Origin of the sequence: Estrella lausannensis, assembly GCF_900000175.1 — a bacterium.
Classification (GTDB): domain Bacteria; phylum Chlamydiota; class Chlamydiia; order Chlamydiales; family Criblamydiaceae; genus Estrella; species Estrella lausannensis.
Genome location: NZ_CWGJ01000006.1, coordinates 57,672 through 115,342 on the forward strand (window position 1 = coordinate 57,672; position 57,671 = coordinate 115,342).

Annotated in this window: 48 protein-coding genes and 5 tRNA genes (2 of these 53 cut by a window edge); 9 read left to right on the plus strand and 44 right to left on the minus strand. The window is 48.5% G+C overall.

Going from position 1 to position 57,671, the window contains the following annotated elements; genetic code table 11:
- Positions 1 to 924 carry the 5' portion of a magnesium/cobalt transporter CorA gene (gene corA / locus ELAC_RS01895; RefSeq protein ID WP_098037591.1) on the minus strand. It extends 141 nt beyond the left edge of the window, so 924 of the gene's 1,065 nt are visible here — the first part of the coding sequence; it begins with the start codon at positions 922 to 924; the stop codon falls past the left edge of the window.
- A gap of 570 nt (positions 925 to 1,494) precedes the next feature.
- Between corA and bshA the strand changes: the two genes are divergently transcribed.
- On the plus strand, positions 1,495 to 2,628 hold the full coding sequence (gene bshA, locus ELAC_RS01900; RefSeq protein ID WP_239414312.1) for an N-acetyl-alpha-D-glucosaminyl L-malate synthase BshA: 1,134 nt from the start codon (positions 1,495 to 1,497) through the stop codon (positions 2,626 to 2,628).
- 47 nt (positions 2,629 to 2,675) lie between these two features.
- Here bshA and ELAC_RS01905 read toward each other — a convergent pair whose 3' ends face one another.
- Both ELAC_RS01905 and ELAC_RS01910 read right to left on the minus strand, forming a co-directional pair.
- Positions 2,676 to 4,043, minus strand: a complete 1,368-nt coding sequence (locus tag ELAC_RS01905; RefSeq protein ID WP_098037593.1) for a hypothetical protein — start codon at positions 4,041 to 4,043, stop codon at positions 2,676 to 2,678.
- A 559-nt stretch (positions 4,044 to 4,602) separates the two neighbouring features.
- Positions 4,603 to 4,854, minus strand: coding sequence for a hypothetical protein (locus ELAC_RS01910; RefSeq protein WP_098037594.1), 252 nt, complete (start codon positions 4,852 to 4,854; stop codon positions 4,603 to 4,605).
- Between the two features lie 120 nt (positions 4,855 to 4,974).
- Between ELAC_RS01910 and ELAC_RS01915 the strand changes: the two genes are divergently transcribed.
- The gene (locus ELAC_RS01915; protein ID WP_098037595.1) at positions 4,975 to 5,817 is read left to right on the plus strand and encodes a CDP-alcohol phosphatidyltransferase family protein; all 843 of its coding nucleotides are present in this window, start codon (positions 4,975 to 4,977) and stop codon (positions 5,815 to 5,817) included.
- On the opposite strand, the gene lexA is transcribed toward ELAC_RS01915, so the two are convergent.
- Positions 5,818 to 6,420: a transcriptional repressor LexA gene (gene lexA, locus ELAC_RS01920; protein ID WP_158227776.1), complete on the minus strand. Its 603-nt coding sequence runs from the start codon at positions 6,418 to 6,420 to the stop codon at positions 5,818 to 5,820. It abuts the gene before it with no gap.
- Positions 6,408 to 7,115: a phosphatase PAP2 family protein gene (locus tag ELAC_RS01925; RefSeq protein WP_098037597.1), complete on the minus strand. Its 708-nt coding sequence runs from the start codon at positions 7,113 to 7,115 to the stop codon at positions 6,408 to 6,410. The genes lexA and ELAC_RS01925 overlap by 13 nt, the downstream gene beginning before the upstream one ends.
- A gap of 288 nt (positions 7,116 to 7,403) precedes the next feature.
- On the opposite strand from ELAC_RS01925, the gene ELAC_RS01935 reads away from it, so the two are divergent.
- The gene (locus ELAC_RS01935; protein ID WP_098037599.1) at positions 7,404 to 8,924 is read left to right on the plus strand and encodes a DNA recombination protein RmuC; all 1,521 of its coding nucleotides are present in this window, start codon (positions 7,404 to 7,406) and stop codon (positions 8,922 to 8,924) included.
- Positions 8,925 to 8,933: 9 nt separating this feature from the next.
- Here ELAC_RS01935 and ELAC_RS01940 read toward each other — a convergent pair whose 3' ends face one another.
- Positions 8,934 to 9,329, minus strand: coding sequence for a hypothetical protein (locus tag ELAC_RS01940; protein WP_098037600.1), 396 nt, complete (start codon positions 9,327 to 9,329; stop codon positions 8,934 to 8,936).
- 631 nt (positions 9,330 to 9,960) lie between these two features.
- Here ELAC_RS01940 and ELAC_RS01945 point away from each other — a divergent pair.
- Entirely contained in the window at positions 9,961 to 11,103 is a 1,143-nt protein-coding gene (locus ELAC_RS01945; RefSeq protein WP_098037601.1) for a branched-chain amino acid transport system II carrier protein, read from the plus strand.
- 12 nt (positions 11,104 to 11,115) lie between these two features.
- On the opposite strand, the gene yidD (ELAC_RS01950) is transcribed toward ELAC_RS01945, so the two are convergent.
- The 36 genes from yidD (ELAC_RS01950) to recO all read right to left on the minus strand — a co-directional run bounded on the left by yidD (ELAC_RS01950) (position 11,116) and on the right by recO (position 51,173).
- On the minus strand, positions 11,116 to 11,520 hold the full coding sequence (gene yidD / locus ELAC_RS01950; RefSeq protein ID WP_239414315.1) for a membrane protein insertion efficiency factor YidD: 405 nt from the start codon (positions 11,518 to 11,520) through the stop codon (positions 11,116 to 11,118).
- Complete coding sequence (locus ELAC_RS01955; RefSeq protein WP_098037602.1) at positions 11,521 to 12,495, minus strand: hypothetical protein; 975 nt, start codon at positions 12,493 to 12,495, stop codon at positions 11,521 to 11,523. It abuts the gene before it with no gap.
- A gap of 217 nt (positions 12,496 to 12,712) precedes the next feature.
- Positions 12,713 to 15,895 carry a secretin N-terminal domain-containing protein gene (locus ELAC_RS01960; protein WP_098037603.1) on the minus strand — a complete coding sequence of 1,061 codons (3,183 nt, stop codon included), beginning with the start codon at positions 15,893 to 15,895 and terminating at the stop codon, positions 12,713 to 12,715.
- Positions 15,896 to 16,695: 800 nt separating this feature from the next.
- On the minus strand, positions 16,696 to 18,291 hold the full coding sequence (locus tag ELAC_RS01965) for a serine/threonine protein kinase (protein ID WP_098037604.1): 1,596 nt from the start codon (positions 18,289 to 18,291) through the stop codon (positions 16,696 to 16,698).
- Positions 18,292 to 18,738: 447 nt separating this feature from the next.
- Positions 18,739 to 20,226 (minus strand): type III secretion system cytoplasmic ring protein SctQ, encoded by a 1,488-nt coding sequence (gene sctQ / locus ELAC_RS01970; RefSeq protein ID WP_143406412.1) that lies wholly within the window; start codon positions 20,224 to 20,226, stop codon positions 18,739 to 18,741.
- A 273-nt stretch (positions 20,227 to 20,499) separates the two neighbouring features.
- The gene (locus ELAC_RS01975; RefSeq protein WP_098037606.1) at positions 20,500 to 21,660 is read right to left on the minus strand and encodes a hypothetical protein; all 1,161 of its coding nucleotides are present in this window, start codon (positions 21,658 to 21,660) and stop codon (positions 20,500 to 20,502) included.
- 75 nt (positions 21,661 to 21,735) lie between these two features.
- Complete coding sequence (locus tag ELAC_RS01980; protein WP_239414317.1) at positions 21,736 to 22,239, minus strand: type III secretion T3S chaperone; 504 nt, start codon at positions 22,237 to 22,239, stop codon at positions 21,736 to 21,738.
- Between the two features lie 15 nt (positions 22,240 to 22,254).
- Complete coding sequence (gene fliI / locus ELAC_RS01985; RefSeq protein ID WP_098037607.1) at positions 22,255 to 23,574, minus strand: flagellar protein export ATPase FliI; 1,320 nt, start codon at positions 23,572 to 23,574, stop codon at positions 22,255 to 22,257.
- A gap of 119 nt (positions 23,575 to 23,693) precedes the next feature.
- Complete coding sequence (locus ELAC_RS01990; RefSeq protein ID WP_098037608.1) at positions 23,694 to 24,365, minus strand: hypothetical protein; 672 nt, start codon at positions 24,363 to 24,365, stop codon at positions 23,694 to 23,696.
- Between the two features lie 29 nt (positions 24,366 to 24,394).
- On the minus strand, positions 24,395 to 24,859 hold the full coding sequence (locus ELAC_RS01995; RefSeq protein WP_098037609.1) for a CdsG family type III secretion system protein: 465 nt from the start codon (positions 24,857 to 24,859) through the stop codon (positions 24,395 to 24,397).
- 168 nt (positions 24,860 to 25,027) lie between these two features.
- Complete coding sequence (locus ELAC_RS02000; RefSeq protein WP_158227777.1) at positions 25,028 to 25,345, minus strand: DUF5407 domain-containing protein; 318 nt, start codon at positions 25,343 to 25,345, stop codon at positions 25,028 to 25,030.
- A 181-nt stretch (positions 25,346 to 25,526) separates the two neighbouring features.
- Positions 25,527 to 25,769 carry a DUF5398 family protein gene (locus ELAC_RS02005; RefSeq protein ID WP_098037610.1) on the minus strand — a complete coding sequence of 81 codons (243 nt, stop codon included), beginning with the start codon at positions 25,767 to 25,769 and terminating at the stop codon, positions 25,527 to 25,529.
- 158 nt (positions 25,770 to 25,927) lie between these two features.
- The gene (gene sctD, locus ELAC_RS02010; RefSeq protein ID WP_098037611.1) at positions 25,928 to 27,883 is read right to left on the minus strand and encodes a type III secretion system inner membrane ring subunit SctD; all 1,956 of its coding nucleotides are present in this window, start codon (positions 27,881 to 27,883) and stop codon (positions 25,928 to 25,930) included.
- A gap of 297 nt (positions 27,884 to 28,180) precedes the next feature.
- Positions 28,181 to 28,573, minus strand: a complete 393-nt coding sequence (locus tag ELAC_RS02015) for a type III secretion system chaperone (RefSeq protein ID WP_158227778.1) — start codon at positions 28,571 to 28,573, stop codon at positions 28,181 to 28,183.
- 241 nt (positions 28,574 to 28,814) lie between these two features.
- Positions 28,815 to 29,663: a hypothetical protein gene (locus ELAC_RS02020; protein ID WP_098037613.1), complete on the minus strand. Its 849-nt coding sequence runs from the start codon at positions 29,661 to 29,663 to the stop codon at positions 28,815 to 28,817.
- Between the two features lie 106 nt (positions 29,664 to 29,769).
- Positions 29,770 to 30,798: a hypothetical protein gene (locus ELAC_RS02025; protein ID WP_098037614.1), complete on the minus strand. Its 1,029-nt coding sequence runs from the start codon at positions 30,796 to 30,798 to the stop codon at positions 29,770 to 29,772.
- A gap of 35 nt (positions 30,799 to 30,833) precedes the next feature.
- Positions 30,834 to 31,973, minus strand: a complete 1,140-nt coding sequence (locus ELAC_RS02030; RefSeq protein WP_098037615.1) for a hypothetical protein — start codon at positions 31,971 to 31,973, stop codon at positions 30,834 to 30,836.
- A complete protein-coding gene (locus ELAC_RS02035; RefSeq protein WP_098037616.1) occupies positions 31,963 to 32,547 on the minus strand; it encodes a hypothetical protein in 585 nt (194 codons plus the stop codon). Before ELAC_RS02035 ends, ELAC_RS02030 begins: the two co-directional genes overlap by 11 nt.
- Before the next feature lie 54 nt (positions 32,548 to 32,601).
- Positions 32,602 to 33,318, minus strand: a complete 717-nt coding sequence (locus ELAC_RS02040; protein ID WP_098037617.1) for a SycD/LcrH family type III secretion system chaperone — start codon at positions 33,316 to 33,318, stop codon at positions 32,602 to 32,604.
- 83 nt (positions 33,319 to 33,401) lie between these two features.
- Positions 33,402 to 36,335, minus strand: a complete 2,934-nt coding sequence (locus ELAC_RS02045) for a phage tail family protein (RefSeq protein WP_098037618.1) — start codon at positions 36,333 to 36,335, stop codon at positions 33,402 to 33,404.
- Between the two features lie 238 nt (positions 36,336 to 36,573).
- Positions 36,574 to 37,149 carry a SycD/LcrH family type III secretion system chaperone gene (locus ELAC_RS02050; RefSeq protein WP_098037619.1) on the minus strand — a complete coding sequence of 192 codons (576 nt, stop codon included), beginning with the start codon at positions 37,147 to 37,149 and terminating at the stop codon, positions 36,574 to 36,576.
- Positions 37,150 to 37,281: 132 nt separating this feature from the next.
- A complete protein-coding gene (locus ELAC_RS02055) occupies positions 37,282 to 37,767 on the minus strand; it encodes a hypothetical protein (RefSeq protein WP_098037620.1) in 486 nt (161 codons plus the stop codon).
- 93 nt (positions 37,768 to 37,860) lie between these two features.
- Entirely contained in the window at positions 37,861 to 39,372 is a 1,512-nt protein-coding gene (locus ELAC_RS02060) for a hypothetical protein (RefSeq protein WP_098037621.1), read from the minus strand.
- Positions 39,373 to 39,808: 436 nt separating this feature from the next.
- A complete protein-coding gene (locus ELAC_RS02065) occupies positions 39,809 to 40,732 on the minus strand; it encodes a hypothetical protein (RefSeq protein ID WP_098037622.1) in 924 nt (307 codons plus the stop codon).
- A complete protein-coding gene (locus ELAC_RS02070) occupies positions 40,729 to 41,685 on the minus strand; it encodes a hypothetical protein (RefSeq protein WP_098037623.1) in 957 nt (318 codons plus the stop codon). The genes ELAC_RS02065 and ELAC_RS02070 overlap by 4 nt, the downstream gene beginning before the upstream one ends.
- Positions 41,686 to 41,858: 173 nt before the next feature.
- Positions 41,859 to 43,127, minus strand: a complete 1,269-nt coding sequence (clpX, locus tag ELAC_RS02075; RefSeq protein ID WP_098037624.1) for an ATP-dependent Clp protease ATP-binding subunit ClpX — start codon at positions 43,125 to 43,127, stop codon at positions 41,859 to 41,861.
- Between the two features lie 191 nt (positions 43,128 to 43,318).
- Positions 43,319 to 43,912, minus strand: a complete 594-nt coding sequence (locus tag ELAC_RS02080) for an ATP-dependent Clp protease proteolytic subunit (protein ID WP_098037731.1) — start codon at positions 43,910 to 43,912, stop codon at positions 43,319 to 43,321.
- Between the two features lie 474 nt (positions 43,913 to 44,386).
- A complete protein-coding gene (gene tig / locus ELAC_RS02085) occupies positions 44,387 to 45,685 on the minus strand; it encodes a trigger factor (RefSeq protein WP_158227779.1) in 1,299 nt (432 codons plus the stop codon).
- 170 nt (positions 45,686 to 45,855) lie between these two features.
- Positions 45,856 to 45,927 (minus strand) — tRNA-Gly (locus ELAC_RS02090).
- A 20-nt stretch (positions 45,928 to 45,947) separates the two neighbouring features.
- A tRNA-Gly gene (locus ELAC_RS02095) sits at positions 45,948 to 46,019 on the minus strand.
- A 44-nt stretch (positions 46,020 to 46,063) separates the two neighbouring features.
- A tRNA-Gly gene (locus ELAC_RS02100) sits at positions 46,064 to 46,135 on the minus strand.
- A gap of 368 nt (positions 46,136 to 46,503) precedes the next feature.
- Positions 46,504 to 46,740: a membrane protein insertion efficiency factor YidD gene (gene yidD / locus ELAC_RS02105; RefSeq protein ID WP_098037626.1), complete on the minus strand. Its 237-nt coding sequence runs from the start codon at positions 46,738 to 46,740 to the stop codon at positions 46,504 to 46,506.
- Positions 46,741 to 47,089: 349 nt separating this feature from the next.
- On the minus strand, positions 47,090 to 49,126 hold the full coding sequence (locus ELAC_RS02110; protein WP_143406413.1) for a TraB/GumN family protein: 2,037 nt from the start codon (positions 49,124 to 49,126) through the stop codon (positions 47,090 to 47,092).
- Positions 49,127 to 49,437: 311 nt separating this feature from the next.
- Positions 49,438 to 50,229, minus strand: coding sequence for an RMD1 family protein (locus tag ELAC_RS02115; protein ID WP_098037628.1), 792 nt, complete (start codon positions 50,227 to 50,229; stop codon positions 49,438 to 49,440).
- Positions 50,230 to 50,353: 124 nt separating this feature from the next.
- Positions 50,354 to 50,436 (minus strand) — tRNA-Leu (locus ELAC_RS02120).
- A 53-nt stretch (positions 50,437 to 50,489) separates the two neighbouring features.
- Positions 50,490 to 51,173, minus strand: a complete 684-nt coding sequence (gene recO, locus ELAC_RS02125) for a DNA repair protein RecO (protein ID WP_098037629.1) — start codon at positions 51,171 to 51,173, stop codon at positions 50,490 to 50,492.
- 361 nt (positions 51,174 to 51,534) lie between these two features.
- Here recO and ELAC_RS02130 point away from each other — a divergent pair.
- The 3 genes from ELAC_RS02130 (at position 51,535) to ELAC_RS02140 (ending at position 53,550) form a co-directional block, all read left to right on the plus strand.
- Positions 51,535 to 51,608: transfer RNA gene (locus ELAC_RS02130), tRNA-Arg, on the plus strand.
- Positions 51,609 to 52,439: 831 nt separating this feature from the next.
- Positions 52,440 to 53,075, plus strand: a complete 636-nt coding sequence (gene hpf / locus ELAC_RS02135; RefSeq protein WP_098037630.1) for a ribosome hibernation-promoting factor, HPF/YfiA family — start codon at positions 52,440 to 52,442, stop codon at positions 53,073 to 53,075.
- Positions 53,050 to 53,550, plus strand: a complete 501-nt coding sequence (locus ELAC_RS02140; protein ID WP_143406414.1) for a type I restriction enzyme HsdR N-terminal domain-containing protein — start codon at positions 53,050 to 53,052, stop codon at positions 53,548 to 53,550. The genes hpf and ELAC_RS02140 overlap by 26 nt, the downstream gene beginning before the upstream one ends.
- On the opposite strand, the gene ELAC_RS02145 is transcribed toward ELAC_RS02140, so the two are convergent.
- Positions 53,507 to 53,827 carry a Rieske (2Fe-2S) protein gene (locus tag ELAC_RS02145; protein ID WP_098037632.1) on the minus strand — a complete coding sequence of 107 codons (321 nt, stop codon included), beginning with the start codon at positions 53,825 to 53,827 and terminating at the stop codon, positions 53,507 to 53,509. The two genes, ELAC_RS02140 and ELAC_RS02145, sit on opposite strands and share 44 nt — an antisense overlap.
- Positions 53,817 to 55,385 carry a hypothetical protein gene (locus tag ELAC_RS02150; RefSeq protein WP_098037633.1) on the minus strand — a complete coding sequence of 523 codons (1,569 nt, stop codon included), beginning with the start codon at positions 55,383 to 55,385 and terminating at the stop codon, positions 53,817 to 53,819. Before ELAC_RS02150 ends, ELAC_RS02145 begins: the two co-directional genes overlap by 11 nt.
- A 609-nt stretch (positions 55,386 to 55,994) precedes the next feature.
- Between ELAC_RS02150 and ELAC_RS02155 the strand changes: the two genes are divergently transcribed.
- Both ELAC_RS02155 and ELAC_RS02160 read left to right on the plus strand, forming a co-directional pair.
- Positions 55,995 to 56,441 (plus strand): hypothetical protein, encoded by a 447-nt coding sequence (locus tag ELAC_RS02155; RefSeq protein WP_098037634.1) that lies wholly within the window; start codon positions 55,995 to 55,997, stop codon positions 56,439 to 56,441.
- Between the two features lie 49 nt (positions 56,442 to 56,490).
- On the plus strand, positions 56,491 to 57,671 hold the start of the coding sequence (locus ELAC_RS02160) for a 6-hydroxymethylpterin diphosphokinase MptE-like protein (protein ID WP_098037635.1). 1,810 nt of this gene lie beyond the right edge of the window; 1,181 of the gene's 2,991 nt are visible here — the first part of the coding sequence; its start codon is at positions 56,491 to 56,493; its stop codon lies off the right edge, out of view.

A 57,671-nucleotide genomic window follows, 5' to 3' on the forward strand; every position in this document is an offset into this window, starting at 1 on the left:
TGTCAGGGGGACGAAGATGGTAGCCATTACTGTGAGGATCTTCATCACTTCATTCATTTTGAAGTTGATATTGGACATGTAAAGCTCAACCATTCCCGCAGCAATATCCCGAAAATTCTCGATAGTGTCGATCGCCTGGATGACGTGGTCGTAAACGTCTTGCAGGTAGATTTTGGTGGATTCACGGATCAGCGGAGTGTCCATCCTGATCAGTTTGCTGACAACTTCACGCGTTGGCCAGATCGCTTTGCGCAAGTGGCTGATCTGTCTTTTAAGATGCTGAATTTCTTTCAGTTTATTTGTAGAGGGATGATCGACAAGAGAGCCTTCAATATACTCTATCCTGTTATCCATCTTCTCCAATGTGATGAAATAGTGGTCTACCAGACAGTCAGCGAGGGCATAAGCGAGGTAGTCGCTTCCCCGTGTCCTCATCCTGCTGTTTTTTACCTTTAGCCTTTCTAAGATGGGCTTGAAGATGCCGGAGTCGGACTCTAAAAAGGTGATGAGATAGTTGCTTCCTAAAACGATGCTGACCTGTTGGTCGTCTATCTCGGTTAAACCCTCTTCCCATTTCAGCTGACGGAAAACAATGTAGAGCGCATCCTTGTAGTCGTCGACTTTCGAGCGCTGCCCGCTGTTGAGGATGTCCTCTAAAAGAAGCGGATGCAGGCCTAGCCTGCGGCCGATTTTTTCAACCATCTGGATGTCGTGGATGCCTGATATGTTGATCCAGGTAGGATTGGGTTTGATCATGGAGTCTAAACACTCATCGAGAGAGACATTGTCCCGGATTTTCAAAGTGTCGACGTCATAATCGATGAGAGTCAGGCGAATCTTTTCTTCCTTACCCTTCCCTGTATGCACAAGAGCGCCCGGGGGAAGTCCATACTTTTTTACTCTTTTGTTAATGATTGAGGTCATGCGAATTCCGGTCGATCCTTTTTTAAATTTAGGGAGAGGTTATCTGTATGAACCTGTCTCGATACAATTTTCATCGCAAAGGGGCTTTAAACGGCCTGAGGAACGACTGAAATATTTTATGGAGAGAGGTTCATGGGCATCGACTCCATTTCAAGTGGAGGATTATTACTCATTTTATCCAAGTAGGGGTGAATTTGCAAACGGAGAAACGGAGTTTTTCAGTGCGACATTTTCTTGGGGGAATTCCTTTTAATTAATGAGACCATGTTTTGGATATTTAATTGAGATGTTTATTTGTTTAGAAATATACCGAAAGTGTCTCAAAAATTGGATTTGGCAAAGAAAAAGCTCCCGAAGATTGAAAGATGACAAGTCACCTAATATTAGAAATATGAGGTGATTTGTCATCTTTTAATCCCGAGGCTTTCTCAAAGCCTTCATGCCAATTTTTGATAGGCTTTCGGCATACTATTGGCTGATTTATAATCTTGCGAAAGCGAGAGCGTTCTCTTTGCCAAAAGCTAAATTTTGAGACACTTTCGGGATAAATTGATCGGTAGTAGGATCATTGTGATTGAAAGTATGCGTATTGGAATTGTTTGCTACCCCTCAGTCGGGGGAAGCGGAGTGATGGCGACGGAGCTGGGGCATGAACTGGCCAAGAGGGGGCATGAGGTGCATTTTATCACCTATGCCATTCCCTTCCGCCTGCGTTTACAGGAAAAAAATATTTTTTTTCATGAGGTGGAGATTGACGAGTATGATCTCTTCCAATATCCCGATTACGCTTTGACCCTGGCGGTCAAAATCAGCGAAGTGGCCGAGGAGAACGATCTCGATATTTTGCACACGCACTATGCCATTCCTCACGCGACCAGCGCTTACCTTGCCAGGAAAATACTCCGTAAGAAAAGACCGAAGATCATTACGACGCTCCATGGCACCGACATCACTTTAGTCGGTAAGAACCCAAGCTATTCGAGGATTGTTAAGTTTAGTATTGAGGAGAGCGATGGGGTGACGGCTGTTTCTAAGGATTTGAAGGCGAAGACACAGCAACACTTCGGGATAGAAAAAGAGATTGAGGTCATCTATAACTTTTTCATTCCGAAGCCAGAGGTGATGGGTGATAAATCCTTGCGCGGCTATTTCGCCAGCGAAGAGGAGAAACTGATCATTCATGCCTCCAACTTCAGGCCCGTCAAGAGAGCGCTTGACGTCCTTCGCATTTACTGCCGCATAAAAGAGAAGATCGGGGCCAAACTGCTTTTGGTAGGAAGCGGGGAGGCGCTTGGTGAGGTGCGCAAAGAGGTTGCTGACAAAGGGATCGAGAGATCGGTGCATTTTCTCGGCCACAGCCGCGAAATCGACCGTTTTGTAGCGGCATCGGATCTCTTTCTTCTGCCAAGCGAGCAGGAGAGCTTTGGCCTTGTCGCGCTGGAGTCCATGGCTTATGGCATCCCCGTGGTTGCCAGTAAGGTAGGGGGCGTTCCTGAGGTAGTCGAGGATGGGAAGACAGGTTTTTTGGCTCCTGTCGGGGCAATTGACGAGATGGCTGAGAAAGCACTTAAAATTTTGAGTGACCCTATCCTCTATGAGACCATGAGCAGAAATGGTCAGCAGAGGGCGGGAGAGCTCTTTTCCCCTCAGCGCATCGTAGGGGAATACGAGGCCTATTATCGAAAGATTTTGGACACTCCTTAAATTGTGAAAGGGGCCCCTCGAATTATCTATAAGGGGCCCCGGCTCGCCTATTGATAGCTTTTTATTTCTTGCATGGACTTTTCCACGACGCGCTCAACCCTTTCGAAGGGGATGGTTGGCGGTCTTGATGTCTTCTCCCGCGCTTTTTTCTCCACGGGATCTTCTATCACCGAACCGTACACCATCTCCTCCTCGGCATTGGCAAGCAGATGCCTCGAGAAGCGTTTGAACTGTTCGAGCTTCGCTTCATTGATTCCGTCGTAGTGCATCTTGAGCTTTTTGAATTTAATGCCCCTTTCGATGCGCTCGATGCCATATTTGAGATATATCTGGCTCTTGTTCCACTCCAGAGTCGAGAGCGCCCCGGAGGCGGCCACAAACAGTTGAGAGACCTGGCTTAATCCTATGGGAGAGTGTGGTTTGTGAATACTTCCGATCACATCTTTGCAGTCTTGCAAGGCATTGTCGGCATAGCTATCTTCTTCCTTGAAGCTCATTCCATAAGCCTTTTTTTCATCAAGACTCTCTATCGTTTGTTTGACATCCTTCCATTTCAGGTGAATCTCTTTGAGGGCGATCTCCTTCTCGATCTTAATATCGACCTCTTCCAACTTGTCTCTTGCATCGCTGACGAGCCGGTACTTGTCGACGAGATCGCTCTTTCCATGAATTTCCCTGAGAGCGCCGTTAACGATTTCTTCAATCTGCGCGCTTTCATTTTCAAATTCGAGGTCATGCCTATCCCACGCATAGTTGATCCTGATTTCGATTTTGCGCTTGATGTCCGCGAGAGAAAGGACGGAGATGCTTACTTCAATCGCAATCAGGAGCTCTTCGATGGACTGAATTGCTTTGTTGATGCACTCCATTTTTTTGGATTCGTCAAGATCTTTGATTTCCTTCTTCACATCGAGCAGGATTTGCCGCAGCTGCCTTTCATGCTCTTCAAAAGACAACTCGTCTTCAAAGTCGAGCTCGAAATTATTTTCCTGAGAAGCATACGAAATACGGGTTCCGGCTTTGCTGGCTATATTGAGCAGGGCCGAATAGCGGAATAGCCACTCTGTGTGATAGAGCGTTTGCAGGGCGCTGCAAGCCGTTCTGATCACAAGCTCCTCCTCCTCCTCCCCGAATGCGCACAAAAGATCGGTCTCGGCTTTCACTGTGATTTGCTGTATTTTGTGAAATACTTCTTTGGGCTCTTCCTGGATGACGCTTGCGATGGAAGCGATGCGTCTCTCCAGGTTTTTTTTCGCCGTAGAGATCGCTCTTGGCAAGTTTGCTTGTGGGCAGCATGTCGATTCACCGGCCTCTCTTATCTGATCCGTCGAAATCATACTCCCTCCTTTTGCTTTGTGGTCTAAGTTTTCATTAGCGGCAGAAGTCAAAAGCTGGATGTTTATTGAAAATGCCATAGGTTGAAAACTCCTAAGTATCAAAGATTGAATAGGTGCGAAAAGTGTTGTTCCTTCTTCACTCTGCTTGCCGCTTTACTTAAAGAGGCTCTGCGTTGGACGATCTTTTTTAAATAAGATCTTAAGCACGCCTCTTGTAAGGATAGGAAAGAAGAGCTCTTTCCTCGTTTTCTGGTGCTTTACCGAAATTTCGAGACACTTTCGGTAAGTGCTTTTTAAGTTAGAGAGCGCTCATTTCCGCTTCCTAACAGCCAAGCTTGCTTACTACCAGAATTTTTTTGAGACAGCCTCACCCCTCCTCTTCGAGTTGGGGTTGAAAACTCTCCGGCTTTAGAGACTGTCATCCTGCCAGTTCGGGCTGGCATAATTTCTATGTACAAGAGTATTCTTTAGTATGCAATTCTCTTTTTTTTACTATGATTGAAAATTAGAAAATTGACTATCCGGTAATGATTGGTTAGTTTGTTTAAAATTGCGTGGATTGTTTTGTTTGAAAATCTTTTACAAAAATCAATTTTTTTTGTTAAAGTCGAGTGGAACCAATGGTTTTGGAATAAATTTACAAAAAACCTTGTTCATGGACGAACCGTAAATCCTGAGGAGCGTTTTCATTTTTCAACGCATTGATCAGATGCATCTCCGGGAGGTGTTCCTTAAAATGCGGAAAGGATCTGAAATATACCGAAAGCCTGTCAAAATTTGGCACAAGGGCTTTGAGAGCTTTCTCTTTGCCAAGCCCAAGTTTTAAGAGTCTTTCAGTTTTTTGCTTGCCGAATTGTCCTATCAGCCCCGAAAAAATTTTTGGAATCATATCCTGAAAATTTTTCCGGGCCTAATCGGCCAATTCAGCAGCAAAGCATACTGATGTGAGTTTTAGTACAAGTTCTTAAGCCTATGAAAATTATCAATTTTCCAATTTACGGATTGCCTCATGAGAAATATTTCCCTGCTTCCTAATATCATCACTGCCTTTGGACTTGCCTGCGGACTTTTTGTCATTTTTAAGATGAGTATGACGCCGATAGGTGGCGTGTCTGTCGACGTGTTGGTCGGTATTGCGGGGATATTGATCCTGTCCGCTTTCGCGGATCTACTCGATGGAGCTATTGCCCGTGTCATGAAGGCAGAGAGTGAATTTGGCGGGCTTTTTGACTCGCTTGCCGATGCGATCTCTTTTGGTGTGGCTCCTGCTGTCGTTGTACTTAAAACTCTTTCAGTGGAACCGGGAACATCTTACTCATTTTTGATCACCTTTGCAGCGATGGTCTTTACCGTGTGTGGAGTGTTGAGACTGATCCGGTTTAACATCAACAAAAACACGATTCAGCACGACGATGAGCTTTTGGCAGCTGCCAAGAAAAACTTCACCGGACTTCCCATACCGGCAGCCTGCGGCGCTTGCATCTCGGCAAATCTATATCTTGCTAAGTGGAGCTCCCTTGAACCGGAAATTTTTACCAAGGAAGCAACCATCTGGGTGATGGTCTTTGTACTTACGTTTTTAGGCTATATGATGATCAGCCGCTTTCGCTTCCCCAGCTTAAAGTCGCTGCACATCAAGGTGGCTTCTTTCAAGATTGTATTTCTATCCATCCTGCTGACACTTTTGCTCTTTTTCGGCATACTGCATGACTTTCCGCTGACATTTTTCGCCGTGTCGTGGCTCTATCTGGTCGTGTCGCTGATTCTTTATCTGGCACGCCTGATCGCCGGAAAACGCGCTAAAACGCTCGAAGACTTCGAACCGGCTCCGGAAGAGGAGGACGTGGTATAATCAATACTGCCTGATGAGGGCAGTGATGATTCCCTGGACTTGCAGCTCTTCCTCTTTAAAGAAGAGGGGGGCTGCCTCTCTTTTCTTGCTCTGGAGCAAGATCAGGTCCCCATCGCGGTGGAACTTTCTTATATAAACGACATTGTCGACGTAGGCAAAGACGGTGTCGCCGTCTTCTGCCACCACTCCGGCTTGGACGACGATGAAATCGCCCTCCGCTATGAGCTCGTCTCTAAGCTCTTCGCCCTTGGCCAAGAATAGATAGGCAGATGCCTCTTCCAGCACGAATGAACGCGGCACCGGGCAGCTTAAGTTCTCGTTATACATCTTAGGCGCTTTACCCTGTTGGATTTCACCGATGATCGGCAGGTTTAGCAGATCGCCCCGGACCTCCTTTTTTTCCCTGACCGCCAAAGCGCTATAGCGGCTTTCCTCAAGATACCCCTTCTTCTTCAGGGCATGGATGTAGCTATAGACGGTTCCCAAAGAGGAAAATCCAAACCGGGCCGAGATATCCCGGAACGTCGGGGCAGTCCCGGTTTTTTTGACGGTCTCGTCGATAAAGTCAAAAATTTGTTTTTGCTTTTCCGTCAGACTGGGCAAGGGTGCTTCCTGAAAAGATAATGATCCAAAAGTGCAGCCGTCAGCCACATGATAGCCAAAGAGACCAGCGTGTCAGAGAGGAAGTGCCCTCCTACGGCAATCCTTGAAAGACTAAGGAAAAACCCCAGAATCAAAGCCAATCCTAGAGCCAAGGCCGCGAGGCTCTTCTTTTCGTGCCGTCTAAAGGCAAACATCAGCGCGAAGAAGAAAAATCCCATAGTGCAATGGCCGCAGGGAAAGGAACGGAGCACCTCTTTGCTGCCGGCGCTCGCCGGAAGATCTTCGTCGGGTATAGCTTTTGTTGTACCGCTGAAATGGGGAACATAGAAGGGAACAAAAGGGTAGGGACCGCCGAAAAGGACCGTTTGCCGCGGGCGCGGCCGGCTCCAATGGTCTTTCAACAGGCCGTGGACAATCAGGCCCGATCCGAGGGTCAAAGTCAGTACAACTAAGATTAGGGCTTTTCGGAACCTGATGAGAGAGGCAACGAACAGGGAGACGGCAAGAAGGGCCAAAGCGGCGACTGCAGTGAGAAGCGCAGGCAGTGTTCCCCAGTTGTAGAAAAAATCCCAAAGCGGAATTGATGAGAAGTGACCGCTTTCCGGGTTAAAAAAATAGGAGCTCGCAGCAATATCTAGCTGGACAGAGAAAGGCGCGAAGAGAGCAAGTAAAAAGACCGGAAGATAAAATCGCATAAGATGAAATGAGCGTCGCACTTTGTTTATTGCTATATCATCGTTTTCTTTGAGTTTAAAGACAAGAACGTATCAGAAGGATTATCTTAGAGGCTGTCCGCAAATTGAAAGTGTCTCAAAATTTGGTTTTTCGCAAAGCAAAATCCCTCGCGATTGAAAGAGGGTATGCCTAAGGGAAAAAGGGTGCTTCGTGAATGAAGTAAAATTAATATTTACAAACAGATCCTTGTCAAGCCTCTTGCTGAAATTATTGACCCTCTTCATAATTGCCCCTTTCAGAGGTTTTTCATGTCTTCTTTCCTGTTGATCGCGCTGGCTGCCGCTAGCTTAGTCGCTCTCTACTTCATATTTCAAAAACGCGGGGAATTAGCCCTTTTGCAAAGAGATATCGGCTATCTGAAGGATAGGCTCGAAAGCGAGGAAGAGGCGCTGCGAGAGGCTAAGCGGGAGAACCTTTCCCTAAGAGAGGCTATGGATGAACTTCTCTTACGCAAAGCGTGCCTGGAAGAAAGAGTGAGGGCTGCGGGATTGCTTGAAGAGGAGTTGAAAGAGCTTCGGCAAGAGGCAAAAGAACTTGCAAGCGAGCTTTCGGCCACCAAAAAGGCGCTTGAAGACGAAAAATCTTTCAATATTGAAAAGCTGAAGATCATCGAAGAGGCGAAATCCAACTTAAAAGAGAGCTTTCAGTCGCTTTCTCAGGAAGCGCTGAAACTGAGCAGCGAAAGTTTTCTTCAGCTTGCCGAAGCGCGCTTTGAAAAAATGCAGGAAACGGCTAAGGGTGCCCTTCAAGCCAAAGAACAGGCCATTTTCGAGCTCGTCAAACCGATCAAAGAGTCGTTGAAAGAGGTGGACGGCACCGTCAAGGAGATGGAAAAATCCCGCGTTTCGGCATACGCCTCCCTCACAGAACAGGTGAAGCACCTTCTAGATGCCCAGAGAAAGCTGGAGTCGGAGACAGCGAGCTTGGTGCACTCCCTCAGAATTCCGGCCGCGAGGGGCAACTGGGGAGAGATTCAGCTGCGTCGGGTAGTCGAAATGGCCGGCATGATGGAATATTGCGATTTTGTCGAGCAGGAAACGGTGGTTTCGGACGGAAACCGCATGCGGCCTGATATGCTGGTTAAGCTTCCGAGCGATAAGATCGTGATCATCGACTCCAAAGCCCCGCTCCAGGCTTTCCTAGAGTCTCAGGAGGCTAAAACAGAAGAGGAGAGGGAAGAGAAGCTCAAAGCCCACGCCAAGCAGGTAAAAAGCCGCATTTCGCAGCTCTCCTCGAAAAGCTACTGGGAGCAATTTGATAAAACACCGGAATTTGTCGTCCTTTTCCTTCCGGGAGAGACCTTCTTCAGCACCGCTCTCCGGGTAGATCCAGGGCTTATAGAGCAGGCGCTTCAAGAAAAGGTAATATTAGCCTCACCCACCACTTTGATCGCCCTTTTGAAAGCGATTGCCTACGGTTGGAGCCAGGAAAAGGTGGCCAAAAACGCCGAAGAGATCGCGCGGCTTGGCGGCGAGATGCTCTATCGCTTCAATACAGTGCTCAATCATTTTGACTCGATCAGGAAGGGACTGGAAACTGCCGTTCAGGCTTATAATAGCACCGTAGGCTCGTTCGAGCAGAGGCTCCTGCCACAGGCGCGCCGGTTTCATGAACTGGCTCCAAGCCAGGCGCCGGCCGTTACCGAGATAAAGCCCGTTGAAAAGCATCCACGTGAAGTGCTTATCAGGGCAATCGAGGTAGGACAGGAGTCAGAGGTAAAGCCGATTGAGCCGGCAGCTTTCCTCGTGAATGATCATGGGGCGGGCTAGTACCCCACCTTATAGAAGGCTGTATCCGTTTCTGGAGGTGCGCTTGCCCTTATTTTCTCCCTCGTAGAGAGTCTCCCCAAAAGAGGCGGTCTTATAGGTCAAAGGGGTATATCTTGTCATTTTTTCAAGTTTGATCCTCAACCGGGTCGCTCCTGATGGAATACCTTGCGCTATCCTGATGCCGTTTTGGGAGAGCAGTTTGATGAGCTCTTCCAATTGGTATTTATCGATAGTGAGGCTGTCTTGGCCATTCCACCATCCAATCTTGTGTTTGCCTTCGAATAGAAGATCCGCAGAGACGATCAGTCCTCCTTTGCTTTCGATCTGATCGATTGCGGATGCGATCAGGTCGTGGCTGAGCGTCGCAAACTGAAGCCCGTCGATTGCAGAGATATTGAGTGCCATAAAATCCTCCTGATGATTTTCACTCCCAGTCCTCTTAAAGATGTGATTTTCACGAAAGGGCGCGTGGTGGCGGGGATCATTTTTTCCTCTTTTGCCGGCCTCCTAATCCTTCCTGAAAATTGACAGAAACGGATACGGAAATTGTCTCAAAATCCGGGATCTTGAGACACTTTCGGTACATACCGAAATTATCTCAAAACTTGGCATGAGGGCTTTGAGAAAGCCAACCTTTGAGACACTTTCGGTATAGTAGTAAAGCATACTGACTGGTAGTTACGGGTAGTCTCTTAAACAAAGAGGAATTGCCGGGAAAAGTCAAATGTTATTCGAAATGCTTGAAAACAAATAATCTATTGTTTAAAATGGTTCTGTCTTTAAATTGTTACGGAAAGTATGGATCATTTTGATCACCTCACATCCGTTGTAGTAACCGGTCAGCTTCTGTCTCAGAAAGCTGTGGTCGTCGTCGTGCGCCTCGCGCGCAAATCATAACCCCCTGTCCACATCCCATTTTTAACCGTCAGAAAAAGCCCAAGAGAGCTCTTCTGAGGACGGAACCGATTATATAACTTTTACTCCTCTCCTGAGGCAACCGGGGGATTTTAGTATTAAACTTCATTTTAGGACGACCATGAAGACCCAATCATTTTTTCAGACCATCGCGACCGGGTTTGCGATGTTTTCGATGTTTTTCGGTGCCGGCAACGCTATTTTTCCCCTGGCTCTCGGTTATGAAGTTCAGGGAGGGGCCGCATTTGCCATTGGCGGGCTTCTAATCAGCGCGGTACTGCTTCCCTTTCTTGGCCTCGTTGGGGTCTATCGCTACCAGGGAGAAACTCAAAATTTTTTTGATACGCTAGGTAAAAAAGAGGGGTTAATTATCTCTTTTTTCATCTTGGGCGTGCTTGGCCCATGCGGTGCCATACCGCGGTGTATCGCTCTCTCCTATGCGACAATTAAGCCGCATTTACCCGATTTTATTGGGATAGCTCCCTTTTCTTTGATCTCCTGCATCCTCATTTTCCTTTTGACTCTGCCCAAAAAGAAATTTATTTCGATTATTGGTGCCTATTTAACGCCCATCCTCTTGCTGTCTTTGGCGGTTTTGATTGCCAAAGGCCTTTATCAGGGTGGACCGATGGAGATGAATGGAACGCGTTTTTCGTCATTTATGACGGGGTTAAAAGAGGGGTATGGGACGATGGATCTGATCAGCTCTTTTTTCTTCGCGCCCGTCATCATTGGCGCTATCCGGAAAGAAGGCTGCCCTAATCAGGGACTTAAGCTGTTTTTAAGCTGCCTGATTGGTGCTATACTCCTTTCGCTGACCTATATCGGGTTTTGTCTGATCGCCGCCTTCTCGAAGGAGGGAATCGGCGCTGTCGGGCTCGAAGATCTCATGCATTCGGTAGCGTATACCATTTTGGGAACGCAGGGCAGTTTTGTCCTCTGCTTGATCATCGCTCTTGCATGCCTTACCACAGCGGTAGCGATCTCCTTAGTATTCGCCGATTTTCTCACCAATACGCTTACCAAGGGAAAATTGCGCTACGAGACATCTCTTCTGATCACCTGCTTTGCGACATTCCTTTTTGCAACGCTTGAATTCAGCGGGATTCGCACGCTGTTAACTCCTCTGTTAGTAGCGCTCTATCCGGCGCTTTTCGTACTGACAGTTTTGAATATCTGCAAAAGCTTCGGGATGCAAATCGAGGTTAGAATTCCTTTTTACTGTGTATTGACGGTCAGTTCAATCTACAGCCTGTTGATGTAGTGGAAAGCGCTCTTAGGGGACGGGATTGTATTTGATCTCTTCCCCGTGAGGCAGGGTATAAGTCTTGTAGATCCACGGGTCGTCATTTTCGCGCATCAGACGGTCGCAGCCCATGATAAACCCCTGAAAGAAGCCATATTTTCGCATCGCCTCCAACGTATATTGGGAGCTGCTGGGATAAAAGTGGCTGCGCGGTCCGTCCGCCGGCGAGATGATGTCTTGGTGAAACTGGATGGCAGACTCGGCGAAGGCTCCGAAGAGGGGAGTTGGGCAGCTGCTTCTTTTACACTCGTTGCGCGGCGGGGCAGCCAGTTCGCTATCTTTACCCCAAGGAAGCAGCTGCAGGCCCGCCCTTGAGTGGGCGGGTATCAACAGGATCAATAGCATCAAAAGCTGTGCGCGAAAAGCCCCAACCATCTAAAAATTCCAGTCCAGCATCAATGCGGGGAACAGTCGTAAATCGTTCATCACACATTCGGCATTTTGCTGGTAAAGCCTTTCGTTGTGGTACTTTGCCTCTAAGGCTGCGCCGTTGATGCCGCCGAAGTACCATCCTGTCTCAAGGCTGAGTGTGATCAATCCCGCGGCGGTATAGCCCTTTTCAAAGAAACGGTAGGCTGCAAAGCCAAAAAGGGCATTGATGAGCAGTGAGGTGACGGCAGCTTTTTTCTCGCCCACGTACCAGTAGCCGGCGCCGGGGAAGCAGGCGTTTAGGATTTCTGCCCTCTTTACCGATTTTGCATGCTCGCAAAAACAGCAGGCAAGACCTGCGATGGCGGGCTCTTTTTCGGTTCCTTGGGCAAGAAGTCTGGCGCAGTGCAAATCACCGCTGGAAAGGTTGAGGTATAGATCTAGGTTAAGTTTAAGTTCGCACTCATGCTTCTCAATTAGTTCAGAGATTCTGTCTGCCTTTTCGCACTCGCCGATTTTCCGATAGCTTTCCCACAAGATGATGAGCAAATCCCTGAAGGGGGGGAATGTCTCCGGGTTGGCTTCTTTGAGCCTTCCCATCTCAAACTGGTTGATCACATCGACATAGCGGGCAGCGAGAAAGTAGCTTTCCATGATGCAAAACTCGATTTCCAAGATGCGCGCTGTGTTGTATGCCGGGATGAGGAAGCGAGCCTTCTTGAAGGAGGTGATTGCCCGGTAGAGATCCAGCTCTTTTGCAAAGCACCGGCCAGCATGCAGTTCGCTTGCCCAGGGCTCTTGCATCTCTTCGTCGGTTAGTGGAGGAAATGCCGAGGGTGTGCGGCTAAAATCCCTTTCTACCGGAATGTAGACGACTTTGGGCTCAAAGTCCGCTCTTTTGGGGGAGCAGCCCGAAATGAGGCATGAAAGTGCGATAAGAAAAAGGAATCTTTGGAGAAAGCTGCCTGGGGCTACCTGCATGCTCTTTGAAGAAAATGGGTATAGGTATTTTTTCATGTGATGAGAAAGTGCGTCAATTAAGTAATGGGTCTTTAATAGACTGTCCACAAGTAAGAAACTGTCCACAAACTGAAATCGCATGATTTGAGTTTGTGGACAGTCTCTAAGAAGTAAAGGTAGCAGACATTCGCCTTAATATAAAAGGGGGCTTTTGGCCCCCTTGGACAGTATGGAGATGTTATCTGCACATCTTTCTGTGCCGCTGCGGATAGATGTCGTTTTCTTGGCAGCACTCGTTCTCGTTGTTGTTCGGGTCTGTCTGGATCACGTTCAGCCAATCCATTGTCTCTTCGCAATCAAGCTTCCACATCTTTTTGGTTCGAGACTTGACTAAGAAAATGTTTTGCTGGTGATCTGTCAGCTCATCCATCTGCACTTCCGTGTCGATGATTTGCGGTCTGATGAAGATCATCAGGTTACGCTTTTCATCTTTGTAGGTTTTGTCCGTGAAGGCGGCACCAATCAGAGGAGCTCCTCCAAGGCAGGGAACATGTCTTCTTCCACGTTCTTCCCTGGTGGAGATCATGCCGCTGAGGACTAGGAAGTAGCCATCGGGCATGTGGATTCTTGTTTTTGTTCTGGTGATTCTGGTGCTTGGACCGATCGGGTCGTTGGAGGTACCCCCGCTCGTGTTGGTTCCGGGGATGATGCTGCTCTGTTCGTACTCGATCTCCATCGTAATGATGTTGCTGTTGCCAAGGAAGGGGGTCACCTTCATGGTCGCGCCAACATCTTTAAACTCAAAGTTGCTGGTGATGGTGGAACCTTCATCGTTGGCGATCGACTGCGTTTTAAAGGGTGTGTTTTCTCCGACGAAGATCTCGGCGGGCAGGTTATCCTCTGTGATGATCTTGGGGTTTAAGACAACGTTGACATTGGTTTTATCGTGCGTTGCCTTCAAGAATGCCGAGATGCTGGCAAACTCAGTGCCGCCGGAAGAGATCTTCTGGCCGACGATGCCCAAGTTGTAACCCCCAATACCGATCGCCGCCGTTGCATCGGGTATTCTGGAGGCAGCAGCCGCGGCGACGGCAGCTGTCCTATCAACACCTGAAGTGGCCAGCATTGTCGCAACCGGGGTCGCACCTGCGATAAAGGCTTGCGCTCCGGCAGTGTCGCCACCACCGAACTTGTTGGCCCATGTTACGCCAAGATCCATGGCGTCATCGATGGCGAGGTCCAGAACAAGCATTTCAATAAAGACTTGTCTTAACGGCCTGTCGATCTCGTCGACCAGCTCTTTCACTTTCAGGATAGCCCCTGGGGTACCCGTAACGATCAGCGAGTTCGATGGTTCAAGCCATTGGACGGATTCGATGGCGTTAATCAGATCCTGGTTGATTGCCTGTGTATTGGAAAGGCTGGTGCCAATTTGCTGCAGGGCTTCTTGGATGGAGTCCCCTTTTCTAAACTGCAGCTTATGGATATAGAATTTTGTTCGCTCGATGTCTCCAAGGGGAAGCGAAGTGTCGAGCTGGGAAGCGCGTATTTTCTTGCCGGCAAAGATGGAAGCACCCGGTCTTAACAGGAAGCGCCATTTGCTGTCGGAACCGTAGTCCCAGCGCCCTTCGGGCTGCTCGAGCTTATTTTCTCGGATCTGTTTTCGGACCTCAGGTGGGGGTGTTCCTTTGATGAACTCCCACTGATTTTGGAAGTCTTGCTTCCAGTACCCTTCAGGAGGTCTCGTCGGCTCCTCTCTTTGGAGGGGCTCGCCCGGCTGGGCTCTTTCTACGGGGTTATATTGCCAGTTGCCATTGGCATCAAGTTTCCAAAAACCTTGTTGTGAGGGAGCCTGGTAGACTCTGGTGCCATCGGGTAAGATTTTATAGGAGCCATCCGGAGAAACCCTGACCTCTTCTTGCGGCCCTCCTTCGAAAGGCATCTCTTCAAAGCCTTGGCCCGGCAGCAAATCTCCTCTGCCTTCAACCCCTTCTTCTCTTCCTGCCTCTCTTTGGATCCTCGCTCTTTCCTGAGCTCTTTCTTTAGCTCTTTCCAGTTCTTCGATCTCTTGCTGTGTGGAGGGGGGGACGTATTTCAGCTCGTTTAAATCGAAAATCCCTGTCGTACCGTCGTTTTGATCGAGTCTTTGCAGGATGGGGATTGCTCTTTCGACTAAGAAGGGAGCCGCGATAATGAAAATACTGTTGGAAGGACCGTGGGCGACGAAGGTGATAGGCTGTCCTCTTGCAATCGAGGTCATGATCTGTTCAGCGTTTTTGATCAGATCATCAAGATAGGCGTTTCTGACTACATATTGACCTATGACCATGCTGCTATTTGGCGCATCGACGCTCTTGATCAGCTTCATGACCTTTTCGATGTTGGAGGCGATGTCAGTGACGACAATGTGGTTTGTATCCGAGATAACCTGGATTATTGCCTTATCGGAAAGCATCGGTTTGATCATTGCCGATACAGATGAGGCGTCCGAGATGTTCAAGCGGAAAACGCGAGTGATCAGATCACCCTTTTTTTTTCCCTGCTCCGGATAGGCATCTGAAACGACCTTTCCAGGAGCTCTTGTTCCATCAGACCGGTGGATCATGAAGGTGTTTCCCTCTTCGATGATATGCAGGTTTCGGATGTTCAGCTCTTGAAAAAGGGCCATCAAGACGTTGTCTAGTGTCGTAGGCTCCTCGGAAACGATGGTCACGGTAAACTGAAGATCTTCGTCTGAAAAGATAAAGTTTTTGTTCGAGACACGGCTGATGAAGCGGATATACTCGATGATGCTGACGTTGTTGAAGTTGATAAGAATTGTCTGCTCTTCTTTCGGAGGCGCTTTGGAGCCTTCTTGGATTTCAGCGAGAAGCTTGTCTTGATTCAGGCGAGAGACTTTTCCTTTGGAAATAAAGGATTTTGGTCCTTTGGTCGCTTCTAAAACCTCTTCTTTGGAGGCAGGCTTTGCGCCGTTCTGCCTCTCTTCATCGCCCTCATTGTTTTCCTCTGCGATCAGCCCTTGGAAGAAACTGTCTTCCTGCAGTGGTTTTTTGAAGGAGATTTTTTCGGCTCCCTTAGATTTCGATTCCGGCTTGGATTTGGGAAGGGTTGTGCTTTTCTCAACAGGAATGCTGCTTGAATCGAAAACGCGATCCAGGCTGGAGGTGTCGATGTTATCCCAATCGATTTCTGCAGAGTCTTTGTAATTTTTGAAATCGTTCAGAGTGGCCCCCGTGTTCTTTGTGGAGGGAGTCAAGACAGTATTGTCTTCCGGATCCACTGAGTAGAGCTGCTCTTGGCTAGAGCTCTTCTGCGTCTTTGCTTGCCAAGGACTCTGCTCTGCGAAGAGTGCTGTTGTCGTGAGACATGTGACGATCAGGTAAGTTGAGTATCTACGGCCGATGAATTGGATGCGCTTCATGTAATACCATGCGTTTGTAAATAGAGTGTTGGCACAGGCAAAATAGCATATGCTACAGGCAGAAGCCTGCTTAAGAGAGGATGCGGAAAGGAAGGTAAGATATTTTTCCTTCCGTCAGCAGCATCTTAAGCCGGGATATCCCTCTGACAGTTACATGTGACTACTTTGCATAAACTATTGTAAACAGTTTTAAGATTTTTCGTTATCGATCTCTGAATCTGCTTCAATAAAATTTGTGTCTATATTTAGAGACTGTCTCTTAACTTTTTGCTGCCTGTATTTTTTCACTTACCACTCTGGTCGGAAGAAAAATCAGAGCGTATGTTTAGCAATCCATCACCCGGCTGGTCTAAGGAATCTAAGATATTTTTCAGAGCGTCAAAAAGGTGAAATGGATCCCTGTAAATCGCATTCGCTCGTATCTTGTTCCCCATCAGCATATCTTTGAGAATATTAGGCGCTGTCCGGGTTTTTTAAATTACATGGGTATAAAGCAAAGGTTTTGCTATTTCAAGCTATTTTTATACGATGGATCGATACGTGCCGATTTTGCCGAAGCAGACTCCGAATTGGAATTTTTTATGAGGAGAGTGTATGCACTTCTAACAGCTTACTGGGGCGTGCCGTCAATTAAGCTATCAGCTTAGTCCGTCTTAAAGCTGAAATGAGTGGGATCTGAGTTATAATATACCGAAAGTGTTTAAAAATTGGAGGTTTTGGCTTTGAGAAAGCTTCTCAAATTTTGAGATGCTTTCGGCAAACAAATCATGCGATTTCAGTTTGAGGACAGTCTCTTAGAGCTACAGTTTTTGAATTCCGGCCAGGTAGCAGTTTTTACTTTTGAAGAGAGAGGTTGGGGACCTCTTAATTCTGTTTAGCACTTGAGCTACTGCCTCTTTGAGGGGCAGGTCTTTACACTCGATAATCTTTTTCAGAATCGTTATCCGGGAATCCTCGCCTGGATCGGGCAGGGTCTCAGGGGATGAGGAGAAAAGATAAAGCGTATCTCCTTTTGACCAGGCAGTCTTTGCGTGCGTGAACGATGGGTTTTCTTCCTTGCCGATTAATTGGGGCAGTGTAGACAGGATCTCCGGGGTGTTATGCCCTTTTCTGAAGATCCATAGGGAGTTGCCATGTGTCGAGAAGAAAGTCAGGGTCTCTTGGGCGGGATTTAAATTCAGGAGGTTGATCTGTACACCCTTCGGAAGCTGGTCTGTCATTAGCATTCGGCTCAAATCCAGGAGGAGGCTCTCGGCTGATTCGCTGGACGAGACTTTGGATTTGATAATGCCGCGGATGACTGCGGTGTATATGGTTCCTTCGATTGAAGAGTCGCCTGATTCGAAGGTTATTACAGATTTGGTTTGGTTTTTATGGATTATGAAATCATACCACAGCGTGCAGAAAAGGTCGCCACGATGGTAGCCATGTTGAAATTCTAATCCGTGCCAGAGCGGAGGGGATGCCGGACAGAGATTCTGAAAGGCCAAATTTACACCGTCCGCCATCTCTTTAAGCCTGTCAGAGGGCATACTGTCTTTTTGCAGGTTAGATGAGTGGAGGTAATTGGAGAGGTCTCCTATCAGGTCGACAATGTCTTGATATCTGTTTTTCTGGTCAGGTTGGAGAGCTTTGCTTAATATTTTTTGAACGCCCTTTGGCATTAGTGACAAGTGGATTCTTCCGTGGCACAGCTTTCCCAGAATTAGCTCGTAGGCAATGATGCCGAGTGAGTAAATGTCTGATGCGTAGGATACTTCTTCGGGCTTCTCTTTTTGCTCTGGACTCATATAGATAGGCGTGCCGATGACTTTGGGGTGCTCCGGTGCGGAGTCTTCCTTCGGCTTTTCAAGGATTTGGGCGATGCCAAAATCGATCACTTTGATGGCCCCACCTTCGGTGAGTAGTATGTTTTCCGGTTTCAAATCCCTGTGGATCACTCCATGAGTATGCAAATGGCATAGGGCATAGGCGATATCGATAATGATTTCGATTGCCTGCTTTAAGGAAATGGGGTGGCGTAGAAGATGTTGCCTGAGAGAAATTCCCTCGATGAACTCCATGGCGATATAGAGGCCCCCTTCCCATTCACCGTATCCGAAGAGTTTGACGATGTTGGGATGGTCTGCCAGGGCGATGATCTCCGCTTCGTGTAAAAATCTTTGTATTACATCATCGCGTGACAAATATTTGGGGGAGAGAACTTTGATTGTGGTCGGTTCGGAAGTCCCGGGCCTGCTTCCAAGGTATAGAATGCTCATTCCGCCTTTTTCCAGCAGGCTTTCTATCTTGTAGGGACCGATAAATTGAGGGGTGACGGGCGGGGGTAAGGGAGCGTCTTGTGGTTCACCCTCATCTGCTAGTGTTGTTTTCCTGTAAAAATCTTCATCCGCCATAGTACGATCTTTTAGCTCATCAGTAGGATGTCGGAACTTAAAATTTAGGAGCTATCCACAAACTGAAATTAGTATGCTTTGCTGCTCAATTGGCCTATAAGGCCTGAAAAAAAATTCAGCATATTAATCCAATGTTCTGAAAATTTTTTCGGGCATTATAGGCCAATTCAGCAAACAAATCATGCGATTTCAGTTTTCGTACAGACTCTAAAAGCTTGTACTAAAAATCAAATCCGGCAAGCAAAGCTTACATATTTGAGTTTTAAGATGGGCTCCATACCGAAAGCACCTCAAAATGTGGGTTTGAGAAAGCTTCGAGATCGAAAGAGTTCTAGTGTTAGGTGAGTTGTAATCTTTCAATCGTGGGGAGTTTTCTCTTTGTCAAAAACCAAATTTTGGCTCCCTTCGGTATCTGCTCCATAAAGCCAAGGGCTCTAGGGGTATCCCTTAATCGTGATGGCCGATATCCATAATGCGAATCCCTAAGACGTCTCCAATTTGAAGAAGTTCGCCTTTAGCGACTTTCTTCCCATTGAGTACCAGGTCCACGCCATCTGCCGGCTTGGAGGTAAGCTCCAGTACATTGCCGGGAGAGAGTTCCATCAATTTTTTGAGGGAAATATTGACCCGTCCCAGCTCAACGGAGATGGAAAGAGGAACTTCACCGGCGGAGAAAATCTCTCTCGCGGTCTTAGGAGTAGCGGGTGTTTCCGGCAGGGGTGCGTGAGCTTCTTCTTTAGTGGGCTCCGATTCGGTTTGGGTCTCTTCTGCCTCGACGGGGGAGTGAGCTGGTTCGGGAGGCTCTTGAGCGCTGGCGGCGGCCTCTGCCAGTTCCTCTTCGGAAACTTCTTCACCAATCTCTTCTTTTGCCTCGTCAAGTTCGCTGAGTTCCTCTTCGCTGAACTCCTCAAGTTCTTCAAACTCTTCAAGTTCTTCGTCTCTTATTTCCGATTCTTCGAACTCGTCTTTTCCGGGATTTTCGTCTGATTGCATGTCTGATTCCGCCTCGTAAAATTGCGCAACTTCCGCAAGGGTTATTTTTCCATCATTTAATTGGCCTGTGAAGAAGGGCATATCGAACACTTTTAAAAGAACAGGTCCGGTTTTCGTGACCGGGTCGACTGGACATTTGCTTAAGACAAGGAAATCTCCTGGAGAAACCGACTCAAATTCACTTTTCTTCATCCGAAAACGTGTCGCTTCCAGGCTCATGGCAATATCGATTTTTTCGGAAACCGGTGAGTGAAGATAGAGATCTTGCAGCTGAGGTTGAAACTCTTCTGCTAGGGATGTTTGAAACTCTTTGGTGAAGATTAATCGGGCGGGGTGGGTGCTGTCTTGGATTGTAAGCTCCACATCCATGACGAGGCCCGCCTCTTTGGGCAAAGCCGGTGCTGATTCGAGCAGAACGGGCATCAGTTTTTCGGAAAGACCGCTGTTTTGAAGGCAGTAGAGAGCTTCATTTGTCAAAAAACGGATAAATCCCTGCTCAATGTCCTTGTCCAGTTTTTTCTCCGGATTGCCTTCTCCTATCAGCAGGAAAGCTGCAAGTTTTTCCAGCGTATGGGTGGGGATCGCTAAGAAGAACACGCCTCCGATTCCTGGAACCGAGAGCGCCAGGAGGGTGGGATTGGGTATGCCCTGCAGAAGTTCACTTCCCTGAGTCCAGGAAACTATTTCGTGCTTGATGTCAAACGACTTAAGTCCCAAAGAGCCTTTGAGCAAGTCGGCGAATTGTTTCAGGGGGAACGGCGGCAGTTCGCCGTGCAACGGGATCTGATCCCAAAGAAAAAGAGACCTGGGCATTGACTTGACCCATGACAGGGCAGTCGCTTGAGGACTTGGCATTCTGCTCTCGCTTCCGTATTGCAGGGGTCTTAGCTGAATCAGGAGGTGGTCTTGAACTTGATCCCGTCCATTTAGACAGCGGAGCAAATGGGCTTTTTGCCTTAGTGTTTTAAGCGAACGGGCTTCACACTGCAGTCAAAAAAAGCTACGGCCATTCCTAATCCAACAGTAGCCCCTTAGTTCTAAGGTCTTCATATCCGGGGCGGTTTGCACCCTTAACGGATGTATGAAGCTTGGCACTTGTTTATATTCACCATCTTAGCGGAAACGGGCAGAGAGGATCAAGAAATAGGTTTAATTTCATCTCCAGCGTTGATAGGAAAGAGTGCTAAACGGTTGTTTTTTAGGTATCAACACGTTTTAAGCGTCTTCTTCCTCATCTTGTTTTTTTTCACGCTGGCCGCGGCCTTGCTGCTGAGAGTTTTCCCTTTCTTTATTGATGTTACTGCTGCTGCCGTAAACCGTCTCATCTTTTAAGGTGGTAGCAGCAATCATATGCACCGTGTACCCTTTTTGGTCAAGGGCTTGTTTCAATGCATCCAGGTTTGTTTCCAACACATTTTTAGCCTCTTGCGTCATGTTGGAAAACTGGATGTTGATTTCGGATCTGGCTGTCTTGAAAGAGGTAACCGTGACTTCGACGCCGGTGAATATGCCGGCATCCTTCAAGACGATCGTTGTCTTTGTAATATCGTGTTTCACCTCATTGGTGATCTTTTCCACGACGTCCATGATCACTTGAGGGACTTTAGCTACCGGTTTTAGCGTACTGGCCGAGACCAGTGTATCGCCCGGGCCGAGCGCAATGACCGCGAGATTAATGAGAGCAATATCTTCGTCACGGCTCTTGACTGGGGCTAAGGAGAACCCACTCTCTTTTTGCTTGGGCAAGAAAATTTCGATATCTTCCCTGGCGGGAATGTATTTGCCCAGGGTCTCCTTGAAGAATTGCATCGGTTTTACAGGCGCTTCCCTGCTGTCTTTGGCCATTTTGCCAAAGAGCATAGCGGGGGAGTCCGGCAACTCTTGAAGTTTAGGCTCTTCTCCTTCAGACAGGAGAGCGCCTCTTGATTCTTTGCCCAGGATGCCCTTGACTAAAGCCGCTTCTTCAGGAAGCTTTTCAACGTAAGGTTCACTCCAGGGCTCTTCGGGAGGTGCTGCGGGCTTTTCTTTACCCAACTTAGGGGCGACCTTAGAGTCTTTGGCGACCGAAGGAGCCTGGTTAAAGAGGGGATCCAAGAGAGGTTGAGGACCTTTTTTAGTCAAAAGTCCCTCTCTTTTTTTCAAGGCGAGCTGCTCTTCGCCAGCTTCCGTCAAGAGATCTTCTCCGTTCACTTTTTTTTGATCCGGATCGTCGTTTCTCTCTCCACGTTCTTTATTCGACATCACGCGGTCGAAACTTTTCTTCTTCTCAGGCGAGGCGTTTTGCCTGGCCTGCAGGCGCCTCTCCTCTTTTCCAAGCCCCGCCAGTCCATTGGACTTGGCGTCGGCGTTGATTTTGTAAAAGCTATCAGGAATCATGCGAATTCTCCTTCCCTTTCTTAAAGGGATTGAGAGCAAATGTTCAAGGCTGGATGCTTGAGTCGAGGGGGGATCTTAACGATTCGATTCCCGCACCCTCTTCAAGAAGATGACGTTGCCCATCTCATCTTGCTGATCCAGTTCTTTCATTTCCATTTCCAGTTTGATCTCTTTTTCCCAGTCAGCCCGATGGACATTGAGCTTGTCGACGTCTTGACGCCGTTTCTTTAGCTCTTTTTCAGCTACGTCAAGATCCTTTGCCGCCAGCTCCACCTGGTCTTTTTGCTCTTTAACCTTTTTTTCTTCTATTTTTAACTTCTCTTTTACCTCTTTGAGGTAGACTTTCATCATCTTGATTTTTTCAGTGGTCGTGCCAGTGTCAAGCTCATGGCGGAGCTGCTCAAGCTTGTCGTTGTGGTGCTTCAAGACTTTGTCTCTATCAGCTTCTCTTTCCTTAAGCTTCTGCGTCTCCAGGTCAAGTTTGGCTTTTTTTTCTTTAACGACCCTTTCCTGATCATCAACCCGCCTCTTTTTGATATTCATCACTTCCAAGAGCGGGTATGCGGGCATCTTCATCATAAGAACCCCCTCTTGTTATTTGAAGACGGAGCGCAAGAGCTGCACCGTCTCTTCAAAGGAGCACTTCTCCTCCGTGCCTTGCTTTAAGAAATTGTTCACCTTGTCGATGTGATCAATGGCGAAATCACCGGCTTTGTCGGCGCCGCGCTTGTATTCGCCAATCTTAATCAGCAGTTCGTTCTTTTTGTAGTTGGCCAGTACCTCTTTCAGCTTACCGACCAGTTGCAGGTGCTCTTGCGGCACAATCGATGTGATGACACGGCTTGCAGATGAAAGGACATCGATGGCCGGATAGTGGTATTTTCTTGCCAGGTCTGCCGACAAAATGATGTGACCGTCCAAAATGGACCTGGTCTCGTCGGAAACCGGTTCGTTCATGTCATCGCCGGCAACCAAGACAGTGTAAAAAGCTGTGATCGATCCGACGTCTGAGTTGCCTGCCCTCTCCAGCAGTTTAGGGAGAGTGGAAAAGACAGAGGGTGTGTAACCGGCTCTTGCGGGGGGCTCGCCTGCAGCAAGGCCCACTTCGCGGAGGGCTCTTGCGAAACGGGTGACGGAGTCCATCATCAAGATGACAGATTTGCCCTGGTCCCTGAAGTATTCGGCGATCGCCGTCGCACAATAGGCGGCGTTAAGACGCAGCTGCGACGCTTGATCGGACGTGGATACGATTACAACGGACCTCTTCAGTCCTTCTGGTCCTAAGTCCTTTTCTATAAAATCTCTAAGCTCCCTTCCGCGCTCACCGATCAGACTGATGACGTTGATGTCGGCTCTCGCGTTCCTCGCGATCATGCCAAGAAGGGTTGACTTACCTCCACCTGCCGCGGCAAATATACCGACCCTCTGGCCTTTACCAACGGTCAGCGGGCCATCGATGGCTCGTACGCCCACCGAGATCGGTTCGCTGATTCTCTGCCTTTTCAAGGGGTCAGGGGGGTTTTGGATGACCGGATAGATTTCATCCGTTTCCAGGGGCCCTTTGGTCTTGGTGTCCAAGGGCTCTCCAAGGCCATTGAGTACGCGGCCTAAGAGTTTGGGACCCACTTTGATGTGCAGGGGGAGCCTAGTTGGTATTACTTCCGAAGAAGGGCCGACGCCGCTCATATCCCCTAGGGGAGAGAGAAAGACTTCGTCGCGGGTGAAGCCGACTACCTCGCAGCGCAGCGGCTCGCCGTCGCGTTTGACAAGACAGACTTCGCCGATTTTGACGTTGGGAACAATGGCTTTGATCAGCATCCCGACAATCTCAGTGATGCGTCCGTTGACGGTCGTTAGTTCCAGCTCTTCCAAGCCGCCTAAGACCTTTTCGAATTGATCGTCGAATCCTGTCATAGCTTTCCTTTGCTTTTTATCTGGGGTCGGTTGTCATTCTTTCGCTTAGGACAAAAAAAAAGCGCGTTGTAAACGACAGGTCCCAAGGGGCTAAGAGAGCCCCTTAAGGACATGTATCGTTAGACTTGGATGTTCATGATCGTTTTGACCGACTCAAGCGCTTTGTTCAAAAGGCTTGAGAAAAGCTCGATCTCTTGCTGTATCTGGCCTACTTTGATCTGAACAGTCAGCATGGTAGCTGGAGAGAGATCTTTGCCGTTGAGGTGATAATTCTGCACCTCGGTGCCGAGCGTCTTCAGCTGCTCCTGGCCGTTGGTCAGCATCCCTAAGAATCTCTCTATCGGCGTGCTCACCGACAGGTCGATCTTCTCAAGAGGTTTTATTTCAATACCGGCCTTGTCAAGCGCAGTCTTTAAACTCTCATCGATATGATCCAGCTTGTTTCTCAAGATACGCTGCACAGAACCCTTGATCTTAAGATTGGGCGTCTCCAGCTTGGATTTGATCTCATCAATCTGCGCAACCAAGTCCTTGGCTTTCTGAGCGAGGTGCTCAGGATTGGCCTTATGGGCTTGCTCTACGTTGCGGTTCAGGGTGCGGATCTCGTCCAATAGCGAAGCTTTTGCTTCGGCAGGGGACTGCAGAACCTGCTGCTTGGGCTCAAAGCCGAGCGCCCTGTCAAAGTGCTCTTTATTCGGAGCCACTCTCTCAACAATCTGGGTAGGCCCTTTAACTGCCGACGGGCTATCCAGCGTTACCTTGCTTATACTTTCTATTTCTTCTGCTGCCATATGCAACCATTATTATGGGTTATTAAAAACTAGTCCTTGTTTTTGCCGCTTCCCTCGGAGTTCGACGCTCCTGAGAGGAAGGGCGATTTGCTCTTTTGTAAGTCTTTGTCTGCCCACTCCAACGATATTTTTCCCAAGCTTTTCACTGTGGGATCATCGCTCTTTGAAACAGCTTCCTTGATTAGCTCCTCGCCGCGCTCCCTCTTCGGCTTGGTAAGAAGAAAGCAAATGCCTAAGAATGTCTTTGCCAGATAATTGTCGGGCTCCTTTTTAAGCACCTCTTCAAAGATTTTTGTCGCTTCCTTGATCTCAAGTTTATTTAAAGCGATATAGCCGAGCCCTATCTGAGGCGCCTGGCTGTCTTTGTTCAGTACTTGCGCAGCCTTGAATATCCTGCCCGCCGACGTTTCATCGAGCTGCTTCACCGCAATGAAACCGGCTTCTATCAGAAGTGCAAAGTCATCTTGAAAGTCTTCAACTTTTCCCGTCGCCATCTCGTTTCCCTTTCTTTGGTTTCAGTTCGCTTATCGAACTTGAATTTCACTCTACAAAATCGACACAAAGTTCGCAAAAACCCATTTTTCGAAGGCGGGGCACTTCCCAAGTATACAACCTCTGGCAGGAGCCTGAAAAAAGCCCCTGCCAAAGCGGTAGATAAAACCTTATCCTTTGACGTTCCTTGCCATCGACATGATTGCCGAGTTTGCCGCTGCGACGACCGCAGTGGACATCTCCGAGAGCTGTGATAAGTGGTTCATCAACATTTGCATCTCGAACATGTCGCCAATACTGATAGCGCTACGTCTCGATTTAATCTGGACTAGCTTTGCCTTGGCGCTTAATGTTGCGTCGTGCACAACGTGGAACAGCGTGTGTACGCTAAAACCTGCCTGGATAGGCTTGTCACCAGTAAAGTAATTAAGATCACCCGAGTGATCCGAGTTGTCTATGTTTCCTGGGCTATATGGTCCTGCTGGCATAGTAAGTTCCTCCCTGAAATATTACTATGATCCATCGAAAGAGTTCCTACTGGAAATTCCATTTCCTGTGCCAGGCGCTTTAGAAGCCGCCCTTAACGTTCGGAGTCTTTCGACCTGAACTTTAACTAGAAAAGGCTCCTGCCTTTTCTTATCTTATCAAGGCGATCATAAAGCCTTTAAACTACGAGGCCTTAATCCTGCCGATTACTTTAAGCAGCGAAGCATAGCCGTGGAGTAGTTCGCCAAACTGGTCGAACTGCTCTTTGTTTTCCCCGCTTCTTAGAACTTGTTTAATCTTCAAAACCTTTTCTTCGACGCTCTTCTTAAACTCTCTTTGACGGTTGAGAGAGGACATATCCCTCTCTAAGTCAAAGATGAAGTCGTCTTCCGATTTTTTCTTTTTATTTTGTTCTAAACCGAACATACCACTCTCACTCTGTTGAAAGGTCTATAGAAGATGGATTCCTTTCTATAGTCATATTATAGCATAACAAATTTATTTAATCAATAAACTGTGGCACTATATTTTCGTTTATTAAGATACTGTAAAGATAGCCTCAGCTAGTTCTACCACTGCTTTTCTTAGCGTAGTTCAATACGGTATTTCACCCCATCTTTCTCTAGCAAGATCGCTTTGGGTGTGATCTCTGTAACGCGCATGCCATCTAAAATATCGCCTTTCGAGAGGATGCGGCCATCGACGACAACGCTTAAGTTTGCACCCCCGCTCCTTGAGATCCCGGAGACCTCATAGCGGTCGGTCACATCGATCATCGAGCGTTCCGGCTCCGATTCGGTCACGAAATCCTGGAATGAGCGGATACCGGGGAGCTTGGAGTATTCGGTAATGATTTCTTTGAACTCAGCCTGCTTTCCTTGGGGGAGAGCGCCCCTGATGGAGAGATCGCCGTTGGAGAGTTCGATACGTAGGTTTTTAATTCCCTGAGCCTGAAGTCTCGTCTTCAAAGAGCTCACGACATCCTCCTCGACAAAGACCTTATTTTCCAAGTTGTCCAGGTAGACAAAGTTGGAACTTAAGTATTCGGTCAGTTCCTCTAAATCTTTGCGCGATTTCAAGTAGCCGGTGATCTGGAAGTTCCCGGGTGTTGTTGCCTGGATGCTGATGCCGCGCCATTTCGGATTTCTTGCGATCATCGGGTTGATGTCCCGCCAGACGAGCTCGTCGATAATAATACCGGAGTCGTCAATATTCTTAATGAACGAGAGGCCCTGTAAATTATAGAGAAGCTGCTTTTTTTGGTTGTCGGTGAGGACGTGTCCGATCAGGAGTATCGTGTTGTTTGCCTTGTTATAGGAGAATTGCACTTCGGGGAAGGGCGACATGGCGTCTTTCAGCATCGATTCGGCTTCCACCACTTCCTGCACCTGTACAGGCTCGCTCCTAAAGAGGGAGAGGGCGCCTACAGCCATCAGGCCGAAGAGGCCGGTTACAATTGCGATCAGGATAAAGGCCGTCAGAGTCGTTTTATTTTTTTCCTTCAAGTCCTCGATGGAAATTTGAGGTTTGGGTGGAGGAAGCGGTTTGACCGGCTTTTCCTCTTTCTTCTCTTTTTCCTTCTCTTCTTTTTTATCTTCTTCCTTCTGCAACATCTTCACAATCGAAGGAAGCAGAGGAGAGATGATTGTTTGCATTTCTCCTTCTCGATCGAAGATGACAAACGAGGTCGTTCCAAGGGTCACGACCGAATTGGGGGAGAGGGGTCCTTTCGCTTGCAGCTTAGCTCCGTCGACCAAAGTCCCGTTTTTACTGCCCATATCTTCTATTGAGAGGGAGTCGTCATCGGCGACTCTGATTTTGGCATGCTGCCTCGAAACACTGGTATCGTGGAAGATGATGTCCGCTGATTGGGCATCGGTGCCGACGATATAGGTTTTTCCTGTCTGCATGTTGAATTCGGCACCGTTGTTGGGGCCGGAAATTACTTTGAGGAGCCATTTTCCTGTTTCGACAATGTCGAAGTCGATCGCTGCGAGCACCTCTTCTTCTGATTTGTCATCGAAAATGGTGTCGTGCTTGAGGCCCTCTTCGGCATTGTATGCCTCTCCTTCCTTCGGATCGCCGGCTAGGGAGGTGGCCGCGCTGTCTGTGAGTGCGCCTTCAGGATTGATGTCCGACTGGTTGCTTGGATTTGTCATCGCTTCTTCCTCCGGTTTGGCTTGCTTTTCTAAGCCGGCACCTTGGCTGCTTATATCATTAGATTCTGGGTAGACCATTGCTTCGGTGTCCATGTAGAAACGATAGAGGCCGCTTCCGATTTTTACTGTGTCGCCGTGTTTTAAGAGTCTGGGTTCTTTGACCTCTTCCTGGTTGATTTCAACCGGATTGGTCGAGCTTAGGTTCTCAACAAATATCCCTTCGTCTGTTTCCCTCACGATGAGGTGCTTGCGCGAAGCAACGGGATCTTCGATGAGAAGCTGGCAGGTGTCGGGATCTCTTCCGATCACCCACTCCTTACCATTCTCTAAAGAGAGAATTAGCCCTTTCAGATTTCCTTCTTCTGCAACAAGTTTAGCCATATATCTCTAACAGTTCAATTCATTTTGCTTTGTCTACTAATCTCTTTAAGAGTTTTTGATTTAGCGATAAACTCTCTGAGACAACTCTGTTATTATTCTCTCGTATTGCCTTGTTCTAAAGCGAATTCCATGCCATTTCATATGATTTTCATTCAGTGGGCTTTATTGCTTTTGGCACTCTTTTAAGCCGGAAGAAATGATCAAATGTTTATGGAAACCCGTCGAAAAAATCTTCCCCCTTGAAATGTCCCCCAGGAAGCTCTCTCTACATCACCAAGATCTTAGGGTCCGAGTCTGTTAACGGAACTCCTGAATTTTGCTTTTCCAGAAGTCCACCGTATTCAGGAAATCTTCCATCTCATCTGCGAACTGCTTGTCGTCCATTTCGTGGTTGATCACTTTTTTGATCACGAGCTTCTCTCCTTTCTCATCAATACCCAGAGTGGAGCGGTCGGTGTCTTGGAAAAAAAGATCAGCGGACATGAGGGTGGTGTAGAATTTTTCCTGTTCTTGCCGGGGGAGGGGGCCGAAGGCAGTCGAGACCGTTACCTCGCCGCCTTTATCCACTACGGAGACAGAAATGCCATCTCCTACAGAAAATCCATAAACACCCGGCACGTTAGCCTGAATGGGGGGGTCTGCGCCGATCTCTTTACTGAAGTTTTTCATCAGCTGGTCGATTTTTGCCATAGCCATCTCCGTTAATCGCTCTGAAACTGTCTCTCATACTTAATTTTAAGTTCTTTTCGGTATAACACTACCAGCATTTTAGCTTGTTGTATTCTTCAATTGTCAAATTTCGAGACTGTTAAAAGGACAGAATCCGTTCACAGTCACTAAGCTGAAACTCAGCGCGCTTTACTTTTGAAACCAGAGCGGAGCTTAACGCTCCGCTCATCAATTCCCATGCTATTTCTAAGCCTCGGACAGATTAGCTTCTCGGCATGAAGCTGTTGTGTGCCCTTGCGTTGGCTTCAAAGACCTGTTTCATCATGTCGAGCGCTTTTTTGACAAGCTCAAGCAACTCCTGATCGCTTTGCTGGGCAGATGACAAGATCTGTGAGTAGAGTTGCTTCAAGGCCGACTGAATCTCTTTCTCGGCCTCCCACTCCGCTTTTTCGAGCACGAGCGATGACTTTATAAAGCCTGTCACGGCTTGTCCGAGCCCATTCATAACAGAGTTAAGCGCTGTACCGCCGCCACTGCTCATAAACGATTGTAAACCTGGCCATTTAGTATTTCCAGGAGTGCTGTTAACTACTGCATGTGCGTTTGCACCGGCGAGGCCAACGCCCATCACACCGCCTGCTGCCGTCATGACGCCAGCAACGCCTTCCATCATATGCATTTGTGATTCTATCTGGCCGGCTTGTATGATCGCATTCGCCATGTTTTGGGAAAAATCCCAGATCATGTTCATGGCCTCCACTTTGGCTCCTATTTCGGCAGCACGCGATTCGGTCAGCTGCTTTTGCATTTCCGTTAAGTTGATCGATAGCGCCACCATCATGTTCGGCGAAAACCACATGTTGACCTGAGCGGATGACACAGCTCCCGTGGTGTCATAAGCAACTGCGAACTCGACCACCGGGTTGCCCGCGTTGAGGCCGTTCAAAGTTTCCTGGCTTGGGTTCAGCTGACCTGCGCTGACAGCGAAAGTAATCGAGTCGGCAACGGTCGCCGCTACCTGAACCACTCCTTGCTGGACTTGGGCACCCTGTTCCGTGTTCTGCGGGACAAATATGTTGTTGCCTCCAGTAAATTCAGTATTAACACCCATCACAATCCTCCTTGATTGTTGCTCTTTGTTTCCCGTTTTTTGTCCCCTGCTGCAAGTGTGCGATATCTTCCCTTTGGAAACAGAGAACGGATTAATAACAGTCGTTTTAGGCTTGGGCCGTCGGGCTGATGCCTTGTGATTTTCTGTTGGCTGTCGTGATCTCTTCCAGTTTCTTCAAAGTGTTTTTGATCATCTCTTCCAGTTCTTGCTGGCTGGCAGCTGACGACGTCAGTATTTGTTGATACAGTTGTCCGAGCGCTTGCTGGACTTCCTTCCAGGAATCATACTCCGCCTTCTGCAGAGTAAGCGCTGCTTGGGCAAAGCCGCTGATTGCCTGGCCGATACCGGTAAAGACGCTGCCCAAGGCCGTTGCACCGCCGTTGTTGCAAAAGCTGTTAAAGCCATCGAGTTTTTTGTTGCCGGTCTGAAATTGAGTCATTTGTCCGTCGGTGCGCGTTTCCCATTGATTTGCTCTCATATTGCAATAGACCGATCCGGCCGCCATCCCCATCTGGACAAATCCGCCAACGGCCTGAAGGATGCCGGCAATCGCCTGCATCTGGTACATTGCGGCCTGTTTCTCTGCAGCTTTAATGATACAGTCCGCAACGTTGCGGGCAAAATCCATGATCATCTCCATCGCGATGAGCTCCTGCCCCAGCTCGGCGAGTTTGCTGAACAGCATCTCTCTTTGGATTGTGAGCATGTTGGCTGTAAAGGCAACGAGCATGTTGACGGAAAACCACGAGTTTAGGCCTCCTTCTAAGCTGCTACCCATGACCGCTTCCTGAGGGGCCAAGGCACCGGCTTCAATATCTGCTGCGCCAAGGTCGCCTCCCACCCCGGGTACGGCTCCCGGCGTGGCGCCGCCCACCGGAAGAACCGGGCTGTCAGCGGGGAGCACGATCAGAACGTCGATGTTAAACTGCATATTTCCAAATAAAAACTGATACTGCAGAGCTACTGCCTCTTTAGCGCTCTCGAGGACATCTTTGTTGAAAATGTCGGCAAGCCCGCCGCCACTCATGTACTGTCCCATCAGCGAGTCGTCTGTGAATTGAGGACCTTGCATCAAAAGTTCATCGGGCAGAGCCAGCCCGGGAATAAAGCTTGAATTGACACCTAATGGATTCATAACGATCACTCCTTAGTTACACTCAAATTGGGTCTTTAAACCGTCACCATCCCTGTATGTATGGCAGCTAAATTCGCCAGCTCCTCTTTGGATATGGCGAAGGCCAGGAACTGGATGAGCCGCCTCAGATCGTGCAAATCGATCTCAAACCCCTTTTTATCAACTCCCAAAGCCTCTAAAAACCCTTGCAGGGATTCCATAAACTGGTTCCATTCTTCTTTTTCAACAGCCAGTCTGAGCTCCGTCACGGCTACCGCCACGCCGTTTAAGGATATTTCGGTATTTTCTTCCCTCTGATAGAGCACGCCCTTCATGAGGGACTCAAACGCAGCCGCCCTCTCTTTGAGATGCGGAACCAAAGCTTTAAACAGGTACTCTCCCTTTTTTCTATCTGTACTCAAACTCCCCTGAATGAAGCTGCTTAAAAAGGCAAATTCAAGCACCGCTGCAACATTGCCCGCCGCCCCGCCTTCAACTGCGCTGCCATAAGTCCTTTCTCCTTCTTCCCCGGCGAAGCAGAGATCGATAAAGCGCTGCTGCATGGCTGCCTGGATGAACAGCGAAGTGTAAACCAGGGCGACTTCTTTGGCCTTTTCCACCTTTTTTTTAACAACATCGGCGGCCTGGTCGAGCGCTCCCTCCCGCTCGACACCGAGAGCCAGTATTCCGAGGGATTGACTCAAAGCGATGTAGAGAAGCGCCATGTTGTCAAAGAGCTTTTTCCCTCCCTCCGTTATTCCCGGAAAGAAAACCGGGACTAAGAGGTCTGTCAACGCTTTGGCGTAGCATTTAAGGGAAGGCCCTGTAAGCTGCGTCCCTTTTCCCTCTTCTCCTGTCTCTAAAAAAGCGATGGCCAAAGTAAAACCGACAGATCTTGGCCCTCTGTCAAGAAGCATCGAATTGGCCAGCACGGAAAGCGTTTTGGCAAGAGGCGTTAAAATCAGAAAATCCTCGCCGTAGCTCTTCCTAAGCAGCTGCTCTTCATAGAGCGTGATTTCCTTGACAAGTGCTTTCAGCCCCTCGCTTTCCTTCTCGCTGAGGAAGCCTTCTTTCATCCTCCCGGTAAAATAGTTCAACCTCTGAAAGAGGGTCTCTCCTTCCTTGATCGCTTTGAATAGCGCATCGCGGCTCATGGGTGTCATCGTCGCTTCTCCTCTCTTTCCCTCAAGCAGCAAAACCCTCCCCCTGCAAAAGCTCCAAGGCGGTACTGAGCACCGTTGAAGAGATGCCTTCCAAATTCGTCAGCGACTCCAGCGGTAAATTCAGGTACGCTTCCCGTATCTTTGCCGCTGAACTGTCCGGGCCGATATCCCTCGCGGCCAGTTCAATCATCACCATGAATTTGGCAGCCGTTTCAAGCAGGTTCTGAAGGGCATTAAAGCCATCTTGCCGTTCGCCGTAGGGTTTTGCCATCTCTTCTAAAAGCTTGCCTTTGATGTCCGCTGGCAAGAGGTCAAGCAGTCCGTCATAGACCGGACCCCACACTTCGGGCGGAGGCTGAAAGTCAGGCGCCGATGCCCTTAAGTTCCAAATGGGAAATTCCAGTGTCGGGTGGGAGGCTACAGTTGCGTTGCGTCCATAGGACTGGCCGAGGTAGAGGGCTACATCGATCGTGTCTTCCGGAGCCACGCGTCCGGAGACCATCTTTTGCTCCAAGGCTCCCAGTTCGAAATCCTGGCTCAGTTGCCTCTCCAGCTGGTAGTTTCCACCCGGCCGGTAGAAGCTGCTGTCCAAACCTGAATAACTCATATATTCCTCCTAGAGGGCGAAAGAAACCTCAAATCGCCCTGGCAGCCGGTCTGCTTATTCTTGTCCGGCCTCTTTTTTGGCGCCTTCCGGGGGCGTTTCGTTGAGGCGCTTTTTGGCGTCTTCCATCATCAGTTTGCACTTGCCGCAGATCTTTTCGAACTTCGGATCGCCCTTGGCTCTTTGCAATACCATGCGGAGTGCAGCTAATGCGGCTCCGTAGTTTTTCAGTTTCAGGAAGCAATCGGACATATGGTAATAGGGTATCGGAGACTCTTTATCGAAGTAGGAGCACTTGATGTACCATCCGGCAGCTTCGCTGTTTTTTTTGAGCATCTGGTAGCAGGCGGCGATGCCAAACATGAATTTGGGTACATTCGGCATAATAAGATCAAGAACGCGGAAAAATCCGAGAGCATCTTGATAGCGGCCTGCATTATATAGGCGACCGGCCTCGCTATAGATCATCTCGGTTGTCTTGGCGTCGATGCCCATCGCTTCAGCCGGGGCTTTTCCATCGATGAAGATTTTCTTCATCACTTTTTTCTGTTCTTCTATCTCTTTCGCGGAGAGGTTGCCTCCGTTTTTTGTGACGAGATCATCGATCATTTTCTCTGTCTCGGCTATGCTCGGAAAAAGGTCTTTCGGCTCCGCATCTTCAAATACCTGGAGGTATTCGCGCAAAAACTCTGTTCTCTCTTTGAGCGTCTCAGGGTCTATTGTGATGCCTGCATCCTGAATAATCACCTGAATAATCTCTTCAACCTTTGCCATAGCATATCTCCTTTGCTATCCCTCAACTTGTTTGGTAAATCCCTGTGGTTTTTCTTTTCCCTTTCACAACATTAATAAACCGTTTAAGAGGCAACGGCGTCCCATCCTCCGGCGGAAGAGGCGTCTTCGTACTTCTTCACTTGCAAGCTGTTGATGTCTTGGATGAACTCCGTAATCGGACCCATCCCCTCCAGCAAGTTTTCAATGATTTTTTTAAGCATCTTGATCAGGGCCTCGACCTCTTCGATATACGCTTCGCTCTTGGCCTGCAGCTTGACAAGTTCGGCCATCATCATAGCGTACTGCGCCTGGGTAATGCCGCTGACGGCACTGTTTAAACCGATAGTGATATCGACGGCGTTCTGCATGTAGTTGGCCACTTTGCTCATCTTTTCTCCGGAGTTCATTTTGCTCCATGCATCAGCCTGGTCTTTGAAAAATTGCTGGATTTTTTGAACAACCGAGCTGTTTTTGAGGAATTTGATAAACTGATTTGCCAAGTCTTGGATCTTCTGAGCGATCTGAGAGACAGTATCCTGAACACTTCTTGCAGCATTTTGCACAAATTGCGGTGTTTTGCTTAGAATTTCCGACGCTCCTTTCGACAGCGCCTTGAGCAGATCATCGACGGCGTCAACGATAGCCCTCGCTACGTTTTTGATTATATCACCCACTGCCTTTGCTACATCTTTTACGAAGTTCATGACCTTCTGGATAATTTCCATCAACTTTTGCAAAAGCTTGATCACCATCTCGACAACTTTTTGGATCGCCTCGACGATCTTCATAATGATCTGTCCTACCGGGCCGAGCGCAGTGATGAAAGTCGAGATAGCCCCTGCGAGTTGCCCGGCCATGGCGCCAAGCTGGGCGCCGATGCCTGCCAGCATCCCGGCTGCCGGAGCCGCGCCCGCACCACCGGTAAGCACCGTCATGACGATCATCTGGACGATCATGACTGTCATCATGACTGCCATCATGGTGATCATGACAGCCATTGTGACTTTGGCGATCTCTTCAGGATCCGGATCGGGGTCGCTGATTTTCATCCCATCCAGGATGAGGTCGGACTTCATGACGGCATCCATGATAAACTGCATCAGGATCATGGAGCCGACCATACTTCCTCCGCCGGTTGCCAAACAGACGACAACGACAGCAACGATCAGCAAAATTTTTGTCAACATGGAGAGGGCGGATATGGCCGATTCGGAAAGCCCTAGCGCCTTGCCGATTTTCTCGACCAATTTTCCGACGAGCTCAAATACTTTTTGCATGAGGTCGGGGCCGCCAAAGGCTTGGGAAAGGGAGTTAGCCAGCATGAAGAGGGCAATGGCCATCAGTGCCGGGTTGCCCGTCATGACGGCTAAAATGGCCATGATGACGGCCATGATGGGGCCAAAGATCTTCATGAAGGTCTGCTTACCTTCATCATGCTGTTTTTTGTACCCTTTGCTGTCTTTTTGATTTCTGGCCTCTTCCGCCTGCTTGGCCGCCTCGTCGATCTTGTTTTGCTGCATATCCTGTACGGCTGCACCTAGAGTTTTAGAGACCTTGGCCGATGAGGATTCGACGATATACATCATCTCCTGCAGCTTGCTTAGGGAATCGCCGATGCGCTTGAGGTAGTCGATCAAAAGAGAGCGGTTGGGGTCGTTGGGGGGCATCGCCGCTAGCGCTTCGAGTCCGGCGTTGTAGATTCCCTGCAAGTTGGCGATACCGGCCCGTGCCATGAGCAGCGAAGCTGCCGGGACGTTGGAGTCGACCGTTTTTGCTTGCGGAGCCCACGTTGCCGGAAGCCCTAAGGACTGAATGACACCGGCGGTTGTTTCGTCCACTAAGGAGCCGAGCATGGCCTGAATGATCGGGTCGGCTCCTGCCGGGTTGGCAAGAGCTGCCAGGATCTGCGCTTTCATCTCGGTCGGAATGGAAAGGGCGTTTAAGTTATCCATGAAAGAGCTTCTCCAAACGCCGTCCGCCCAAGCTTGCCCGACTGCCGTCTGTCTTTCCGGGGTCCACTGCTCCGGCAAGCCGTTATCGGCTTTGAATTCGCTCAGGATGGAATTGTAGAGATCTTGAAACTTACCTTGCAGAGCCGACTGCTGGGAATTTGTTGGATCGTTGAAGTAGAGCATCGACCTCAATGTATTGAACTCTTGTTCGGTAATACCCCCCGGTAGGCCCAAATCACCGAGCAATTTCATCTCGACAAGCTTCGTTTTGAAGTCGTCTTCAAAATTGACGTTCACACTGGTGTTGAAATATTCAGCGCCAGGTGAAGGAACTTGAATGTTGGGTGGAATTCCGTAGATAGTTTGCAGCTGGCTGTTGGAGGCAGCCATGATCTGGTTGAACATCGTTTTTTGAGCATCGGTGAGCTGCTCGGGTTTGTTATTGTAGTACGCGTTGCGGAGCGCCATAAAGTCGCCTTCGTCGGCCATGCTCTCCATATTCTCTTCAAAGCTGCCGTCTTTTTTTGCTCCGAGCTCCCTCTCAAACACGTCGAGTTGTGCCTGAGGAGGCCAGCCTTCCGGTGCCCCTTCCATCAGGTTGCGCAAAACTTCCTGCAGTTTGTCACCCGCGACGCTATCGGGATTGAGAAGCGCCATCTTGAGTTTGTTTTCGGCGATTTCAGGGCTTGCCGCACCGATCTCGTCTAAAAAGGAGGGGTCTTGAAGAAGCGCACCAAGGCGCTGCTCAAAAACCTCCCCAAAATTTTCGCCCGTTACTACCGATCCCGATCCGTCCCCCCCGCTCATGAGGTCATTTAGAAGTTGAACAGGGTCAAAAACGTACTGTCCCGTATCTTGCGGGGTGACCAGGAAGGGTAAGCTGGGGTTGTTCAGGTAATTGGTGATTTGCTCTTCGGTATATCCGAGGGAAACCATCACGTCCTGGAAGTCGGCAAGCGTCATGGTCGTCGATGCCGCCGTCTGCGTGGTGCTGCCGAGGGGGCCGCCGGATATCTGGAAAAAGACATTACTCGAAGTATCGCCGATATTGCCCATGCCAGTCATTGTCTTATACTCCTTTCTTTACTATTCCCGGAGTGGCTGCACTCTTTTGTTTTTCAGATTTTTCAATCGTCGCTACAGCATCCGGTGTGTTTGTCTCTTAAGAGAGGGAGCGCTTTTCGTGATTCTGCCCTTCAAAGTCGTTGTCAGTTTTGGCCATTATACAAGCGTGGCCGGCGGTGCTTTGTGTACTCCCTTCGATCCTCCTTCTCTTGCGAGGAAAAATTACTGTTTCTAAATGCTATTTTTTATCTTCCTTGCCTGCGCCTTCCGCTGGCGGATTGGCTCTGTCGTGTTCAACCTCTTTCTTAAGGCTCTGGATGGTCATCTGAGCTCTGTCTTTCAGCGTTTTAAATTCCGGTTTCTCGCCGCAGGCGCGCGATGCGAGCTCAAGGGAGATGATAGCGCTCAAGCGGTCTTTCATCTGCAGGTAACAGTCCGAGGCGTGATAATGGGGAACCGGGCTTGCCGGGTCGATGACCGAACAGAGCATGTAGGCTTCAATTGCCGCCTTGAAGTCTTTTGTCATATGAAGGCACGCTGCCAGCCCCATGGCGTATTTTGCCTCCGTGGAACTTAGCATCACAAGCAGTCTGAACAGCTGGCCGGCCTCGCGGTATTTGCCGGTGTTATACAGGCGGTAAGCCTGTCCGTAGATTCCTTCAACCATCGAATCTGTCAATCCAAGGAGTTCCTTTGGCATCATCCCTGCGCTTGACATCTTCTTGGCAACCTGTCCGGCTGCACCGCTCGTCTCTTTTTGGACTTTGTCTCCAAGCTGTTGAGCTATCTTACTCATTTGCTCGTCGCCCGCCATGGGAAAACCTCCTTCGATTTATAGATTCCTTTTGGAATGTGCATTTTCCAGCTTGGGCTTCAAACCAAGCCTTTCAGATACCCCAAACTCGTTTCCGGCCGCGCTCTTCCTGCAGAAATTCAAACGCATGCCTTATTTAAATATAGATCCCAGTATCGTGCTCAACTGCTGCAGTAATGATGTCGCCATGTTCGTTTGCTGGTTGACGGCATCGGACGATTGGTTAACGTTTGTTTGCAGCGATTTGGCATCGTCGGAGACAACACTCCTTCTTCCGCGGATCTGTTCTGTGAAAGTGGAGTTGGTCTTGTTCAAGTCATCGCGGGCGCCTTTGGCATCGTCGTCGTCAGCCCCGGTGATCACATCGTTATAGGCATCGTTGCTGGCAGTGAATGCCGGGATCTGGTCCATCTTATCCGTATAGGCTTTTTGCCATTCGGTATAGATTTTCAGACGATCCGACTGAGTTGCCGCTGTCTTTTGCAGCGTCTCGATAATCTTGACCAAGATCAAGAACACCCTATCGATAATAAGGGTTCTGTGCGTCTCGGCGTAGCGTAGATCTTCGGCGACGCTTTGCGTATTGATATTGTCTGTCGATCCTACAGGAGACCCCATAATTTCCTCCTTGAAAATTAGAGATAAAGGACTCTCAATTTATATTGAAACACATATAAATTATTTTTAAAAATAAAGTAACATACCTCTTTCTTATGATGGGCGCAAACCTTGCGCCATTTTTTCAATAAGCTGCGAAATCTTAGAGAGCATCGAGCTTGCAGATTTATAGTACTCTTCAAACACGAACATGTACCTTCTGACCTTTTCTTTCAAACTGTCGTTCAGCGACTGTCCGGCGGTAATTGCGAAGGTGATTTCCTGCTGCAGTTTACCAGCTTCCTGAGCGTTCGCGCCTGAAGTTTGATAAACATCGTATTTATCAAGCGCCCAGTCTCTTGCCTTTTCAAAAGTAGGTAGCCCATCCGCGGACCAGTCCATGTTGTCATAGACGATCTTGGACTTGGCATAAAGCGAGTTGGGGTCGACGTTGCTTGGGGTGGGTGTCTGTCCCGGAGGGTTGGTCGGTGTTTTAGGAAGCAGTTCAGCCAGATAAACTCCAAGGTTGCTCTTGGCAACGCTTAACTCTTCTGCGTACTGGTGGAAAGTGCCTCCGGATGGCAGCCCCGGAACGATCGCAGTCGCGCTACTCCACATGAAATCGGGGTAAATGGGAGGGCCGAAATAGCCGCTCGCTGCCTTTTGGTAGGCCGAAGCATAGGCTGAAGCGGTCGCTTCGACACCGTCGGCGACCTGGTCGCTTAAGTAGTCAAAGCTCAGCGCGCCGGGCGATTTAACAGTCAACTTGTTGTGCAGGTTCTGGATAGTCGACAGAGTTAACAGAACATTGTCGGTCGTCCTTAAGGCATCATCCAGCGAGGTTAAGGCGTTTGTAAGGATACGGTTTCCTTCGCGGATATAGTTGACTTCAATCAGCCTCTGTATAGTGTGCGCATTGGCTTCATAGACCGGCAGAACCTCCTTGATACCGCTTAGTTCTTTCACTACCGTATTGCTCGAGACTAAGGCATCTACTGTATTGGTGCCACCGAGCCATGCGACAATAGCAGCTATGTCGGCTGCATCGGTGATCACCGACTTGTCTGCTCGTCTGAACTCGATTAGTTTGGGATTCGGGGGGGTCGAGTTCGCGACAAGCGTATTAATTGAGTTTGTAACGCTGGCACCATTCAGCAACTGAAAATAGATTAAACCTTGGTAGCCTCCTGTCAGAGCTGCGCCGCTATAGTTGTCGGCGCTTTCATACATATTTCTGGAAGTTATGGTAGACGAGTTTACAAGCTCGCCAAGTGTTCTTGTTATAGAACTGCTTCCGGTATCACCCTTCAGCCAGTCCACCACGATTGCCGCGTCTGCCGCCGAAAGCAGCGTGCCGTCCGCTTTCTTTAATATTAGGTCACCTGATGCCAGTAAAGCGTCAAGATCCGCATTTAGCTGGGTATCCCAGGGCACCTCGATTAGAATGACATCTTGGTAGTCATCCGAAAGGGGGGTCGAGCCGTTATACTTGGCTGCCGACTCGAATTTCGAGTTGACTTGCAAGGACAGGGGTCCTTCATAACCCACATCTCCGGGGGCCAGGCCGCCGTTGACCGGTATAATGAAGGGTCCGTTTGCAAAAGGGTCTTGTGAATCAAACGTCATATATTATCTCCTCAACTTAGGGAGGCTTAGTCTTGGCATGCTCTCAGCTCCATGGCATCTTTTGGGGGTAAGACACCCCCTGAGATGATAACGTGGGGTGATTGCGGAGCTGATTTTTGCTGTACGTCAGCCTCTCTCTCTTTGTTAAAGACATTATCTAAAACTACTTCGGATCGGCTTTCACTCTCCAGCCGTCCAAAAAGCCGCGCTTCTTGCTCTTCCAAGGCAAACAGGGCAGTTTTTTGAGACGCTTGGCCTTCACAAGGCTCCTCGCGGGGATCAATATTAGGTACAGACTAGATAGTCCAGATGCCGTTGGATGGCGATGCAATCTTTCCCCACATATATTATTTTATATAAAAAATATTTTATTTTCAATGCGAATGACAAATTAACGTTCACTGGATTTTGGTCAGGTTAAAATGTTTACAGAGTCTTAACGAAGGCCTTTGGAGAGACGGGCGTAGTGCACGATGCGGGAGGTCTGGCCTTTTAAGCGTTTATCGATAAAACGGATCCAGCGTTGATCGGTAAAGCTCCAAGTCACCTGAAAAAATGACCAGCGGAGCGGAGATCGCTGCTGCCGCAGAATCGATTCCTGCAGCAAGGGCGCGGCTACCCCTTTGGCGAGGAACTCGGGCTTGACGTAGAGGGATGAATAGCGGATTAGCTGCGGATCATCGGGGTGGGTGTGCGTTACCATCCAGCCGATGACCTCATCACCATGGAGTAGGGCTAAGCTATTGATTTCCTGGATATGAGACTCGTCTTCGAGGGGGGAGATAAAGGGGTGAAAGGTAAACTGCTCCTGCAGGAGGCGGATTTTGAGTTTTTCGCTTGCGTCAATGGTTTTCCACGGTTTCAAAGAAAATCCGTCAGGCAGTGGATGATGCGTAGTAAACCATTTTGGCTTAAAAGCGTAGCAGTCAAAATAGTAGCGCGTATGGATCAGGGTTTTATGTCCCCACCCCCTTCGATAAAGTTCCGTCTCAAGGCCTAAGTCGGGAGAGCCCTCCTCCTTGGCGTAGTGGTGCTCGATCACGAGGCAGCCCTCTGCATACAGGCGCGCCTCGAGGAAGCTCAGAAGGAGTTCCGCCACTTCCCCGAAGGGCTTTTGATCACTGACATAGACTAGGCTTAAGTCAGCCAGATGGAGCTGTCGGTAATAAAGGGCGAAGGCAAAGCCGGCAAGTTGGCCATGATCGATGGCCACTGCGAGTAAGGGTAGCGGCGCCTTTTTCTCCTTCCTGTCTTTCCCTGGCTCGCAGAAGCTGGTCAGCTCAGCGGGAAGATGGGTGCGAACAGCGCTCAAAAGAGGGTGCTTAAGCGCTTTAAGATCCACTTCTTCGATGTTGATCACGGCTTGCCCTTTTCATCTTGGGCAGAGCGTGGCATGGCTAAAGCTTTGGATAGGCGCCAGATGCGGACCAGACGATAGGCATTGGGGCGGATGCGCGCTTCCACAAAGCGCAGCCAGCGCTTGTCGGTGTAGCCGAAATTGAGCAGCAGGTAGCCCCATTGGATGGGTGAGCGTTGCTGCCGGCGGATGGACTCTTGCAAAAGCGGGACGGCGACTCCACGATTTAGAAACTCCGGACTCACATAGAAGGCCGAGTAGCGAATTTGATCCGGCTCATACGGCAATGTATGAGTGACCATCCAACCCACCAACTCCGCTTTGTAGCGGAGGCCGATGCTGTTGATCGGCTGCATCGACTCCTCCTCGTCTGTCGGCGAAATGAAGGGATGCACGGTAAACTGCTCTTGCATGCGGTGTAGTTTCATCAACTCCTGCGGGGTGACCTCTTTCCAGGGGAAAAATGAAAAATCGGGTGGCAAGGGACGCGTTTTTAAAAACCAGGGAGGCAAGAATGCGAATATGTCGAAATAGAGGCGCGCCATCCGCAGCGATTTGAGGCCGAACCCTTCCGCCTGTAAAAAAAGTTCGATGAAAGGGGTGGGTGCGCCCTCGTCTTCCTCATATTGGTGCTGTAAAATCAGACAACCGCGCCGTTTAAGGGAATCTTCGATGCAATGCAGCAAGCGGGTGGCCGCTTCTTTTTTTGCTGGGATTTCTTTCAGATAGAGCTGTTTAATGTCGCCTAAGGAGAAGCTGGGGAGGAATACGACCAGGGCGAAGCCTTGCAGGGTCTCTTCATCGAACACCGCATACAGGAGTTGCCTGATGACCTTTTTTCCTCGTACGGGTTTCTCTTCTTTGAAAAAATAGGCGAGTTCGGGGTTTGCAAGCGAAAGCATTTCCCGCTTGGTTTCCTCGTTCAGATAGGTGATGTTGATCTCTTCTGCATGCATGCCTCTGGCATATACTGAAAGGAAATAAAAAGCAAAAAACGAAAGTGCGGGTAAAGATATACCGAAAGTATCGCAAAAGTTGGCTGTGGGCTTTGAGAAAGCCTCGGGATTGAAAGACCAACTTTCGGTATAAGCCCCGCAATTGATTTTAGCGGGGCTGTTCGAGAGTTTGCTTAGGCGCTCTTTGTATCGAGAGTCCGGGTGATGATTGGCTTTTTGTTTTCTGTCACCGTCTCTTTTTCAATGATCACCTCTTCTATGGTGTCATCAGAAGGAACATCAAACATCAGGTCGCGCATCAAGCCTTCCAAAATCATGCGGAGGGCCCTTGCCCCTGTTCCTGCAGCTTGTGCTTTTTCGGCAATTGCGAACAGGGCGTCCTCTGTAAATTGCAGTCTGACGTCGTCGAGCAGGAATAAGCTTTGGTACTGTTTGATGACCGCATTTTTCGGCTCGGTGAGCACTCGAACCAGGTCTTCGGTAGTCAGCTCATTGCAGTTGGCTAAGCTGTTGAAGCGACCGACAAACTCAGGGATCATCCCGAAATGGATCAGGTCTTCCGGCTCTACCCTGGACAGAAGTTTACTTTTTTCCTGAGGGGAAAACTCTTCTTTAGCGTCCTGACGGAATCCAATGACACTCTTGCCCAGTCGTCTTGCGACAATTTCGTCGAGTCCGACAAAGGCTCCTCCTACGATGAAGAGGATGTTTTCGGTGTTGACGCGGATGTATTCCTGATTCGGGTGTTTGCGCCCTCCCTTGGGGGGGACGTTGGCTACTGTCCCTTCTACGATTTTAAGGAGCGCCTGCTGAACACCTTCGCCGGAGACATCTCGTGTGATGGAGACGTTTTGCGTCGTGCGGTGGATTTTATCGATTTCATCGATGTAGACAATGCCCTTCTCGGCTTTCGCGACATCAAAATCGGCGGCTTGCAGGAGGCGCAGGATAATGTTTTCCACGTCTTCACCGACATAGCCGGCTTCGGTCAGCGTTGTCGCATCGGCAATCGCGAAAGGCACTTCCAGGATGCGCGCCAGTGTTTTGGCTATCAGCGTTTTTCCGGAACCGGTGGGGCCGAAAAGCATGACGTTGGATTTGCTGATCTCGACTTCCCCTTCGCCTTTGGCAAGGGAGGAGACACGGCGGTAGTGGTTGTAGACGCCGACAGAGATCGAGCGCTTGGCGTTTTCCTGGCCGATGATATACTCATCAAGCTTCTCTTTGATCTCTTTGGGTTTGAGCAGTTTGACTTCGAACGGTTCCCCTGCGGTCTGCGTTTTTTGCTGCTGCTTCTTCTCCAGAATGCTTGCACAGAGGTGCACGCATTTGTCGCAGATGTAGACATTGGGGCCCGAGATGAGTTTCTCTACTGCGTCTTCTGTCCTTCCGCAAAAGGAGCAGGAAATGATGTCTTTAGGTGGAAAGTTGTTTTTTCCCATGTCCTTGTACTCTTGCTCTGAAAGTTAAAAAATCTCTTGCGACGGGAGTGCCTGCCGAAGAGGGAAATACCGATTCGGGTATGTACTATTTTACGCGTAAATTGTCTAAGATGTCCAGCAGTCTCTTAGAGCCTGTCCATTCGAAGACAGTCTCTAAGAGAAGAGGGTCATGAAGCGGGTGGATGCCTTGCCTATTTTTTGTGGGGCATTGGATGGACGACTTCGTCGATCAGACCGTAGGCTTTGGCTTCTTCCGGGCTCATGAAAAAATCCCGCTCGGAGTCGGAGGTGATTTTTTCAATCGTCTGTCCTGTGCAATCTGCAAGTATCTCAGTCAAGCGTCTCTTCATGAAGAGGATCTCTTTAGCTTGGATGCGCACATCTTCCGCTCTACCGCCAACGCCTCCTGAGGGCTGGTGGATCATGATCCGGCTGTTGGGAAGGGCATAGCGCCGCCCCTTGGTTCCGGCTGCAAGCAGGAACGCACCCATGGACGAAGCTTGTCCGATGCAGTAGGTGTTGACGTTGCACGACATCCACTTGAGTGTGTCGAATATTGCAAGCCCTGCGGTAATGTAGCCGCCCATGGAGTTGATGTAGATGTTCACATCTTTTTTCGGATCTTCCATTCTGAGGAAGAGCAGCTGGGCTACGACGACGTTGGCGACGTGGTCGTCAATGTCGGAGCCGATGAAGATGATGCGGTCTTTCAAGAGACGCGAAAAGATATCCATCGACCGCTCTCCGCGGCCCGTATCTTCAATCACATAGGGGGTAAGGGACATTTCGGGGCGTAACAAAGAGTTATTTTGCCTTTTCATATGGATGCTCTTTTAGTTTTCGTGATTAAAAGGTGCTCGTGATCGTTGATCATTTAGAGACTGTCTTAAAACCCAAATATGTACGCTTTGCTACTCTATTTGGCTATAAACTTCGAAAAAAATCAGCGTATCAATTCAATAATCAGAATTTTTTTTTCGAGGCTTATAGCCCAATCGAGCATACAAATCATGCGACTTCAGTTTATGGGCAGTCTCTTAGAACTGCCAGGGAAATTTAATCTAAATTCCTTATCGGCAATTATCAGTATAACGCGTCTGACCGCGCTGCAATCTTTCGTTATAAATTGAACAGGAAGGTGGGTCAAGCACAATTGTCACTATGCGCTGTAAAAGTTGGAAAGCGGCACAGTCCTTTGTATAAAAGCTCTGCCTTAAATTCTTAAAGCAGAGCTTTTGCGATTGGGAGCAGGCTAGCCTTTATCGACTTTCTGCATCTTGCAGAAGAAGATCGGCGACCTTCTTGATCATCAACATCGAATAGACATTGCTCATCACGTCTTCGGGGCTTTCGTCCATGCGGGCTTTGCTGCTGCCTGTTGCCGGATCGATGTAGCCTTGCAGGATAAGTTCAGTGAGCACTTCCTGTTTGGAGACATGGACATGCTTCTCCTTGGCGATTTTCTGGGCGATGAACTGCCAGCGAGCGAGAAGTTCTACTTCTTTTCTTGTCTCAGCTTCAATCTCATCAAGTTTTTTGACGTCTACTTCCCCGTTCGACTCTTTAGCGAGGTGCTGTGACTTCTCCGTGATGCGCTTTTGGGCGTTCGAAGAGGTGATGGAGTAGGGAACCTCAAAGTTGTAGGATTTGGCGATGAGGTTGCCAAGGGCCTCGCGTCGCTTTTCGCGCGCCACTTCCTGGTGCTGCTTCTCCAGGTTTTCTTTGACCTTCTGATAGAGTTCATCTTTGCTCTTCAGGCCCACTTTTGCTGCGAGCTGGTCGTCGATAGGAGGCAGGACGCTGGCTTTAATCGCCTTGACAGTGACCTTGCAGCGTGTCGATTTAAAGTCGTGATTGACAACACCCTCTTCGAGGCGGCTGACAGCTTCTCTTGACTCAAGGGGAGACTGGCCGATCAGCAGGTCGTGCAGCCAAGTGCCGATTTTGCCTTTTGTCACTTCGATGCGGAAGTCTTGGCATATGAATTTTCCCAGATTGTCGAGATCTTCAATGTCCACATCGATGAAGTCGCCTTCCTGGACGCCACGTCCTTCTACGCTATGCCAGTCAGCGTTTTGGTAGCGGATGTCTTCCACGATTTGCTGGATTTTCGTTTCCGTGACAGGCTCCGGCTCGATGGCTTCGAGTTGCAACTCTTTCATGTCGACTGTGGGGATTTCAGGCATCGATTCGAAGAAGACATTAACCTCTGTGCCCTTTTCTTTTGAGATGGACACGATCTTGACATCCTGGACGCTGTCTTTCCTGAAGGGGTGCAGGTTGGTCAGGCGCATTGCCTGCACAAAGCTTTCCTGGACGACGATGTCTTTCCATTCCTTCTCCACCTGTTTGCCAAAATGGTCTACGATGAGTTTTTCAGGCGCTTTACCTTTACGGAATCCAGGCAGCGACACTTCCTTGTTGACCACTTTGATGGCCTGTCTTAAAAAGTCGTGCGTTGCCTTAGGGCTGACGTGAATGTTGAAGCTGACCTGGCAGCCAGGTTCTCTTGTGACGTTGACCTTGTAGTCGGTTGATTCAAATAATTGCTGAGACAAAAGGATCTCTCCACGTTTGATGATTTCTTAAAATGATCGCCATTATGAGCCAAATCGCCGAATTAAAGCAAAGGCTTTGGCAAAAGAGGTCAAGACAAGGGAGTTCGGGATAATCAGGGGAGTCAATGACTGAGTTGTTAGCGGTTTTAGCGACTGTTGATTTGACGGGAAGCGGGTGATGAGACTCGAACTCACGACATTCACCTTGGGAAGGTGACGTTCTACCACTGAACTACACCCGCAAAGGGAGTCATAGGATAATAGCGGGTGATGAGGCTCGAACTCACGACCCTCACGTTGGCAACGTGATGCTCTACCACTGAGCTACACCCGCATTCTGTTGAAGTTAAGGCTTAATCCTTTGAGGAAAAAAGCTGTAGCGGGTGATGAGGCTCGAACTCACGACCCTCACGTTGGCAACGTGATGCTCTACCACTGAGCTACACCCGCAATTTATCCGTTTTGATTTACTGCCTGACTTTTGAGAGCGAAGGCTCGTTTTAATCAGGCTGTCGAATCGAAACTTAAGGGCCAGAGTATAGAGTTCGCTTTTTTTTTCAGCAAGCAGTTTGTTTTTTTGTCTGAAGGTTCTGTGGCCGAGCTTTAATTGCCAGGCGGCTGGAGCTTGTTGTTTAGTGCACCGGAAGTGTCTTAAAATTTGAGGCTTTCGCTCTTTGAAGACCTCGCAGTGGAAAGCCGGCAACTTACTTCATATTTCTGAGAGTCTCTTAGGCAGCTTAATGGAGAGTTAGGCCGCTCGGGTTCGTGAAATTGACATTAAATAGTGCCGGGCGCCTGTGATAACCGATTTAAGTTGTTCAGCAGCGCGGGTTCTCTTTTTCGTCAGGGACGGGGTCGTAGCCGCCAGGGTGCCAGGGGCCGCACTTAATCACCCTGAGGGTTGCCAGCTTAAGCCCTTTGAAAATGCCGTGTTTTTGCAGTGCTTCTTCAGCGTAGCATGAGCAACTGGGGTAGAAGCGGCAGCTTTTAGGCAAAAGAGGACTGATGCCAAGCTGGTAGAAACGGATGAAAAGGATGAGCAGTTTCTTGCACATGTGGTGCCTTGCGGGCTAGCTACCTGTTATATTAAAATTATACCGAACGCCTCAAAAATCGAGATAGTCTTTATCGTTCGATTAGCGCGCTCTTGCGGGCCGATGCTGAGGGGGCGCGTTGGGATAACTCTATTCTTAAAAGGAGTCTTCGCGATCTAGACCGAAAATATCTCAAAGCCACAACCCTGTATTTTGAGGCACTTTCGGTATACCTCCCTTTGGCTCAGCGGGCGAAAAGAGTTTCGGTCAATTGGGTGTGTAATGGATAATTGCTGCCCACTCCGCTCAATTTTGAGGGGTGCACTAAGAGAGAGTGGGCTAGCTGGCCGGGAATTTCTTCCACACAGTGTTAACGCGGTTCTTCGCAGATGATTTGAGTGATTTTATAACCCATACGCTCCATGTTTTTTATCACGCTGCCTTCACCGGCAAAATGAAGGGCGCCGGCTATAGCAAATGGTTTTTTTCCACTCCGCACGAGTCGGCTGACAGTTAATGCCATTTCCATGTTGCGGGTGTTGGTGCACTCTTTAATTTCCTGGCTTGTGTTTTTAAGCTCTGCCTCAAGCAGTCCAATAAAACCTAGTTCCCAGTTCAAAGCGACACCGGTCTTGATAGAATGGATAGAATCCCTCAATTTTTTTAATAAACTTTCAAATTTTAAATTTCGTTGCCTGCGCATTTCTTGATTTATCTCTGAATCGAAATAATCAAGAGCAATTTTGATTGTACTCTCTGTGATTTGCGAGGGCGGCCATTGCAACCCGGCTTTCGCAAATGCTTCTTGCGGCATTAAGAAATTTATGACATCAGCGCTTACTTGGGATTCGATTAATGTTTTTGCCCATTCGCGTAAGTTGGTCACTCTGTGCGCGTGAATATTTTGTGCGGAACGAGATAATTGTATCTCTAATCGTGTCGCTTCGTTAAATTTAGTCTCTTCCTGCTCGAGTAGTTGGATCTGCTGCAGATGCATATCCATCGATTCGAGGTCGATGATTTCCATTTCTCGCATTTTAGCCCTCTCGATAAACTTGAGGTCTATTCCGCTCTCTATTCCTTCTTTAGACCCTATGATTTCTGCGAGCTTGTGATGAAGTAGTCTATCCGGGATTTTTTCATCTACTATCTGAATTCCTCGTTCTCCTAGGAAAGAAAGAAATTCCTGCCTTTCCTCTCTACTTTCAAAGAATGGGTTCTTTTCCCATCGTTTCAGCGTCGCTAGCTCAAGCGCCTCTTTATGCTCCTGCTTTGTCACATCGATTTCAACGGCGAGAACATCGGATTTCAAGAAGGCATCTTCTATTTTGGAGTTAAATGATTCTAGAATCCAGTTCGGCGTCAAGTGGTATGAACCTAAAAAGTGGCCTACGACCTGGCCTGCTTTTTCGATTTGGAATAGGTAACCTCTCGGCTTGATCGATTCTCTAATGGGTCCCACCATTTCAATATTTTTTTCTTTGAGTTTCAGCAAGACAGATTGCGGGTCGAATTCAGGAATCATTAGCAGGCTTCTTTCTCCTTGTGCGATAACTCCTTCAATTCGTTCTGTCAATCGCTCTAGGACGTCTTCCTGCATGCCCATCATGGTTTTATTGTATCTGGTAAGGGTATCTTGCCACTCCTCTCCCCAAATTTTTTTAGCGTATGGCTCAAGTGATTCAACCAGATTGGGAGGAGTATTTACTGTTTGTGATAGGTCTGAGGGAGTGAGGCCAAGGGCTGAAGCTGCTCTCAAAGTGTTTAAAATGTTTTTTATAAACTCTAAGGATGCTTCATTTTTACACAGTGCTAAGAGTGCAAAGCTAGAAAGTTCCGCGAGGAAATCTTGGTGCTTGCTGCTGAGGGTTAATTCTTCTTCATTGAATAAGTACGAAAGCGTTTGGTTTTTGTGATCAATCCTCTCTTTAATGTGCTCGCTGGCAGAAACGGTAGGCAATAGCAGTCTAATGGCTGTTGTAACAAGGGCCAGAGCTTTTTCGCTGGCAGATTCAAATTTATCTAGCTCGGCGGCCTCTAAAATAGATCGACTTGTTATTTCTCCGAGGGCTCTGGGCATGGTTTGCAGTAGTTTGGTCAGCTCCTCTTCACTCAGGTCTATTTTCGATGCAAAAAACTTGATCTTATCATCTAAGGGTAGGGCTAGGTGACTGAGAATGGGGGAGGTAAATAGGATGATCCTTTTGGCTACATTGAAGGTTGAGGCGAATTTAGGGTTGGAAAAGGGAGACGCGGAGCCCATTTCACTGAAAAAATAGAGGTTCACCTGGGGATTGATCTGCCATAGAGATCCAGCATGAATTGCTGGTGTGGATTTGCCGGATTCAATGTTCATTAAACCTTTGATTATTATTATAGTGTTATGTTTGTTTATTAATGGGAGCACTTTATATCACTGTTGCTTTTTTGAGCAATATTTTTGATTTTTAAAATGGGTGAGGTGTGATGGGGTTTGCAGAACTTTGGTGGGTAGATATCTGAGGGATAGAGTTTCTTGAGTTGCAATTTCGTACAAAGCTTACAATGTCCCTGTCTGAAAGTGACGCAAATCCTGTAAATGATGGTGATTTTGGTCTCTGGAGGCATTCAAGGCGTCATTATGATGTTAAGCGCTCATAACATACACTGGCACGCCGTAGGTATAAGCATCCCAGCAGTGTTGTCTATCTGCTTTGTGCTCACAGGGTGGCGTGAGCGTCATATGACTTTTAAGATGTCGTGGAAGAGTGATAAAATCACTTCGAAGACAATCAGGAGGATAATTGCCCACTCGAGCCTGCTGGAGTGCTGGTGGTTGAGTTCGTTGCCGAGCATCTCAAACATTTCGTGGATTACATCCAGCTGTTGGTTGAGGGCTCGCACTCTGGGCTGCAAGTCAAGCTCGACGGCTGTGATCTGGTAGATGCCCTCATACTGTGAGTGCTCCCAGAAAAAATCAGGGGTATCGAGCACGTCCACATGCAAGTTGATGGAGCTGCGTTCTAAAAATAGGGTACCCATCCTTCTTCGGATATCGCGTCTCGAGAGGGGGATCTTGCCGTCTTTGGCAAGGTGCTCAGGAAGGTGCCTCGTCTTTTGGAACAGGTTGCGGATCGTGGTTTCAAAGCCGCTAAGTTTTACCGACTGGGCAAGGCCGTGGGAAAACGCAAGCTTGGTCAATGTAGATTCGTCAGGTAGGGTGATGAAGTTGTTGCGGAAGAGAGCTCTTTCTCCCAGGCCGAAGGTGAAGTCGTCCGATTCGCTATTATCTAAGCTACTGTGTTCAAAAGCTTTTATCTCTTTTGCGAATTCCAGCAGGTATTCTTTTGTAAGTCCCCACGATACATAGGCGCCGTAGGGGAAGAAAAAGAGGTCGCCCTCTTCCTTGTGGTTGGTGATCTTGACGTGAACCACATCGCGTATCCGCGTCGTTTCATTGAGGGGGCGAAAGTGTTCGTGGAGCGCTTTGATATTGAACGAAGCGCATGTGCAGATGGCAAATCCTTCCATAATCCTAAGGGTGGTGTGCAGCCCGGGTTGGTCAGAGTATATGCCCTTGCATCCGGTGCTGGCCGTGCTGAAACTGAAGAATGTTCTAAGAGGAAATAAAGATCAAGGTTGAATGGGAGTGTCTTGCGAAAGGGGGGACTCGAACCCCCACGGGGAAACCCCGCTACCCCCTCAAAGTAGTGCGTCTACCAGTTCCGCCACTTTCGCTTAAAGGATGGCAGAAGATTAGCAGAAATGATCCTTACGCTGCAACAGAAATTTTATTGGGTCGTATTTTCAAAGAATAGACGCAGAGCCTGAAGCAGGCGTGGCGATATCTCTTCCTGTTTTATATCTTTGAACTCCCGTGCCAAGGTTAGGAGAAGGACGAGCTGCGTCTCTTCCGGTTCTAGGGCAGTGCCTTCTAAGGCGCAGTCTGTGCAGAGAGCTGTTCCTTCGCATAAGAGGCATTCGCCAAGCGGGTTGCCGCAGCCTGTGCAGTCGGGCGTAATGTGTAAGACGCCTTCATGCTTCATGGTCTTTAGGTAGAAGCTGGCCGCAAGGGTGAAGGGATTTTTCGCCTGCGGGAGCCATTTCAGGTAAAGGCAGAAAAGGGTAAAGAGATCGGGCGCCTCAAGTCCTGGGCCCTGGGTCTTATCCAGAGCATCGGCCATGAGAGCTGCCGCCTCAATGCGCTCAAGGCTCTCTCGGATGGGGAGGTGGTAATTTGAAACTTTGAACTCCCGCAAAAGCGCCAGACTGCCATTGCCCTCTTCGTAGGAGATTTCGCCCAGGGTGAAGGGTTCGAAAGGACTTAATTTTCCTTTGGCTGAGGGGCCGTTTTTTGCAAAGTAGGACATAAGTCCGCTTTCGGCAGTGAAGACTTTGACTATAGATCCTGAATCGCCATAGGGCAAAGTAGAGAGGATCACTCCTGTCTCTTTTAAATAGATTCCTTTTTTCAAGAGGTCACCCGCTTAAGTTTTAGAGTAGAATTACTATACCAAACCGACCGGTAGAGAAAGAAGCTTAAAAAGCTAAAATAGTGCGGAGTATCTGCCTGTTGAGAATTTGATCCCTGCCCATTCACTCCAAGGCGAGAAGGGGGCGTTTTGTATTGAGAGAACGAAATATTCTGGGGGGTCCTGCAGCATTTTTAAGCAGTAGTCGCAATAAGGCGGCTGGTTTTAAGTGATTAATTTTCAGAATGTTTTGAGTATGGGTGATTTTGAGCCCAAGGTCAGGGTGATTTAAAGGCTCTTTTCCCCGTGCATCTTTTCCACTTTCCGAAAATTGACTCGGAAGCTAAGATAATGACACTTCTTTGCACCGATAGCTCAATCGGATAGAGTAACCGGCTTCGAACCGGTTGGTTAGAGGTTCGAGTCCTCTTCGGTGCGAAAGTATCAGGGCGCTTTTCGTATGGAAAGCGCCCTTTTTCATTTCTACGAGCCTATGCTGAAACTCAAATCAGCATGCTTTGCTGCTGAATTAGCCTCTAAGCCTCGAAAATAAATTCAGCATATTAATCCAATATTCTGAAAATTTTTACGGGGCTTAGAGGGGGATTCAGCAAACAAATGATGCGATTTCAGTTTTAGCACAGGCTCTCATGGCCAACTGGCTTATAAGCCTCGAGAGTGCAATGGGAAGAAATTTTTCTTTCCCTATTGCGCTCTCTATCATGGGTGCATAATTTCTCTTCTATATCATCGATCGTTGGGTATATAATGGGTTTTAGTACAGGCTCTTAAAGTCGCCTGCTCGGGCGCTCCTGTTAAGCAGACTTTTATGCGAATCGATGCCGAAAGTGTTTCGAAATTTGGTTTTAGGCGAAGCGTTACCTCTCTTGACTGCAAGATTGTAAGCCATCTAATATTAGAAATATGAGTTGAACTACAATCTCCCAATTCGAGGCTTTCGCAAAGCAGAGAACCCTAAATTTTAAGACACCATCGGTATGGCGAGTCAACTCTAGGATCAGAGATTGTAACAAAGGAGGTGTGTTCAGTGCCTTTGCTTGGCTCCGGCGCCGTGTTTTCAATCAGAGGAAGCTACGGCCTGCGGTTGCCGCAAACCACCGGAAAACAAAAAATCCTAAATTTTAAGAAACTTTCGGTGTAAAATCGGATGACAAATCAAAACTTCAGTTGACGACCTCAGAAGGAAGCGTTAATCTGTTGCCGAACAGCTTAAATTGGTATATCGATCTATAAGAAAATGAGGTGTGTATGAGCCGAAAAACAAAAGCCGAGCAATTCCAAGATACCGGATATAACATCACTGTCACAGGACGTCATGTCCTTGTCACCGATGCGATGAAAGATTACGCGCAGGAAAAGATCTTCAAAATTGAAAAATTTACCAACCGCATCATCGATGTCAACATCCGCATGGATATTCAAAAACTTGAACATCGCGTGGATATTGTCATGACTGTAGGCCACTTGAAGATTAAGAGCTCGGCATCGACAACGGATATGTATGTCTCGATCGACCAGGCTGCTGATAAACTGGAAAAGCAGCTGATCAAATACAAAAAAAGGCTACAGGAACATGCTGCCAAGGATGTGGCTTCCATTGAAATGCAAGTCAGCATCATCAAAAACGAAGATTCGCAAATTCGCGAGATCAACGACGAGATAGAGTCGGAAAATAACCGTGCTCTTCTCGACAGCTACGGCCCGCACAGGATAGTCGACAAAGAGACCAGGCCGCTAAAAACCCTGACGACTTCCGAAGCTGTCATGAAAATGGATCTCTCGGGCGATGCCTTTCTTATCTACCGCTCCGAAGAGGAACAGAAATTGAAGGTAATCTACAGAAGAAAAGACGGAACCCTTGGCATCATCGAAGTTGAAAGCTAATCCCTCTTTTCTGCATTGCCAGATCCGTGGCAAACCGTCCCCCGCCACTCCGGAAGAAGTTGTGCGGCAATCGGTTGTATACGAGATGATTCACCGGCTTTCATTCCCGAAGAGTCTGATCGTTTTAGAGAAGGATCTCTCAAATCTTGTCAGTGGAGCCACTCCTGCCGCACTCAAGCGGCGCTTTGACGTGGTGGCGTTTTTTAAAGATCCGCTCGCAGGTTCTCTTAAGCCGCTTCTCATCGTGGAGTGCAAAGCGACTCATCTTGATGAAAAGGCTCTCGCGCAACTTTTGGGGTATAACCACTTTCTCAAAGCACCCTACTTCGCTGCGATATCTAAAGCAAGAAGCGCTCTTTTTTTGAGGAACGGCAATCAGTGGGCACCGATCTCTTCAGGACTTCTTCCCTATCCGGTAATGATAGAGCATCTCAGTAAGATTCATCCAGATAGATCACTCCGTCAATCACTTTGACTGCGACGCTGAAGGCATCGCAGCCCGGTACATTAATACACCTGCCGCTTCTGATATCGAACTCCCATTCATGCCAGGGACAGGCGACCTTTTCCCCTTTGATGCTTCCCTCGCAAAGAGGGCCTCCTTCATGGGGACAGGCGTTTTGCAGGGCGAATATCTCTCCTTTCAATTTAAAGAGCGCGATCTCATCCCCCTCGTCGGTGATCACGAGGCGCGACCCCCCTTCAGGGACAGCTGATGCCTCAATCAGGCGAATTCTGTCTTCAGTATCCATGGTCGCCTCCAACGGTTCCCGCAGGATGGAAAACGAAACTGTATGTCGTGAGGTAGGGGTTGGTTGACTCAAAGGTCGCCCAGCCAATGGTGCCTTCAAAGAAGGTTTTAAGTTCTTCGTCTTGAGTGTCAAAAATATGAAAGCTGTGCGGCTCAAGCTCAATTTGCTTTATCAGAACAGCTTCATCTTTTTCCCTGTAGAACGTAGCGTGGAGCACTGTTTTCTCTTGAAAATCCTTAAGAGGGGAGGAGTGCATGACGATTGTTTTGGCTCCTTGCTGATCGAAAAGAAGGGGAGCCCAGCGGAAGGCGCGCTTTTTTGTCTCCCAGGCCGGTACGTAAGGTTGCAAGTTGGTGCAGATATTGCAGGGTAGTTTTCCTCGCTTGCCGATATTGAGCGCCACTTTAACCCGGGCGGGTATGGGCTTGTCGCCGGATTGTCGTGCAGTCAGGCGCAGGCCATAAACTTGGCTGCTGGAGTTTTCTAGCGCACGCGTTAAAGGAGCTAGATCGACGCGGGCAAAAGAACTCTCATTACGATGCTGGAAAAAAAGTGACTTGTCTAAGACAGCAACGCCGTTGCTATCGAACAGTTGCGCCTCGATCTCGAAAGGTGCAGGGGAGTAGATCGGGTAGAAGGAAATACTGTTTGTCCACTGATTGCCAACTAAAATGGGAAGCATCAGGGCTGCCGGATGCCACGCCTCTTCCTCGGGAAGCCAATAATCCTTGGGGGAGGAAGAGTGGCTGGAGTCGTAGTAGGTATGGGTCAGGGTTTTGGCAAAAGGGTCTTGCTCCATGTTGCCTGCGACCATGCGGGGAAATACCCAGGGCAGAGGCGCTTTAATCTTCATCGTTCCCGTTCCGCCCTTTAAAAACTCTTTTAGAGGCATCAGCTCTTTTGGATAGAAGAACTTGGTTTCATAAGGATTCAGCTTAAGAGAGCTTTTATAGGGTAGGGTGCCACCCTCTTTATTGATCAGCAGAAGCTCAAGCGTGTCATCCAGCGGGAGGGGGCCGTTAACCATCGCGAAATAGGGTTCGATCCCTTTGTCATCGATTAGGTCGATGCCCGATTCACTAACGATATTTGTTTCGTTGCGCTTCAAATCCTCAAAGTCATTATAGACTCTCTGGGCGGTGTGGACGATGCTGCTGAATGTTTTTCCGTAGTAGTTGACAGAGACGGCTGGATAGGGAAAGATTAGCGGTTTACCGGAAAAAAATTCGATTTCGAGGCTGCCGGTAAACTCCTCTTGTAAGCTGACGTTGCAATCGTTGAGGAGATCATCCAATTCGATCCGGTAGCACTTGGGCTTGTTGATCTCTTCGGCGCGCCGGAAAAGAATGTTACCACTTTGCCCCCTCAGTGTAATGACAGAGCCAATCGATAGAATGCTTCTTTTTAAAATCCAGTATCCTAAAAAGATTAATCGTGTCGACATCCGCTCTGTTCTCTTCACCGGGAAAAGAGCAGAGGCGCGAAAGTGGGGATGGTTGCTGTCGCCGGTCTGTCTTTGGCTTTCCTGACTTTTTAAATGATCCCAATAACTTCTCATATAGCGCTTTATGTAATTGCCTGGTCAGTGCTCTGGCTGACAAGTGTTACCTGTGGGTGCTTTCATGTCGCTTCCCCAGGGCTAAAACATATCAAAGAGAACACGGGTGTCCAACCTGCCAAATTTTTCAGGCTGGGTAACCGGGCTTGTTATCAAAATATCAATCGGCTGAATTCAAATTCGGCCAGTGTGTGCAGGGTAAGAGACTGGCCACAAACAGAAATCGTATGATTTGAGCTTGTGGATAGTCTCTAAAGGGTGAAGGCGGCCCTTTTCTTAAAACTATACCGAGGCTTTCGGAAAGCCCAAAAATTAAATTTTGAGGCATTTTCGGTATAGTATTTTGAAGAGTTGATGGAAAGAGATTTGTATCCCCAAAGTGTCTCAAAATTTGGGCTTTGAGAAGGCCCAAATGTTAAGAGGGTTGCGGTATGTGTTTAAAACCTGCGAGCCAGAGCCCGTGAATAAATGGGACGAGGATAATCTTATGGCTAAAATGAAATAAATTCTTTAGATTCGGGTTCGAGGCCTTTTGCCGTTTGGGCCATTGGCTTCATGCAAATATTCAGTAAACGCACTCATCAAACCTAACTTCAGGCGGTAAATTCCATGGCAGGTGAACACCCGATCGACGATTCCCTGAATGAAATCGAGAAAATTTTAAACCTAGTCAGTCAGCTCAAAGGGAAGGATCTGACCAATGCGGAAGTCGAACTGCTCAATGAGCAGCTAGCTGATTTGGAAAGTGAGGCACAAGTCTTTGAGCAAGAGACGGAACAGATGTTGAAGGATATAGGGTTGCCAACAAGCAGACTTAGAGAGGCCCTAGAGGTGATTCCAGAGAACGTTCCGGTAGATGAACAGGATGCTCTTAAAAAAGCGATGAAGTTAAAAGAAGACGTTCTTCGTATGAAGAAAGAGATGACTGGCGACGAGGAGTTTGTCAAAGAGGGAAGCCCTCAATATCTCAAGAAAAAGGAAAAATTGCTTTCGAAAGAAGAGCACCGCAAAAAATACAAACGCTTGGGCTCAAAAAAGAAGTGGAAGCCTCTTTGAGAGGTATCCAGCTCCTTAAGCCACGAATGAACCACTAAAGAGCAATCATATGGGAAATGAAATTTTTCAAGAAAATCTCCGCATGCTCCACAACTTTGACAAGTCGTTGCAGGCTGTTGTTGAAGGGGTTGAACCCCAAAAATGGGTTTTGAGCTCTGATCCGAGCGGTTCGGAAAACCTTCTTGGCAAGGAGAAAAATCAGTTCCTCCACAGCCCGGAGGGGCCCCTGAAGGAAGCGGAGAGATGGGCCTCCACACTGAAGCTCAAAGAGATCAATACTCTGTTTGTCTATGGCATCGGTCTCGGATATTACTATGAACCTTTGAAAGGGTGGCTAACCGATAGCCGTGATAACTATCTGGTCTTTTTGGAAGATGATGCCGAGGTTCTCTACCATTTTTTGCAAACGGCCCGTGCGAAGGAAATTTTAAGAAATCCGAAGGTACGCATCATTTTTCTGGAGGGAGTGAAGGGCGATAGCCGAAGGCTCGATGCCATGGCGACGCACTTTAGCACCAATCCTTACCAGACGACGGCTTTGATGTATTACCTTAAGAACAGGGTCGATCAGCTGCTGGACCTGAACACAAAACTGGAATATCTGCTGAACCTTAAAAAATTTATCCATGAAGAATATGAGTCCATGGGAGCCCCCTTCTACCGCAACTTCTATGTCAACTTACTGAAGCTTCCTAACTCCCTGATCGGCTCCAGGCTTTTTAAACGCTTTCAGGGGATACCTGCCATCATTTGCGGTGCTGGACCTTCGCTGGAAAAAAATATTGATGTTGTAAAAAGGCTTAAAGATAAAGCACTCATCATAGCCGGAGGCACCTCCGTGAACGCGCTGAATGCCGCGGGCATCAATCCGCATTTCGGGTTCGGCGTAGACCCCAATCCTGACCACTCTCTCAGGATCTTGACAAACGAAGCTTTCATGGTGCCCTACTTCTACCACATGCGTATGAATTCAACGGCGCTGAATATGCTCCATGGCGACCTCTACTATCAGAACGTCACCAAAACCTACCCCGTGTCGTACTGGATCGAGAAGAAATTGGGGATCAAGGCGTTTCCTATCGAAGGCGGATACAACGTCGTGAATGCCAGCCTGGATATGGCCGAAGCGCTAGGCTGCAGCCCCATCATTACGGTCGGAGTCGATTTGGCCTATTCGGAAGGAAAATCGTATGCTGCGATCCAGAGCGTGCACCCCGTCGCTGAAGGGGT

What these genes read in the sequence shown, in the direction of transcription:
- ELAC_RS01905 (WP_098037593.1), bottom strand. Translation starts at nt 4,043, where the DNA reads ATGGCATTTTCAATAAACATCCAGCTTTTGACTTCTGCCGCTAATGAA.
- ELAC_RS01910 (WP_098037594.1), bottom strand. Translation starts at nt 4,854, where the DNA reads ATGATTCCAAAAATTTTTTCGGGGCTGATAGGACAATTCGGCAAGCAA.
- ELAC_RS01915 (WP_098037595.1), top strand. Translation starts at nt 4,975, where the DNA reads ATGAGAAATATTTCCCTGCTTCCTAATATCATCACTGCCTTTGGACTT.
- ELAC_RS01925 (WP_098037597.1), bottom strand. Translation starts at nt 7,115, where the DNA reads ATGCGATTTTATCTTCCGGTCTTTTTACTTGCTCTCTTCGCGCCTTTC.
- ELAC_RS01935 (WP_098037599.1), top strand. Translation starts at nt 7,404, where the DNA reads ATGTCTTCTTTCCTGTTGATCGCGCTGGCTGCCGCTAGCTTAGTCGCT.
- ELAC_RS01940 (WP_098037600.1), bottom strand. Translation starts at nt 9,329, where the DNA reads ATGGCACTCAATATCTCTGCAATCGACGGGCTTCAGTTTGCGACGCTC.
- ELAC_RS01945 (WP_098037601.1), top strand. Translation starts at nt 9,961, where the DNA reads ATGAAGACCCAATCATTTTTTCAGACCATCGCGACCGGGTTTGCGATG.
- yidD (WP_239414315.1), bottom strand. Translation starts at nt 11,520, where the DNA reads ATGGTTGGGGCTTTTCGCGCACAGCTTTTGATGCTATTGATCCTGTTG.
- ELAC_RS01955 (WP_098037602.1), bottom strand. Translation starts at nt 12,495, where the DNA reads ATGCAGGTAGCCCCAGGCAGCTTTCTCCAAAGATTCCTTTTTCTTATC.
- ELAC_RS01960 (WP_098037603.1), bottom strand. Translation starts at nt 15,895, where the DNA reads ATGAAGCGCATCCAATTCATCGGCCGTAGATACTCAACTTACCTGATC.
- ELAC_RS01965 (WP_098037604.1), bottom strand. Translation starts at nt 18,291, where the DNA reads ATGGCGGATGAAGATTTTTACAGGAAAACAACACTAGCAGATGAGGGT.
- ELAC_RS01975 (WP_098037606.1), bottom strand. Translation starts at nt 21,660, where the DNA reads ATGATTCCTGATAGCTTTTACAAAATCAACGCCGACGCCAAGTCCAAT.
- ELAC_RS01980 (WP_239414317.1), bottom strand. Translation starts at nt 22,239, where the DNA reads ATGATGAAGATGCCCGCATACCCGCTCTTGGAAGTGATGAATATCAAA.
- fliI (WP_098037607.1), bottom strand. Translation starts at nt 23,574, where the DNA reads ATGACAGGATTCGACGATCAATTCGAAAAGGTCTTAGGCGGCTTGGAA.
- ELAC_RS01990 (WP_098037608.1), bottom strand. Translation starts at nt 24,365, where the DNA reads ATGGCAGCAGAAGAAATAGAAAGTATAAGCAAGGTAACGCTGGATAGC.
- ELAC_RS01995 (WP_098037609.1), bottom strand. Translation starts at nt 24,859, where the DNA reads ATGGCGACGGGAAAAGTTGAAGACTTTCAAGATGACTTTGCACTTCTG.
- ELAC_RS02000 (WP_158227777.1), bottom strand. Translation starts at nt 25,345, where the DNA reads ATGCCAGCAGGACCATATAGCCCAGGAAACATAGACAACTCGGATCAC.
- ELAC_RS02005 (WP_098037610.1), bottom strand. Translation starts at nt 25,769, where the DNA reads ATGTTCGGTTTAGAACAAAATAAAAAGAAAAAATCGGAAGACGACTTC.
- sctD (WP_098037611.1), bottom strand. Translation starts at nt 27,883, where the DNA reads ATGGCTAAACTTGTTGCAGAAGAAGGAAATCTGAAAGGGCTAATTCTC.
- ELAC_RS02015 (WP_158227778.1), bottom strand. Translation starts at nt 28,573, where the DNA reads ATGGCAAAAATCGACCAGCTGATGAAAAACTTCAGTAAAGAGATCGGC.
- ELAC_RS02020 (WP_098037613.1), bottom strand. Translation starts at nt 29,663, where the DNA reads ATGGGTGTTAATACTGAATTTACTGGAGGCAACAACATATTTGTCCCG.
- ELAC_RS02025 (WP_098037614.1), bottom strand. Translation starts at nt 30,798, where the DNA reads ATGAATCCATTAGGTGTCAATTCAAGCTTTATTCCCGGGCTGGCTCTG.
- ELAC_RS02035 (WP_098037616.1), bottom strand. Translation starts at nt 32,547, where the DNA reads ATGAGTTATTCAGGTTTGGACAGCAGCTTCTACCGGCCGGGTGGAAAC.
- ELAC_RS02040 (WP_098037617.1), bottom strand. Translation starts at nt 33,318, where the DNA reads ATGGCAAAGGTTGAAGAGATTATTCAGGTGATTATTCAGGATGCAGGC.
- ELAC_RS02045 (WP_098037618.1), bottom strand. Translation starts at nt 36,335, where the DNA reads ATGACTGGCATGGGCAATATCGGCGATACTTCGAGTAATGTCTTTTTC.
- ELAC_RS02050 (WP_098037619.1), bottom strand. Translation starts at nt 37,149, where the DNA reads ATGGCGGGCGACGAGCAAATGAGTAAGATAGCTCAACAGCTTGGAGAC.
- ELAC_RS02055 (WP_098037620.1), bottom strand. Translation starts at nt 37,767, where the DNA reads ATGGGGTCTCCTGTAGGATCGACAGACAATATCAATACGCAAAGCGTC.
- ELAC_RS02060 (WP_098037621.1), bottom strand. Translation starts at nt 39,372, where the DNA reads ATGACGTTTGATTCACAAGACCCTTTTGCAAACGGACCCTTCATTATA.
- ELAC_RS02070 (WP_098037623.1), bottom strand. Translation starts at nt 41,685, where the DNA reads ATGCATGCAGAAGAGATCAACATCACCTATCTGAACGAGGAAACCAAG.
- clpX (WP_098037624.1), bottom strand. Translation starts at nt 43,127, where the DNA reads ATGGGAAAAAACAACTTTCCACCTAAAGACATCATTTCCTGCTCCTTT.
- ELAC_RS02080 (WP_098037731.1), bottom strand. Translation starts at nt 43,912, where the DNA reads ATGTCCCTTACCCCCTATGTGATTGAAGATACGGGCCGCGGAGAGCGG.
- yidD (WP_098037626.1), bottom strand. Translation starts at nt 46,740, where the DNA reads ATGTGCAAGAAACTGCTCATCCTTTTCATCCGTTTCTACCAGCTTGGC.
- ELAC_RS02115 (WP_098037628.1), bottom strand. Translation starts at nt 50,229, where the DNA reads ATGGAAGGATTTGCCATCTGCACATGCGCTTCGTTCAATATCAAAGCG.
- hpf (WP_098037630.1), top strand. Translation starts at nt 52,440, where the DNA reads ATGAGCCGAAAAACAAAAGCCGAGCAATTCCAAGATACCGGATATAAC.
- ELAC_RS02145 (WP_098037632.1), bottom strand. Translation starts at nt 53,827, where the DNA reads ATGGATACTGAAGACAGAATTCGCCTGATTGAGGCATCAGCTGTCCCT.
- ELAC_RS02150 (WP_098037633.1), bottom strand. Translation starts at nt 55,385, where the DNA reads ATGAGAAGTTATTGGGATCATTTAAAAAGTCAGGAAAGCCAAAGACAG.
- ELAC_RS02155 (WP_098037634.1), top strand. Translation starts at nt 55,995, where the DNA reads ATGGCAGGTGAACACCCGATCGACGATTCCCTGAATGAAATCGAGAAA.